Raw genomic sequence first — 54492 nt, 5'->3', positions numbered from 1 at the left:
TCCTGATCGTGAACGTCGTCGGCTCGGCGGTCGCCGGCGTCGTCATCGGGCTCGCGGAGCGCGCCGCCGTCTCGGCCGACTGGCGGCTCATTCTCGTGACCGGGTTCTGCGGCGGGCTGACGACCTTCAGCACCTGGAGCGTCGAGACGATCGAGCTCCTCGACGGCGGGCGTTGGCGGGCCGCCCTCCTCAACGTCTTCGTCACGCTCGTGCTCGGCTTCGCGGCGGCGGGCGCCGGGTACCTGCTCGCCCGCTGACGCACGACGGTCCGCGTGGCACGCCGTGCAGCGCCGGCGCGCCGGCGCATCCGTCGTGCACCTCGCTCGACACAAGCCCGCGCCCACCCCCCGAGTTGCCCGACTTTCATGAAAGTCGGGCAACTCGGGGGAGGGAGTCAAGCCTTGGGGTCGCGGCGGCGGGCCCGGGCGAAGACGACGATCGCGGCGGCGAGGGCGGCGACGCCCAGGATGCCGCCCGCGATGCCGGCGATCGCCCAGCCGTCGGGGCCGTCGGATGCCTCGTCGTGCCCGGCCTCGGCGGCGGCGTCGTGCCCGTCGCCGCTCGCGGCGGCGTCGTGCGGCGCCTCCTCGGTCCAGGTGCCGGTCGCACCCGAGCCGACGCCGAAGTCGATCGTGCCGTCGATGACGTGGCCGTCGCTCGACACGGCGCGCCAGCGGATCTGGTACTCGCCGGAGAGCTCGGCCGGCAGCGTCGCGGTCACCTCGGGGCCGGCGACGACGGCCTCGCCCGAGTCGATCGACTCGCCGTGGTGGTCGACGACCTCGATCGCGGTGCCGACGGGGATGATGTCGTCCGAGAAGGTGAGCTTCACCTCGGCGGGCGAGGCGTCGAGCACCTCACCGGCCTTGGGGGTCGAGGCGATCAGCTCGTCGTGGGCCGAGGCGGACTGGGCGTTCGCGAGGCCGAGCCACGCGCCCGCGGCGAGCGCGATGGCGCCGAGGGCGAGCAGTCGCCGGCGGGGTGCGGCCGTGGGAGCGGTGGCAGCGATGGTGGTGGCGGTGCGGTGCATGGGGAATCCCGTCTTCGTGCGTCCGGGGCGCAGGGGCCCGCGCGGACGCGAGTGGTGGCCGCGGTGCGGCCGGGTTCAGGCGAAGGCGGGGTGGCGCGGCGGGCCGCGGTGCCGCAGCTGGGCGACGAGCTGGCGACCGCGCAGGCGCGCGCGGTCGCGGGCGAGCGGTCGCACGAGCGGACCGGCTGGGACGGGGATGGCGGCGAGCGCGGATGCCTCGTCGACGGCCCGCACGAGCACGGCGCGGGCGGTCCGGCGGAGGGCGCGCCAGGCGGCGGCCTCGACGGCGAGCAGGTAGGCGACGGTGGCGAGCCAGGCGAGCACGTGGCCGAGGAGCATCGCGGCATCCGTGTGCCCGTGCCCGAGGAGGGGCGCAGCCGTCGCGCCCGAGGCATCCGGCAGCGCCGTCACGGTCGGGTGGTGCGCGTCCCCCGAGACCCGGAGCAGCGCGCCGGCACCGCCCGCGCCCGCGCCGACGGAGAACAGCAGGTGGAAGACGAGCTGGCTCGCCGCGGTCGCGAGCACCACGCGGAGGGGCGAGCTGCGCCGCCCGACGAGGGCGACCGACACGGCGAGCGCGACGAACGCGGAGAGCGCGAGCCCCGGCCCGCCGGGGGCCTCGCCCGCGGCGGCGCCGTGCGAGAACGCCGCGAGGAACAGGGCCACCGCTGCGGCGGCGGCTCCGCGCGCGAGCTGCGTCGCACGGTTCACGTCTCGGTCCGATCTCGGCGTCTCGACCCGCCCGGAATCGGGCGGGATGCCCGCCGTCCGGCGGGATCGCGCTCCAGGGTAGCAAGCCGACTTGACAGCCGTCGCAACGGGTGTAGTGTCATCCGCCGTGACGAATGAGGCGGAGGAACCGCCCGCAGAACTGAAGTCGCCGAAGCATTGGATCATCGGCGACCCGCTGCCCACCGAGCGACTCGAGGGGCAGCTGCTCCCCAAGCGCGTCGCGCTGCCCGTGTTCGCGAGCGACGCGCTCTCCTCGGTGGCGTACGCCCCGCAGGAGCTCCTGATGGTGCTCACCGCGGGCGGGCTCGCGTTCCTGGCCTTCGCGCCCTGGGTCGCGGCGGTGGTCGTGCTGCTGCTCGCGACGGTGGCGCTGAGCTACCGACAGCTGATCCGCGCCTACCCCTCGGGCGGCGGCGACTACGAGGTGGCGCACAAGAACCTCGGCGAGAAGGCCGGCGTGCTCGTGGCCTCCGCCCTGCTCGTCGACTACGTGATGACGGTCGTCGTCTCGGTCGCCTCGGGTGTCGACAACATCATCTCCGCATTCCCCGAGCTGAACCCGTGGCGGGTCGAGCTCGCCGTGCTCTTCGTGGTGCTGCTCGCGGCGGTGAACCTCCGCGGGGTGAGCGAGTCCGGCAAGGCGTTCGCGGTGCCGACCTACCTCTTCGCGGGGAGCGTGCTGCTGCTCATCGGCACGGGGCTCGTGCAGATCCTGATGGGCAACCCGCCCGTCGCGGAGTCGGCGGCGTACCAGGTCGAGGGCGAGCAGCTCGTGCAGGCGGCGTTCGTCCTCCTGCTGCTGCGCTCGTTCGCGAGCGGATGCTCCGCCCTCACCGGTGTCGAGGCGGTCGCGAACGGCGTGCCCGCGTTCCGCCGGCCGAAGGTGCGCAACGCGCAGAAGACCCTGATGCTGATGGCCGGGCTCGCGATCGTGCTCTTCGTCGGCCTCACGACCCTCGCCCTCGTCTCCGGCGTGCACTACGCCGAGGACCCGTGCAGCCTGATCGGCTGGGACGAGTGCGCGACGGCGCCGCAGCCGAGCCTCATCGCGCAGATCGCCGCTGCGGTGTTCGGAAACAGCTCGATCCTGTTCTTCGTGATCCAGGCGGCCGCCGCCCTCGTGCTGCTGCTCGCCGCGAACACCGCGTTCAACGGCTTCCCACTGCTCGGCTCGGTGCTCGCCCGCGACGGCTACGCGCCGAAGTCGCTGTCGACCCGTGGCGACCGGCTGATCTACTCGAACGGCGTCATCATCCTGGCGACGGCGGCGGCGATCATCCTGGTGATCTTCCAGGCCAATCTGACGCTCCTCATCCAGCTGTACATCATCGGCGTGTTCGTGTCGTTCACGCTCGGCCAGTCCGGCATGGTGCGGCACTGGATCCGGCTGCTGCGCCAGCCCCGCACGAGCTACCGGAAGCGGGGCCGCCCCGGGCCGGCCGCCGACGACGACCGGCCGATGACGCGCGGGGCGATGATCCGCTCGCTGTGCATCAACGCCTTCGGCGCGAGCCTGACTGCGGTCGTGCTCATCGTCGTGACGATCACGAAGTTCACGCACGGCGCGTGGATGGTCTTCCTGATGATGCCGATCCTGTTCCTGCTGATGCTCGGCGTGCACCGCTACTACCGCGACGTCGAGCGCGAGATCGAGGTCGACGCGACGACGACGTTCGGCTCGGCGGGCGATCACGCGATCGTGCTCGTCGGGCGGATGCAGAAGCCGACGCTGAAGGCGCTCGACTACGCGATCGCCGCGAAGCACGACAGCATCGAGGCCGTGCACGTCTCGATCGACGAGGAGCAGACGAAGCAGCTGAAGCGCGACTGGGTGAAGCAGAACATCCACGTGAAGCTGCGCATCCTCGCCTCGCCGTACCGCGATCTCAGCTCCCCCCTCATCAAGTACATCAAGCAGCACCGCGAGGAGCACGGCTCCGAGGTCGTGACGGTGTACATGCCGCAGTACATCGTGGGCCACTGGTGGGAGAACATCCTGCACAACCACAAGGCGCGGCGCATCCGGCAGAAGCTCATGCTCGTGCACGGCGTCACCGTCGCGCTCGTGCCGTGGCTGCTCGACTCCAGCGACATGATCTACGGCCGCCGCTCCCGGCCGCTGCCCGGTCAGGACCGGCGCGGCGAGCCGGTGCGCCCGGTGCCCAGGCGTCCCGTCCCCGGCGCCGGCGCGAACCGCCGGCGGTAGGCTCGCGAGCATGACCTCGGATGCCTCGGTGCGCGCGTTCCTCGACGGCGTGACGCACCCCGTGCGGCGCCGCGACGCGGAGACCCTGCTGGCGCTGATGTCGCGCGTGACGGGCGAGCCCGCGCGGATGTGGGGGCCGTCGATCGTCGCGTTCGGGGAGTACCACTACCGCTACCCGAGCGGCCGCGAGGGCGATGCGCCCGCGGCCGCGTTCTCGCCGCGGAAGCCCGCGGCGACCGTCTACCTCGCCGACGGCGTCGGCGCGTACGAGGCGGAGCTCGCCGCGCTCGGACCGCACACCACCGGCGTCGGATGCCTCTACCTGAAAGACCTGGAGCAGCTCGACCTGGCGGTGCTCGAGCGGATCGTCGCCGCCTCGTACGCGGTGGTCACGGCGGGCGACTTCGGCGGCCTCGCCCGCGACGGCGGCGCGTGACCGCGAGGCCCGCGGCGCGCGGCGGGGCCGTCGCCGCGACGTCCCTCGTCGTGCTCGGCCTCGCCTGCCAGGAGGTCGGCGCGGCGATCGCCGTCATCCTCTTCCCGACCGTCGGACCGCTCGGCATGGTGAGCCTCCGCCTGGTGTTCTCCGCCGTCATCCTGCTCGCGATCGCCCGGCCGCGCCTGCGCGGCCGCAGCGGCGCCGACTGGCTCACGGTCGCCGGCTTCGGGCTCGTCCTCGCGCTCATGAACGCGCTGTTCTACCTCTCGCTGGAGCGGATCCCGCTCGGCGCGGCCGTCACGATCGAGGTGCTCGGGCCGCTCGCCCTCTCGGTGATCACGGGGCGGCGCGCCTCCTCGTGGCTGTGGGCCGGACTCGCCGCGATCGGCGTCGTGCTGCTCGGCCAGGGCAGCTTCGGCCACCTCGACCCGATCGGCGTGGTCTTCGCGGCGGGGGCCGGGGCGACGTGGGCGGGGTACATCCTGCTGTCGGCGCGCACGGGGCAGCGCTTCCCGCGCTTCGAGGGGCTCGCGCTGGCGATGGCCGTCGGCGCCGTCGCGGTGCTGCCGTTCGGCATCGCGAGCTCGGGCGCGGTGCTGCTGCGGCCGGAGGTGCTCGGGCTCGGCGCGGCGGTCGCGATCCTCTCCTCCACCATCCCCTACGCGCTGGAGCTGATCGCGCTGCGCCGGCTCCGCGCGGGGGCGTTCGCGGTGCTGATGAGCCTGGCGCCGGCGATCGCGACGCTCACCGGGCTGGTGCTGCTCGGCCAGCACTTCACCTGGGTCGGCGGGCTCGCCGTCGCGCTCGTGATCGCGGCCTCCGTCGGCGCGGTGCGCCAGGCGCAGGCCCCGCCCGCACCGCCCGCGCCGGCGGGCTGAGCGGCTACAGCATCGCCATGATCTGCCGGGCGATCATGCGCCCGGCACGGTTCGCCCCGATCGTGGAGGCCTGCGGGCCGTAGCCGGCGAGGAACACCCGCGGGTCGCCCCAGGACGCACCCTGGCCGACCGTGACGCCGCCCGCCTTCTCGCGCAGCTTCAGCGGCGCGAGGTGGCGGAGCTCGGGCCGGAAGCCCGTCGCCCAGATGATGACGTCGGCCCGCGCCTCGGTGCCGTCGTCCCACACCACCCGGTCCTCCTCGATGCGGTCGAACATGGGCTTCGCGATGAGCAGCCCGCGTTCGATGCCCGCGGCGATGCGGCGGTTCTTCGGCACGCCCGTGCCGCTCACGATGGAGGGCAGCGCCCGCCCGGAGCGCGCCGCCTCGTCCTGCGCGGCGACGGCGGCCGAGGCGCCCTCGAGGTCGAGCTCCTGGCGGTCGAGCCAGTCGATCGGACGGCGGGAGACCCACGTCAGGGATGCCGCGACGTCTTCGAGCTCGAGCATGAAGCCGATGGCCGAGGTGCCGCCGCCGACGACCACGACGTGCTGGTCGCGCAGCGACTCGGCGTCGGTGAAGTCGGAGGTGTGCAGGTGCCGGCCGCGGAAGTCGGTCATGCCCGGGTAGTAGGGCACGAACGGCGAGCCCCAGGTGCCGGTCGCGTTGACCAGGATCTGCGTGTCGAGCGTGCCGCCCGGCTGCGCGGGGGGCGCCGGCACGGCGAAGGTCTTGCGGCGGCGGCCGAAGAAGCCGCGCACCTGCTGCTCCTCGGGGGCGGGCGCCGGCTCGTCGGGGGTGCGCAGGTCGCGGTAGGCGAGGCGCAGGTCGGCGCCTTCGTTCGAGACGCGGCGCACCTCGATGGGCCGGTGCACGCGCAGCTCGTAGTGCTCCTCGAAACGGCGGTAGTAGTCGGCGACGATCTCCCGGGCGGGCTGCGTGCGGTCGGCGGTCTCGAAGCTGAGCCCCATCTCGGCCATGCCGGGCAGGTCGTTCACCTTGTGCGCGGTGCCGAGCTTCAGCGACGACCAGCGGTGCTGCCAGGCGCCGCCGGGGCCGGGAGCGCGGTCGAGCACGACGAAGTCCTCGTCGGCGACGAGCTCGAACCGGCGCAGGTAGTACGCCACCGAGAGCCCCGCCTGACCCGCGCCGACGACCGCGACTTTGACGCGGGCGGGCAGGGAAGACATCACCCCTCCATCTCAGCATGAATCCGACCGCGAGTGCAGCAGCATCAGGGGGTTCGCAGCCGAGAAGGCGAGCGTTCGTCGGTGCTAAACTTACGGCACGAACTATTTCCGCCAAGAACGAGCCGGGCGAAGCACATTCCGCCCGGCCAGAAGCCGTAAGGGGGTCACGCATGGGGCGCGGCCGTCAGAAAGCCAAGCACACCAAGGTCGCACGGGAGCTGAAGTACTTCAGCCCCGACACCGACTACAACGCGCTTGAGCGCGAGCTCGCGGGCTCGGACGATGACAAGTACGAAGAAGATCTGTCGAAGTGGTCGGAGTATGCCGACGACGGCAGTGACCACTACGTCCCCGGCGACGGCTCCCAGCGGGCCTGAGACCGGTTCCCTCGCGACGCGCGGCTGACGTTCCGACGTTCGGCTGACACCCCGGCATCGCCGGGGTCTTCTGCGTGCGCGGGCGGAGTCCCCCTTTCCTTCCGAATTGCCCGGCTTTCATGAAAGTTGGGCAAGTCGGAAGGGTGGGGGACTCCGGCCAGGCGAGCCGGACCTCTGCCCGGCGCGCGGCGGTGCTCGGCGCTCAGCGCTGGAAGCGCACCACTCCCTCGACGACCGTGACGGCCGTCTGCACGGACACGAGGGCGGCCGGCGGCAGCTCGAAGGGATCGGCGCTCGCGATGGCGAGGTCGGCCCGCTCGCCGACCCGGATGCGGCCCGGGCGCCGGAGCACGAGCTCGGTCGACCCGGCGGTGTACGCGGCGAGCGCCTGCTCGAGGCTCAGCGCCTGGTGCTCCGGGTCGAGGGTCGGCGGCGTCGCGCCCGCTGGGAGCGGCGGCGCTTCGACCCCGGGCGGCAGCGGCGCCCAGCGGTTCACCGCGACGTGGATGGCGAGCCAGGGCTCGGCCGGGGAGACCGGCCAGTCCGAGCCCATGGCGAGCTCGGCGCCGCTCTCCGCGATGCTCCGGAACGGGTAGCCGGCCTGCATCCGCGCCTCCCCGATCATGGCGACCACGGCCGGGTCGGGCGCCGCCCACAGCCCCTGGATGTTCGCCGTCACGCCGAGCGGCCCGAAGCGCGCGGCATCCTCCGGGCGCACCATCGAGAGGTGCGCGATGTGGTGGCGCGGCCCGGCGCCGTGCTCGGCGCGGGCCGCCTCGATCGCGTCGAGCGCGACCCGGATGCCCCGGTCGCCCATGATGTGCAGGTGCAGCGCGAAGCCGGCCGCGTCGAGCTGGACGATGAAGGCGCGGATCGCGTCCTCCTCGTAGTGCAGCTCGCCGGCGAAGCCGTCGCCGTGGCTGCAGTAGGGCTCGAGCAGGGCCGCGGTCTCGCCGTGCGGCACGCCGTCGATCATCGCCTTGGCGGTCGAGGTGTCGAAGCCGGCGGCGGCGTTCCGTTCCCGCAGTTCGACGAAGCGCGCGACCAGCGCGGGCACGTCCGCCTCGCGCAGGCCCGGCGCGATCCACAGGGCGCCGGAGGCCTCGCTGCGCAGGTTGCCGTCGGCGATGCCCCGGAGGTACGCGGGCGTCGCGTCGGCCTTGCCGTTGTACTCGCCGAGGATCGCCTCGTGCCAGCCGGTGACGCCGAGCGACCAGAGGTACTCCTGGGCGTTCGCGAGCCCCGCGGACATCTCCGCCTCGCTCGCCGGCGGCACGACCCGGCCGACGAGCTCGGCGGCCGTCTCGTTCAGGTATCCGGTCGGGACGCCGTGCTCGTCGCGGTGGATGTGCCCGTTGCGCGGTTCGGGGGTGTCCGCGCCGACGCCCGCGAGCTCGAGCGCCCGTGAGTTGACCCAGAGGGTGTGATGCCCGGCGTCGCTCAGCGCGACCGGCCGGTCGGGCACGATCCGATCGAGCTCGTGCCGCGTCGGCGCGGGGAAGAGTTCGTGGCTCCATCCGCCGCCGGTGACCCACTCGCCGTCGCTGCGCGCCGCGCCGGCACGGATGAGCTCGTAGGTCTCCTCGACGGTGACGGCCGGCGTGAGGTCGATGCTGAGCCGCTCGACCCCGGCGAAGACGGCGTGCGCGTGGGCGTCGACGAAGCCGGGGTGGATGAGCCCGCCGGCGGCGTCGAGGACGGTGCTGGCGTCGTCGCGCAGGGCCAGCACCTCGGCGTCCGAGCCGACGCGGAGGATGCGGCCGTCGCGGACGGCGACGGCGGTGCTCGCGGTGCGCAGGCGACCGTCGAACACCCGGCCGTTCACGATGAGGAGCTCGGCGGAGCGGGTCATGGTCGTTCCATTCTGCTGGCCGGCCGGATGAGACCGGTCGGGAGGAGTGCTGAGGTGGGGACGCTCGGCCGGTTCAGACCAGGCGGAAGACGCGGATGACGACCTGCCCGGGCGCGGGGCGCGCGTAGCCGACGAACTGCGACTCGCCGAGCCATCCGAGCTCGGGGTGCTCCGTGCGGAACCGGAACGCGGTGCGGTAGTAGAGCTCCCGCTCGTCGACGTCCTCGCCGGCGAGGAGGCGCGCGTAGCCCGCCTCGTCGGTGCGCCAGACGCCGCGGTTCACGACCTCGACGCCGGCGGTGCCGCCCGTCACCTCCGCCTCGATGACGTAGCGGGCGTCGAGCTCGACGGTGAGGCCGCGGGCGGTCCACCAGTCGCCGCCGCTGTTCAGCACCCGCCCGCGCAGCCTGGGGCCGTCGAAGTCGCCGCCGGAGACCCGGGCGAAGTGCAGGCCCTCGCCGGGCTCGGCGCCGCCGAGCGGGATCGCCTCGTCGACGAGGCAGCGCAGCTCGAAGCAGTACTCGAAGGCGGGTTCCATCAGCGGTTCCGGCATGGGGGTCCTTCCGTTCAGTCGGGGATCACGGTACTGCGGGTCACGGTGGCGAGGGAGCCGGTGCGGCCGAGGCGGCGTCGTCGCGGCGTCCAGCCCTCGCGCGGGATCGAGTCGAGCAGGAGGCGGGTGTAGTCCGCCTGCGGCGCGTCGAGGATGGCCTCGGCGGTCCCGTGCTCCTCGATGCGCCCCTGGCGCATCACCACCACCTGGTCGCAGAGCCGTCGGATGACCGTGAGGTCGTGCGTGATCATGAGCAGCGCGAGCCCGGTCTCCCGGCGGATCGTGTCGAGCAGGGTGAGGATCTCCACCTGCGTCGTCACGTCGAGCGCCGAGACGGCCTCGTCGAGCACGAGCAGCTCGGGGTCGGCGGCGAGGGCGCGGGCGATCGCGACCCGCTGCCGCTGGCCGCCCGAGAGCGAGCGCGGCCGCTGGCCGAGCAGGGCCGGGTCGAGGCGCACGTGGCCCATGAGCTCGGCGATGCGCGCGTCGAGCGCGGCCCGCTCCGCCCGTGGCCGATGCACGCGGATCGCCTCCCGGAGGCACTGCTCGACGGTCTGGCGCCGGTCGAGCGACTGGTACGGGTCCTGGAAGACCATCTGGGCGAGCTTCGCGCGGTGGCGTCGGCCGCGACCGCCGCGGGCGGGCCGGCTCCAGTCCTCCCCCGCCACCTCGATCCGTCCGGCGTCGGCGGTCTCCAGCCCGAGCAGGATGCGGGCGGCGGTCGTCTTGCCCGAGCCGGACTCCCCGACGATGCCGAGCGAGCCGCCCCGCGCGAGCTCCATGGACACGTCGTCGACCGCGACGAGGGTGTCGGCCCGGCCGCGGGCGTCGCGGAGCCGGTAGCTCTTGCGGATGCCCTCGAGCCGCAGGATCGGCGGTGCTGCGGTCCCGGCCTCCGCGACGATCGGCGGCGCCTCGTCGAGCGCGGCCGCCATCAGGGTCCGCGTGTACGCCTGCGTCGCGTCACGTCGCATGGTGGCGGCCGGCAGCGTCTCGACGATGCGGCCGTGCTGCATGACGTTGACGCGGTCGCAGACCGCGCCGGCGAGGGCGAGATCGTGGGTGATGAACAGCAGCGAGAGCTCACGGCGCTCGCGCAGCTCGGCGAGCACCGCCATGACCTCCTCCTGGGTGGTCACGTCGAGCGCGGTGGTGATCTCGTCGGCCAGCAGAATCTCGGGGTCCATGGCGAGCGCGGCGGCGATCATGACCCGCTGCAGCAGTCCGCCCGACAGCTCGCCGGGGTGCTGCCGCATCCGACGGTCCGGATCGGTGATGCCGACCTCGTCGAGCAGCGCGCGGGCGCGGCGCCCGGCGTCGGCGGGGCTCGCCCCCGCGACGTGCACGAGCGCCTCGGTGAGGAAGTCGCCGATCGTGCGCAGCGGGTTCAGGTGCGCGCGCGGCGTCTGGAAGACCATCCCGATCCGTCTGGCGCGGAGCTCGCGCACGGCGCGCCGGCCCAGGCCGGCGAGCTCCTGCCCGTCGACGCGGATCGCGCCGCGGGTCGTGAAGCCGTCCGGCAGCAGCCCCGCCACCGCTCGCACGGTGAGCGTCTTGCCCGAGCCCGACTCGCCGACGAGGCCGACGGCCTCGCCGCGGCCCACGCTCAGGGTGGAGTCGAACACGAGCTGACGGGGGCCGTCGGCACCCGGGGCGAAGACGTCGAGTCCGGAGATCTCGAGGATCGGGTGGGTCATCGTTCCTTCTCCTCGGCCCAGAGGGTGACGCGCGCGCCGATGATGCCGACGGCGAGCACGGTGATCACGACGAAGACCGCCGGGAAGACGGACTGCTCGGGCGCGCCGGCGAGGATGCCGGCCTGCCCGCCCGCGATCATCGATCCCCAGTCCGGCGCCGGCGGCTGCTGCCCGAGCCCGAGGAAGGAGATCGCCGCGAGATCGAGCATCGCGTAGCCGAAGCCGACCGCCATCTGCGCCGCGACGACGGGGATCATCGCCGGCACCAGGTGCCGGAAGCAGATCGCGAGGCTCGACACGCCCTGCACCCGCAGCGCGGCGAGGTACGGCTTGCCGAGTTCGCGCGCGGCGGCGGTCTGCGTGAGCCGGGCCACGACGGGGATGTACGCGATCGACAGCGCCACGACGGGGGCGACGAGCCCCTTGCCGAACATCGCGACCGCGAGCACGGCGATGACGAGGCCGGGGATCGCGAAGATGACGTCGACGACGCGGGCGACGACGCCGCTGACCCAGCCGCCGAACCACGCGGCGGTGAGCGCGAGCCCGAGTCCGAGCACGGTGGACAGCAGCACGACGACGATGGGCGCGAACACGCTCGCCCCGGCTCCCACGAGCACGCGGGAGAGGATGTCGCGGCCGACGTCGTCCGTGCCGAAGGGGTGGGCGAGGCTCGACGCGCCGTTCACCGGGCCGACGTAGAGCGCGCTCGAGTCGTACGGCGCGATCCACGGGCCGAGCAGCGCGGCGAGCGCGATGAGCCCGAACACCACGAGGGCGCCGCGGAACAGCCAGTCCCGCCGGGCCGCCCGCTTGGCGACGGTCGGCACCGCACCGCCGGCGATCTGTGCGACGCTCATGCCGCTTTCCCTCCTGCCACGCTCGTCGGGTCGATGAGGGCGCTGCAGAGGTCGGCGATCGCGTTCAGCACCACGAAGATGGTGACGAGCAGGAGCGAGACGATCTGCACCACCGGCAGGTCGGCTCTGGCCGCCGCCTGCACGAGCAGCGAGCCGATACCGCCGAGCCCGAAGGCGACCTCGGCGATCGCCGACGCCGCGAAGAGCCCCGCGATCGTCGTGCCGGAGATCGCGAGGATCTGCGGGGCGGCGTTGCGGAACACGTGCACCCGGAAGATGCGCGAACGCGGGATGCCGCGGACCCTGGCCGTCTCGACGTGCTCCGAATGCACCTGGGCGACGAGCGCGCTGCGGGTGACCCGGCTGAGGTACGCGATGAACAGCACCGCGAGCGAGACCGCCGGCAGCACGAGGTGCCAGACCCGGTCCCAGCCGCCCCCGCCCTCGCCGTACACGGGGAACCAGCCGAGGGACTTCGCGAAGATCCAGATCAGCAGGATGGCGACGACGAAGGTCGGCAGCGCCATCCCGAGCGAGGTGAGCACGGCGACCGTGCGGTCGACGGCCCCGCCGCGGAGCGCCGCGACCACGCCGGAGCCGACCCCGAACACCAGGATGATGAGCACGGTGAGCAGCACGAGCTGCAGGGTGAGCCCGAACCGCGGCGCGAGCAGCGTCATCACCTCCGTCTTGTAGACGAAGGAGCGCCCGAAGTCGCCCTGGACGGCGCTCGTGAGCCACTGCCAGTACCGCGACCACAGCGGGTCGTCGAGGTGGTAGGCGGCCCGGATCTGTTCGATGAGCTCGGGCGTCGGCTTCGCGCCGCCCGCCAGCGCCGCGATCGGGTCGCCGGTGAGCAGCACCGCCGAGTAGATCACGACGCTGGCGAGGAAGAGCGTCAGCAGCATCCCGCCGAGCCTCGCGAGCACCGTCCTGGTGAGTGGGGGCACCGTCGTCGTCCTCCGTCTGCCGGTCGTCCGCGCCTACTTGCCGCCGAGGTGCAGCGCCCAGGGGCTGCTGTACGCCGCGACCGAGGTGGTGACGCCGCTCAGCTCGGAGTTCAGGTAGGTGAGCTGGTAGGTGCCGGCGAGGGTGACCTGCAGCTGCTCGGGCGCGAAGATCTCCTGGGCCGCGACGAACTCGCTCGCCGCCGTCTGCGGGTCGGTCGCGTTGCGGGCCGCCATGAGGTGCGCGGTGACGTCGGGGTCGTTGTACTCGCTCCAGTTGAAGACCCCGCCCATCGCGGGCGGCAGCAGGAACAGCGACGGGTAGCCGAGCACGCCGGGCGTCTCGAGGTAGCCCTGGGTGGCGACGAAGTCGATGCCCTCGCGCTTCGAGGGGTCGTAGAAGAGCGCGCCGAAGTCGGAGGCCTGCAGTTCGTCGATCTCGAGCTGGAGGCCGATCTCCTTGCCGGCGGCCTGCATGATCGCGGCGGTCTGCGCGAACTCCTTCGCCCCGGCGGGCACCGCCACCACGAGCGGCACGCTGAGGTCCTCGCCGCTCTCGGCGACGAGCTGCTTCGCCGCCTCGAGGTCGACGGTCGGCTCGGCGAGCGCGTCGTAGCCGGCCTGGTAGACGTCGGCGGCTTCCATCGACTGGAACGAGAACTCGGGCACGAGCGTCTTCTGCACGTAGCCGAGCCCGTTGACCACGGTGTCGAGGTACTGCTGCCGGTCGATCGCGAGGCTCAGCGCCTGCCGGATCTTGGGGTTCGCCGCCGCGCTCGTCGCCGAGACGGGTCCGAAGCTGTACGAGGCGGTGGACGGCCCGACGGTCAGCGTGCCGGCGCCGTCGCCCTCGAAGACCGCGCGCGAGCTCGGTGCGACGTTGATCGCGCCGTCGATCTCGCCCTGGGTCAGCGCCGTCGCGAGGGTCGAACCGTCGTTCACGAAGGTGTACGTGAGCTGCTTCACGAGCGGGGCGCCGCCCCAGTAGTCCTCGTTCGCGGTCGTCACGATCTCCGAGCCCGGCTTCCAGCCGCCCTCGGCGAGCTCGAACGGCCCGGTGCACATGAGTCCGCCGTCCGGGGTGCCGACGGCCGGCCCGGCCGCCTCGCCGAAGGCCTTCTGCATGACGGCGCCGCCCTGCCCGGCGAGCGCGTCGCGGAAGGTCGAGTCCGGCGCGACGAAGTGCACGGTGACCTCGAGCGGCCCGGTCGCGACGATCCCGGTCGCCGGGTCCGGGTCGACGAGGGCGAACGCGCTGTACCACTGCGAGGCGGGGTCGGTGCTCTGCTGCAGGCTGTATACCACGTCGTCGGCGGTCAGCGGGCTGCCGTCCCAGAAGGTCACGTCGTCGCGGAGGGTGATCACGAAGGTCACCGGGTCGACGAACTCGGCGCGCTCCGCGACCCCCGGCTCGACGGAGAAGTCGGGCTGCAGCGAGAGCAGGTTGTCGCAGAGGTTCGGGATGACGAGGTTCGCCGAGGCCGCGGGGTTCAACGTGGCCGGTTCGCCCTCGACGATGGCCCAGGTGACCTCGTCGACGGGCTGCGTGCCGGCCGGCTGGGCGTCGACGAGCGTGAGCTCGGCGCTGGCGCCGTCGGCGTCGCCGCCGGCGCGTGGGCCGCAGGCGGTGAGGGCCAGCATCGCGGCGCAGGCGACGGCGCCCGCCGCGAGTCCAGTTCGCTTCATGAGAGTTCCGTTCGGTCCTGGCGGCCCGGCCGGATCCGGTGGATCCGCTGGGCCGTGGATGGATGGGGGAAGGGGTGGTGCTGGTGGCGGCGATCCGCGCTCCCGCTCAGCGGAGCAGGAAGATGCGGATGCACACCTGGCCGCCCTCGTCGCGGGCGAGCCCGACGAACTGGTGCTCGGCCAGCCATCGGTGCTGCGGTGCGTCGGTCTGGAAGACCGGCGCGGTGCGGAAGTACAGTCCCGGTTCGGTTTCCGGCACGTCCTCGCCGGCATCCATGCGGGCGACGACGTCGGGGCTCGCCCGGAAGTAGCCGCGGTTCAGGATGTCGATGACCGCGCCGTCTGCGGCGCGGATGAGGTAGCGCGCCTCGAGCTGCGCGGTGCCGAAGCGCTCGACCGCCCAGTCGCCGCCCCCGCCGAGCACCTCGCCCTGCAGCCGGGGGCCGTCGACGCTGCCGCCGGAGACCGGCGTGAACGACAGCCGCTCCTCCGGCCCGCGGCCGATGTGGAGGTCGGGATCGATCGTCGCCTTGATCTCGAAGACGTACTCGAGGACGGGGTCCATCACGGCAATGCTCCTTCCAGCACGGTGAGCGTGAGCGCGAGACCGTCGGCGCCACCCACGCGGGTGCGCTGGGTGGTGATCCGCGTCTCGCCCCAGCTCCAGGGGTCGGCCCCGGTGCCGGTCTGCGGCAGGAACTCGGGGTAGTCGCTGCTCGAGATGTGGACCCGGAGCCGGTGGCCGGCGCGCACGCGGTAGCCGAGCTGGCCGAGGTCGATCTCGAGCGTGTGCGGGGTGCCTGCGTCGAGCAGCTGCAGCTGCCCGCGGGCGATGCGGAGGGCGGTGCCGTCGGGGGCCACGTCGAGCAGCCGCACGAAGCAGTCCGCTACGGGCCCGTCCGAGCTGAGCTCGAGCCGCGCCGTCGCGGGGCCGGCGAGGTCGACGTCGGCCGTCAGCGCGGCCGAGTCGAAGCGCAGCACGTCGTCCCGCTCGCCGATGGGCGCCTCGTCGGGCAGCGAGAGCAGGAACGAGAAGGCGTCCGGCGCGCTCGACGGCACGAGGTCGGCCGGGTCGTGCCGCCACGCGAGCGTCGCCTCGGGACCGGGCTGCTCGGCGAGCGCCCCGTCGGCCGTGGCGTAGCGCGTCACCGTGCGCACCCCGGCGGGCGGCCACGTGGCGGACTCGCGCTGCTCCTCGGTGCCGGCGAGGTTCCAGCTCACCCGGGGCACCTCGCCCGCCCGGCCGTTGCCGCGCACGAAGACCTCGAAGAAGTCGAGCGCGGGGTCGAGCGTGCGCGGCAGCAGCGCCCGGATCTGCGCCTCGCTGCGCTCGGCGACGCGGTCGCCGTCGGCCTCGAGGAGCTGGTAGCTCTCGTGGTCGATCGCCTCGATGCGCAGATAGTGGTGGGCCTCCCAGTTCGGGCGTTCGGCGATCGCGGCGACGTCGGCCCAGGAGAGCGGCGCGCAGTTGTCCCACCAGCCGATCGTGTGCAGCACGGGCACCGAACGGCCGGCGAACGGGTCGCCCTGCGGGAAGCGGGGCAGCAGCACGGGGTTCGGGTACCACTGGTCGTAGGAGAGCCCGCGCTGCCCGAGCTGGGCGATGACCTCCTCGGCTTGGGCGGCGAAGTCGCGCCTCGACCAGTCGGGCTCCCAGTGCAGGGCGTCGTTCTCGAAGAACTGGGTGAGCGGGTAGAGGTAGGTGATGCCCCACTCGACGCGGCGCACGCGTTCGGCGGCCGTGCGGCGGACGGGCTCGCCGAGCTGGGTGCCCGTGACCCGCGGCGCGATCGCCTTGAGCGCGGGGTGGCCGCTCGCGGCGGCGGCCCACTGCGTGTAGCCGTAGTAGCTGTCGCCCCACATGGCGACGCGCCCGTTCGACCACGCCTGCCGGGTGATCCACTCGAGGGTGTCGTAGCCGTCGTCGACCTCGTTCACGAAGAGCAGGGCGTCGCCCTCTGAGCGGAATTTGCCGCGCACGTCCTGCGCGACGACCCGGTAACCGCGCCGGGTGAAGTACTCGGCGATGAGCGGGATGAAGCAGTAGACGCCCGACTTGTCGTACGGCAGCCGGATGAGGATGGTGTCGCCGGGGCTCGCGTCGGCCGCCTCGGGGGCGCCGGGCAGGTAGACGTCGGCGGCGAGCCGCACGCCGTCGCGCATGCGGATCCGGGCCGGGGTCGAGAGCGGGCTCTCGGGCGCCGGGGGGATGCGCAGGATGTCGGGCATGTCGCTCCTTCGGGACGTCGCGCCGGTGCTCGGCGCGGGTGACGGTCACGCTACGACCGTCATCCATAGTTAGTCAAGTCCGACTAGACTAAAATTTACCGGGCCGTTACACTCGAGCTGCAGCCGCCCCGGTCGGCGCCGCAGGAGAGGAGATGCGTCGTTGGCACGCCCATCCGTCGCCGCCGAGCGCCGCGAGCAGATCATCGAGGCGACGATGAACACCATCGCCGAGCACGGCATCCACGGCACGACCCTCGACCGCATCGCCGACGCCGCGGGCATGTCGCGCGGGCACGTGCGGCACTTCGTCGGCAACCGCGACCGCCTGCTGCACGACACGGCCGTCGCCGTCTTCGCCGACCAGAGCGGCGAGGTCGGCTCGATACTGCCCACCGGCATCGACGGCATCGAGGCCGCGCTCGACTACCTCTTCGGGCCGGTCTTCAACGCCCCCGACCGCGAGAACGCCGTCGTGCTCGGGCTCGTCGAGCTCTCCCGGGTGACGCCCGAGATCGCCGAGGTGCTGACGACCGCGTACACCGCGACCCGGCTGCAGCTCGCCGAACTCGTCGCCGCAGCGCATCCGCACGCCGACGAGGACGCCTGCGTCACCGCCGCCTACGGCGTGCTGACCTGCGCGCTCGGCTCCGTCTTCCTCGGCGACTTCGACGACGACCCCTCGCGGATGACGCGCTCCCGCGCCGCCGCCGAGGCCCTGCTCGCCTCGCTCTGAGCCTCGACGAGCTCGCGCAGCCGCTCGAGCACCGGGACCGCGGCGACCAGGGCGCGGCGCTCGTCGCCGCCGAGCCCCGCCGCCGCCTCGGCCACGAGCTCCCCGCTCGCGCGGTCGAAGCGCTCGAGCAGGTCGAGCGCCCGCTCGGTCGCCCGCACCGCGACCCGGCGGCCGTCGCTGCCACTCGTCGCCCGCTCGACGAGCCCGGCCTGCTCCAGCAGCTTCAGCAGGTTGCTGACCGTGGAGCGGCCGAGGCCGAGCTCCGTGGCGAGCTCGCCCGGCGACTTCTGCACGCCGCGGGGCACGGCGCGCAGCAGCTCGATCTGCGCGTCGGGGATGTCGGGGAGCTCCGCCGCGGCGCGCGCGCCCTTGAGCAGCGCGCGCCGCAGCGGCGAGACGACGAGGTTCAACCGGGCCAGCTCGGCCGAGCCATCCGCCGATCCCGCGCGCACTGCTGCCATGTCCTCAGTGTGCCAGCCTCGCGAGCGCCGCGATCACGGCTCGACGCTCACCGGCGTGAGCGAGTCGCGCTCGGTGAGCGCGGCGGGGTGGAAGCCGGCGGCGCGCTTGTACGCGTCGGCGATCTCGCGCAGCTCGGCCTCGGGGATGACGTCGTGGATGTCGGCGAAGCCCTGCGGCGCGCGCTCGTAGGCGAGCTGCATGACCTTCTCGGGCCCGAGCTGCCGGGTCATCGCGAGCAGTGCCGCGGTCGCCGGACGGCGGTCGGCCTCGTAGGCGTCGAGCGCCGCGCGCACCGCCGACGCGGTCTCGGCGGCCCCCGCGGACCCGCCGAGGCCCCGCACGGCACCGGCGAGGTGGAACGCGAGCGTGCGGGCGTCGAGGATGGCCTGCGAGGAACCGTTCGAGCCGTTCGGGTACATCGCGTGCGCGGCGTCGCCGAGCAGCGTCGAGCTGCCCGCGCGCCAGTGCGGCAGGGGCTCGCGGTCGACCATCGGGTACTCGAGGATCTCGTCGGCCGCCGCGATCGTGGCCGGCACGTCGAGCCAGTCGAAGCGCCAGTCGGCGAAGCGCTCGACGATGGGCGCCGGGTCGATCGGCAGGTTCCAGTCGGCGAGCTCGCTCGCGCCCTCGGGCGCCCGCCGCTCGGCGATGAAGTTGACGCGCGTCATCCCGGGCTCATCGGTCTCGCCGGCGAGCGGGTAGGCGACGAACTTCTGCTCGCCGTCGCCCGCCATGATCATCGTGCGCCCGTCGAGGTACGTCGGAATCGTCGCGGTGCCGCGCCAGAGGATGAGGCCGTTCCAGACGGGCGCGCCGTCGTCGGGGTGCTCCTGGGCGCGGAGCGCGGAGTGGATGCCGTCGGCGCCGACGACGAGCTCGGCCTCGACCTCGCTGGCGGTGCCGTCGGGCCGCTCGAAGCGGGCGCGCTCGACGTGCTCGCCGTGCTCGACCGAGACGAGCCGGTGGCCGGTGCGGATGGCGTCCGGCCCGAGCCGGCGGGCGACCTCGGCGGCGAGCAGCAGCTGGAACTCGCCGCGGTGCACCGAGAGCTGCGGCCAGGCGTAGCCGGCGTCGAGCCCGCGCGGCTCCGACCAGATCGGCTGCCCGAGGCGGTTGGAGTACGAGAGCCGGCTGGGCGGCACGCCGAGGTCGGCGACCGCGTCGCCGAGCCCGAGCTCCGTGAGCTCGCGCACGGCGTGCGGCAGCAGGTTGATGCCGACGCCGAGAGGTCGCAGCTCCGCGGCCCGTTCGTACACCGCGATGTCGCGGAATCCTGCCTGGTGCAGGCTCAGGGCGGCGACGAGCCCCCCGATCCCGGCACCCGCGATGACGATCTTCATCGTGTCCTCCTCGTCAGATGAACGTCCGAGCAGTTAGTTTTGTCACAAAATCATCCCGCGTCAACCACCCCACCCCGACTTGCCCGACTTTCATGAAAGTCGGGCAAGTCGAAAGGGTGGGCTATATTCAGAGAATGGTGAATATAACCGGATCGCTCGTCCGTCCCGGTGCCGAGCTCGGCTACGAGCTCGCCGAGGCCGAGGTCGACACCGACGGCTCGGGCCGCGCGGCCGTCGTGCTCACCCACGGCGCCGGCATGGATCGCGGCATGTACGACGCCCAATTCGCCGCGCTCGCAGCGGCCGGGCACCGCACGGTGCGCTGGGACCTCCGCGGGCACGGCGCGTCCCGGCTCGAGGACGGCACGCGCTTCACCGCCGCCGACGCGCTCGACGACCTCGCCGCGCTCATCGACGCGCTCGGGCTCGACCGGCCGGTGCTCGTCGGGCACTCGCTCGGCGGCAACCTCTCGCAGGCGTTCGTGCGCGCCAACCCCGAGCGCGCGGGCGGGCTCATCGTGCTCGACTCCACCTGGAACGCGGGCCCGCTCTCCGCCGGTGAGCGGTTCGCCCTGCGCCTCGCGGCGCCGATGCTCGCGCTCGTCCCCGCCGGGCGGCTCCCCGGCCTGATGGCGCGCGCGTCGGCGGTCACGCCGGAGGCGATCGCCCGTACCGAGGCGATGTTCGCGCGGATGCCGAAGGCGGTGTTCCTCGACGTCTGGCGCGCGACCGTCTCGCTCGTCTCCCCCGACCCCGGCTTCCGCAGCCCGGTGCCGCTCGCGCTCGTGCGCGGCGCCGAGGACCGCACGGGCAACATCGCCACCGCGATGCCCCGCTGGGCCGCGGCCGAGGACGTCGCCGAGCACGTCGTGCCCGGCGCCGGGCACATCGTCACGCTCGACGCGCCCGACGCGGTGAGCGAGCTCCTGCTCCAGCTGCTGGCAGGATGGCACGGCCGGCCGCCGAGCGCAGGAGGGACCGCCGCATGACCGATGCCGAGGAGCAGCGCTTCATCGACGTGATGGGCGAGACGCTCGCCTCGTGGCAGCTCGCCCGGGCCACCGGCCGCGTCTACGGCTACCTGCTGCTGCGCGCCGAGCCCTCCTCGTCGGAGCAGCTGCGCGAGGCGCTCGGCCTCAGCGCCGGCGCCGTGAGCCAGGCCACCCGCGAGCTCGCCGCCTGGGGGCTCGCCCGCACGATCCCGCAGCCGGGCAGCCGCCGCCTCCTGATCGAGGCCGCCGGAGGGTTCGAGCAGCTCCTCGCCGCGAGCCACCAGCGGTCCCGGGCGTTCATCCGCGCCCTCGAGGCGGCGGAGCCGCTCACCGACGACGCGCACGCCGCCGAACGCCTGCGCGCGGTCACCGGTCTCTTCAGCGCCTACGTCGACGCCGGGGAGCAGATGCTGCGCTCCCGCCGTTGACGCGGGCGGCGCGGTTCGCTAAGCAGAGGGTGACCGACGCGCACCGGCCACCGGATGGCAGCCGGCGTCGCGACTGCGAAGCGTCGGACGGGGGGAAGCTCATGCATCGGATCCGACACGGTCGCGCCGCAGGAGCCGCACTCGCGGCCGTCATGCTCATCACGATGCTCGGCGGCTGCGCCGGGGGCGGCGGCCCCGACCCGGTGGGCACCTGGGGTGATCCCGACGGCGCCTACCTCGAGCTCGAGAGCGGCGGGGCCTTCACCGGCAACGACGGCTGCAACCGCCTGACCGGCAGCTGGACGATGGAGGACGACAACATCTCCTTCGACGACGTCGCCTCGACGCGCATGGCGTGCCCGGACACCGAGGCGGTGCTCGAGGGGCTCGACACGGCGAACGTGTCGGGCGACACGATGACGGTCTACGCCGACGACGAGGCGCAGATCGCGACGCTCGATCGCGCGCCGGTCAACTCCTGACGGGCGCCGCGACCTCGACCTCGAGGCGCGCGCCGCCGAGCGACGACGGCGCGAGCTCGACGCGCCCGCCGCGCAGGCCGAGCCGTTCGGAGGTGCGGGCGAGCCCGTTCCAACGCGGCGAATCGGGCAGGCCGACGCCGTCGTCCTCGACCGTCGCGCGCACGCGCGGCGCGGCCGCACCGTCGACGTCTCCCCCGCTGACGCCGACCGCCACCCGGATCGTCGTCGCCGCACCGTGCCGAAGGGCGTTCGTGATGCCCTCCTCGACGCCGCGGACGACGGCGATGCGCTGCGCGACGGCGTCGTCGCCGCGATCGAGCGCGAGGTCCGCCTCGGGGTCGACCTCGGCCGTGATGTCGATCTCCGCGGGCACCCGGCGCACGAGCGCCCGGATGGCGTGATCGAGGCTGACGTCGACGCCGACCGGGTAGAGCAGGTTGCTGAGCTCGCGCACGTCGTGCTCCCGCATCCGCTCGAGATCGCGGCGCAGCCCGGCGAGCTGCGCGAGGGCGGCCTCGCTCCATCCCTCCTCGACCCCGCGGCGCTGGATCGCGTCGATCGCGGCCTGGCTCAGCACGAGCCGCCCCTGCAGCGTGCCGTGCAGGCCGTCGGCCACCTCGCGGCGCACCCGCATCTCCTCCGCGGCCAGCTCGGCGAGCGCCGTCGACGCCCGCAGCCGGTGCTCGGCCTCGGCGCGCTCGTGCTCGCGCAGCCGCACGCGCGTGCGCACCTGCGCGAGCGCGAGTCCGAGCGCGACCACGATGACGACGGCGACCGAGCACACCTCGACGAGGCTGACGTCGAGCTCGGGGGCGACGTAGATGCCGAGCAGCAGCTGCAGCCCATGCCGGGCAAGCGCGACCGGGAGGGCGATCGCGAGCACCGCGCCGGCCGCGGCGAGGGGCCGCCGCTCTTCGAGCCGCACGAAGGCGGCGAGCAGCAGCGCGATCGCGACGGTGACGAGGTTCGTCATCAGCCGGTCGGGCAGCTGCGGGGCCTCGGCGATCAGCTCGGAGGTGGCGACCCGCTCCGGGCGGTAGATGAAGATGGTCTGCAGCGTCGAGCCGATCGCGAACGCCGTGAGCAGCACGCCCGCGGTGAACAGCAGCACGCGCCGGTCGTCGGCGCGGTCGCGCACCTCCAGCGCGCTGATCGCGGCCGTCGGCGTCGCGGCCGTCGGCGCGGTGCCGCGGGCGCGCGGGCTCATGCCCCGGCCCCGCCCGGGGCGCCGTCGCGCACGAGGTGCAGCGCCGCGGCGACGCGGCTGTTCAGGTCGCCGTCGTCGCGCACGCCCAGCGTCGAGTAGACGGCGTTCAGCAGATTGTCGACGGAGTGGTTCGAGATGCCCATGTCGCGGGCGATGGCCGCGTTCGACAAGCCCTCGGCGAGCAGGCGCAGCGCGTGCAGCTGCCGCGGGGTGAGGCCGGCGAGCGCGCTGCCGCGGCGCGGGCGCAGGCGGGCGAGCAGTTCCGGGTCGAGCATGCTGGCGCCCCTGGCGCTCACCCGCAGGGCGCGCAGCAGCGTCTCCCGGGAGGTGGACGAGACCTTCGAGAGGTAGCTCCAGCCTGCGCGCTCGCGGTCGGGCAGGGCGAGCAGCAGCTCCATCATGTCGTGGCTGGAGAGCAGCACGACGCCGAGCCCGGGCCGCGCGCGCCGCAGCTCGCGGCCGAGCTGGAACCCGTTGCCGTCGGGCAGCTCGATGTCGAGCAGCATCACGTCGGCCTCGGCGTTCGCCGCGAGGGCCCGCGCCTCGGCGATGGTGCCGGCCGCGGCGACGAGCTCGAAGCCGGGTTCCGAGCGCACGAGGTCGCTCAGCAGGGAACGGAACAGCGCCTGGTCCTCGAGGAGGACGACTCGGATGGCTGGTTCGGCGCTCATGACTCGTCGAGAGTCTAGCGGGGCGGGGCATGGCGATCGGGGCGGAGGGTGCACCTCCGCCCCGATCGCCAAGACGGGTGGTCGGCTCAGAGCTGCGCGCGACCCTCGCCTCGGCGCCTTCGGGTGATGACGCTGATCCAGATGCCGGCGAGCAGGAGCAGCAGGGCCCCGCCGCCGGTGAGTGCGACGGTCGCCATCGACACGTCCCGGCCGGTGGTGGCGAGGTCGTCCGCCGACACCACGGTGATCCCGGTCACGATGCTGCGCACACTGCCGTCCGGCGCGAGGCCGTTGATCTGCAGCGTCTCGGCACCGAGGCGCAGGCCCTCGGGCAGGGTCAGCGTCGCGGTGAACGAGCCGTCGGCGTTCGCCGTGGCCTCACCGAGGCCGAGCTCGGCGCCCAGCAGCCAGAAGTCGAGCACGCTGCCGCCCTGGAAGCCGTCGCCGCTGATCCGCAGCGAACCGCCCGCGGGCACCGCGAGAGCGCCGTTCACGAGGGCCACGGGCTTACCGTCGGGGCCGACCGCCTGCACGCGCACCTCGAAGCCGTCGCCCGAGATGACGAATTCGTCGCCGTCGGTGCTCGTCGAGACGGGCTCGTCGACGCCGCTCAGGGTCGAGGCCGCCTTGCCCGCCGCGAGCTTCGGCAGCGCACCGGACGAGCTGCGGATGGGCTGCAGCACCGGCGTGGCGGTCTGGACCGGGGATGCCTCGCCGGGACCGGCGTCGGTCACTGCGCGGACCGACACCGACCGGGGCACGCCGTTGCCGAGCCCCTCGATCACGATCGGGCTCGTCGTGCCCTTGGCGGGGATCCAGGTCTTGCCGCCGTCGATCGAGTACTCGTAGCCGCTGATCGGCGAGCCGCCGTCGTCCGCGGGCGGCGTGAACGCCACGGTGAGCGTGCGGTTGCCCGGGGTGATCGAGTCGACCGTCACGGCGTCGGCGGGGCGGCGGGGCGTGGCCGAGGCATCCGCCGCCGGTCCGCTGCCGGCCTCGTTCAGGGCCGAGACCCGGAACGCCACCGGGGTGCCGTTCGCGAGTCCCGTCACGGTGGTGCTCGTCGCGGTGCTGCCGGTGTCGGCGATGAGCGTGGTCCAGGTCTTGCCGCCGTCGGTGGACTGCTCGACGCGGTAGCCGGTGATGGGCGCGCCGCCGGTGTCGGCCGGGGCCGACCAGCTGAGCGCGACGCGGGCGTCGTCGGGCGTCGCGACGAGCGGCGCGGGGGCGCCCGGCGTGGTGCGCGGGGTCGTCAGCGCCGTCTCGGCGTGCACGCCGGTGCCGGCGGCGTTGATCGCCGAGACGCGGAACGCGACCGGCTCGCCGTTGCGGAGGCCGCTGACGGTGTAGTTCGTCGCCGGGGTCGGCGCGAGCAGTGCGGACGGGCGCAGCGCCTGGCCGCGCAGCAGCATCGGAAGCGGGGTGCCGGTGTCGGCGACGAGGGTGGCCCAGGTGCGGCCGCCGTCGATGGACTGCTCGATGCGGTAGCCGGTGACCGGCGACCAGCCGTCCGCGACGGGAGCGGTCCAGCCGAGCTCGACCGTGGTGTCGCCGGGCGTCGCGGTGATCGGGGTCGGCGCGGCGGGCTTCGTGTAGGGGGTGACCTCGTTGCTGACGGTCGCCCACGGGCCCTGCCCGTTCGCGTTGATCCCGGCGACGCGGAACACGAGCGGCGTGCCCGCGGTGAGGTCGAGCACGGTCGCGCTCGTCGCGTCCGAGCCGGTGTCCGCGATCGCGGTGGTCCACGAGCCGCCCGCGTCGATCGACCACTCGACGGCGTAGCCGGTGATCGCGGCGCCGCCCTCCCAGGCCGGGGCGGTCCAGCTGACGAACGCGCGCTCGACGCCGGCGACGGCGCTCGTGGCGGTGCCAGCGCCGGGCCCGCTCGCCGAGACCTGCAGCGAGACGGTGAGGGACTGGCGGGCCGTCTTCGCCGGGTGCGGGCCGCCCGGCGAGCGGTCCTCGGCCGAGATCTCGAACTCGAACGACTCGCTGTCGTCGCGCTGACGGGCGTCGGCGGCCGCGGCATCCGGCACGAAGGCGTACGCCCCGGTCGCGCCGTCGAGGTAGAGCGTGCCGTAGGTGCCGGCCTTGCGCTGCGTGTAGGTGACGCCGTCGATCGTCGTGGTGACCTGCTCGCCGCCGACGATGGCGCTCGTGATCGGGCTGTCGGGGTCGGTCGCGTCGAGCGTGCCGGTGCTCGTCGGGTAGCTCTGCGCGCCGTCCTGGTTGAGAAGGGTGATCGGGGCGACCGGTCCGAAGGCGGGCGCGTCGTCGACCGCGGTGATCGCGATCGCGACGGTGCCGGCCGCGGAGACCTGGCCGTCGGCGTCGGCCGCGGTGATCGAGATCGTGCGGGTGGCCGCGGGGTCGTCCGAGGCGTTGTGGTACTGCAGCTTGTCGCTGATCGACGCGGCGACCGCGTCGGTGACCTTCGTGCCGAAGACGCGCACGTTGTCGATGAGCAGGGTCGCGCCCGCGGCCCGGCCGCAGGTCTTGTCCTGGGTGCCGCCGACGAACACGAAGCGGTACTCGCCCGAGGCCGGGATCACCGTCTCCTTGGTGACGAAGGCGTTCACCTCGTTGCCGCCGGTGGCGTCGAGCACCGGGGTCTGCGCGCCGGTCACGGTGTTCAGGATGTAGCCGTAGACGTGGAAGTTGTCCGAGCCCTGGAACGCGCGCCAGTCGAAGGAGATCTTGTCGTTCGCGGCGGCCTCGAAAGGGTTGCTGTAGACGGCCGGGCCGTGCACGACGTCGCAGCCCTCGGCCGTCTGCATGTCGCTCGTGAGCTCAAGGCTCGTGGCGCCGTGGCTCGCGTCGACGGTGCTGAGTCGCACGGTGTACGTGGCCCTGGTGGGCGCGGCGTTGTCGTCGACGGGCGCGGAGAAGCCGCTGCCTCCGGAGATGCCCGCGTACGTGCTCTGGTCGATGCTGCGGACGCCGGCGATGGTGGTGACGCCGAGGTCCACGCGGTCCTCGATGACGGTCCAGCCGCCGATGCTGTCGTCGTCCTCGAAGCTCGGGTTGTCGAAGGGGCTCGCGAACACGATGCGCAGCGCGCCGTTCGCGCCGGCGCGGTCGGATGCCACGGCGCCGATCAGGTCCGCGGCGGTGCCGTTGCCGAGGTACACGCTCGTGCCGACGATGCTGACGACCCCGGCGGTCGTGTCGGCCGTCTCCGCGGTGAGGAGCGACAGGGTCTCGTCGGCGGTGCCGCCGTCGACCGCGAAGTCGAGGTAGCCGCCGCCGTAGGCCGAGCCGCCGGCGAAGCTGACCTGCTCGCCGACGGAGACGGGCGGGGCCTGCTCGACGTAGGCGACGGGCTCGCTCGGGCCGGTGACGCTCGGCGGCGCAGCGAACGCGGCCGTCGGCTGCGCCGCGAGCGCGAGCGAGGCGGCGACGCCGCAGGCGGCGAATCGGAGCAGGTGGCGGGAGCGCGACGGGCGCGCGGAGGGTGCGACGGCAGAAGCCTGCGAAGTCATGTAGGGACGCCTTCGGGTCTGGCACCCTGCCTCGGCGGCGCTCCGATCGGGCCGGAGCGTCTGGTGCGCGGATGCGCACAGGCGGCAGGACGCGATCAGCCTAGAAACGGGCCCCGCATGGGCCACAGGGAGAAAACTCCTCGCGCGCACCCCCAGCTCGGGTGCATCTGCGGCCCCGCGCCGAGCGCTCGCTCGGCTCGCTCAGCTCCCGCGGCGCGCTCAGCTCCCGCGGCGCGCTCAGCTCCCGCGAATGCGGGCGTACGCGGCGAGCGCGCGCTCCCGGGTGAAGGGCAGCTCGACGATCGGCATCCGCCCGGCGCTGTCGGGCGCCCAGCGGCCGACGTAGCGGCCCTCGGGGTCGAACTTCTTCTCCTGCAGCAGCGGGTTGAAGACGCGGAAGTAGGGCGCGGCGTCGGCCCCGCATCCCGCCACCCACTGCCAGTTGAACGGGTTGCTCGCCTGGTCGGCGTCGACGAGGGTGTCCCAGAACCAGCGTTCGCCGACGCGCCAGTCGGTGAGCAGGTTCTTGGTGAGGAACGAGGCGGTCACCATCCGCACCCGGTTGTGCATGGCCCCCGTGCGCCAGAGTTCGCGCATGCCGGCGTCGACGAGCGGGAAGCCGGTCTCGCCGCGCTGCCACGCGCCGAGCAGTTCGGCGTCGGGCTCGGCCCACTCGAAGGCGTCGAAGCGGCGGTCGAGATTGCGCTCGGCGAGGTCCGGGGCGTGGAAGAGGGTGTGCCAGGCGAACTCGCGCCAGCCGAGCTCGCCGAGGAACGCGGCGGACGCCCGGCCGGGTTCGGTGGCGCGGTGCCACACGGTGCGCGGGCTGAGCTCGCCCCAGCGCAGGTGCGGCGAGAGGTTCGAGGTCGCGTCGATCGAGGGCACGTCGCGGTCGTCGGCGTAGTCGTCGACGCGTTCGTCGAGGAAGGTCTCGAGCCGTTCGAGGGCGGCGACCTCCCCCGGCTGCCAGGTCTCGGCGAGCCCGCCTGCCCAGTCGGGGCGGGTGGGCAGCAGCCCCCAGTCGTCGAGCCGGTCGGAGCGCACCGGGCCGGCCGCGTCGCGGAGCGTGTCGGGCGCGTCGAGCGGCCGCGCGGGCGGCGGTGCGGCGAGGCACGCCCGCCAGAACGGCGAGTACACCCGGTACGGGCCGCCCTCCTTCGTGGTGATCGTCCACGGTTCGTGCAGCAGGCCGCCAGGCAGCGAGTCGGCGGTGAGCCCGGCGTCGCGCAGCTCGCGTTTCAGCGCGGCATCCACCTCGCGTTCCGCGCCGCCGTAGCGGCGGTTCCAGAGCACGCGGTCGGCGCCCGCCTCGGCGACGACGCGCGGCACCTCCTCGCCGGCCGGGCCGCGGCGCAGCACGAGGGTCGCGCCGAGCTCGGCGAGCGAGGCGGCGAGCGCGGTGAGCGAGTGGTGCAGCCACCAGCGGGCTGCGCCGCCGAGCGGGCGGATGCCGGCGGATGCCTCGTCGAGCACGTAGACGCAGACGACGCCGCCCGGGTCGTCGGCGGCGGCCGCGAGCGCGGGGTGGTCGGCGATCCGCAGGTCGTCGCGGAACCAGACGACGGTGGTCACGAGCTCGCTCCCGCGTGCTCGCGCGCGCCCGCCTCGGCCTCGGCGGTGATGCGGTTCGCCATGCCGGCGAAGATGACGCCGTGGAAGGGCAGGATGGCCCACCAGTACAGCCGTCCGGCGAGCCCCTTCGGGAAGTACACGGCGCGCTGGTGGTAGCGGGAGCCGCCGCCGGGCGCCTCCTCCGCCGAGAGCTCGAGCCAGGCCCGGCCCGGCACCCGCATCTCGGCGCGCAGCCGCAGCGAGCGCCCGCGCTCCAGCGACTCGACCCGCCAGAAGTCGACGACCTCGCCCTCGTGCAGCTCGTGCGGGTCGCGCCGGCCGCGCACGAGGCCGACGCCGCCGACGAGCTTGTCGATCCAGCCGCGCACCGCCCAGGCGAGCGGGAACGAGTACCAGCCGTTCTCGCCGCCGACGCCCTCGATGACGCGCCACAGCTCGGCGGCGGGGGCCGCGCAGGCGCGGGTGCGCTCGTCGGTGTAGACGGTGTGGCCCGCCCAGTCCGGGTCGCTCGGCAGCGGGTCGCTCGGCGCGCCGGGGGCGGCGGCGTTGCGCCAGCTCGTCTCGACCTCGCCCGCGCGCTCGCGTTCGAGGGCGAGGCGCACGGCCGTGCGGTACGGCAGCAGGCCCTCGGCGGGCGGCGGGATGACCTCGTCGATGTCGTGGTCGTGCATGACGCAGTCGTACTGCAGCGACTCGATGATGGGCACGGCGAGCCGGCGGGGGATGGGGGTGACGAGGTTCACCCACTGCCCCGCGAGCCACGGGGTCAGCACGGGTAGCGCGGCGATGGGCCGCTGCGGCAGGCCGGCTTCGACCGCGTAGCCGTTCATGAGCTGCCCGTAGCGCAGCACGTCGGGCCCGCCGATGTCGAAGGCGCGGTTCACCTCGGGCGGCGCGTCGAGCGCCCCGATCAGGTAGTGGAGTACATCGCGCACCGCGATCGGCTGGATGAAGGAGCGCACCCAGCGCGGCGCGGGCATGTACGGCAGCACCTCGGTGAGGTGGCGGATCATCTCGAAGGAGGTCGAGCCGGAGCCGATCACGACGCCCGCCTGCAGCACGATCGTCGGCACGCCCGAGCGCAGCAGGATCTCGCCGACCTCGGCCCGCGAGCGCAGGTGGCGCGACAGCGGCACGCCCGGCGGGTGCAGGCCGCCGAGGTAGACGATGCGGCGCACGCCGTGCTCGCGCGCGGAGGCGGCGAACTGCTCGGTCATGGCGCGCTCGCTCGCCTCGAAGTCGCCGGGCGCGCCCATGGAGTGCACGAGCCAGTACGCGGCGTCGACGCCGGTCATCGCCTCGTCGACCGCCCGGCGGTCGGTGAGGTCGCCCTCGACGATCTCGACGTCGCCGGCCCAGGGGGCCTCGGCGAGCCGGGAGGGGTGCCTCGCGATGAGCCGCACCTCGTGGCCGGCCGCGAGCAGCCTCGGGACGAGCCGTCCCCCGAGGTAGCCGGTCGCGCCGGTCACGAGCACCTTCATGGCGTCGGCAGCCACTCCGCGGTGCGCTCGACGAAGCGTTCGAGCTCGTCGAGGGAGCCGCTCGGGGTGATCGCGCGCAGCACGAGCTCGTCGACATGGCCGTCGTAGGCGGCGAGCCGCTCGGCATCCGAGATGGTCGTGTCGATGGCGTCGAAGCCGAGGCGGGCGAAGTTCGCCGCGTAGGCGGGGAACGACTGGTAGCGCGCCGACTCCTCTTCGAGCGGCGGGCGGGCGGCGGGCTCGACGATGGTGCGGGCGTAGAGCACGGCGCGCACCTCGCGGCCGGCGGCCTGCCGGTGCAGCTCCTCGCGGGCGGCGGCGCCGGCATCGGGGGTGAGCCAGTTCAGCAGCACGGCGTCGGCCTCGCGGGCGGCGAGCTCGCGCATCTTGGGGCCGAGCGCGCCGACCGCGAGCGAGGCCGAGGTGCGGGCGCGAAGCTCGGCGAGGCCGTCGCGCACGAGCCCGAGCGGCTTCGCGGCGCGCCCCGAGCCGATGCCGATGAGGGTGCGCTCGGCGGGCAGGCCGTCGAGGTCGAGGGAGGCGGCGGGCCGGCGGTCGAGCGGGATGACGCCCGTCGCGACGCCGAGCCCGCTCGTGACCGCGGCCGCCTCGCGGAGGCCGGCGAGCGAGTCGCCGCCGGGCACGTCGTTCAGCCAGAGGGCGTGGAAGCCGAGCCGTTCGATGCGCGGCGCGAGGGCCCGCACGTGCTCGGCCGGCGTGGTGCCGATGAGTCCGATCGAGTACGCGGTGGCCATGTCGGTCTCAGCTCGCGTAGCCGCCCACGAGGCGCACCGCGCCGCCGTCGACGCCCTTGGCGCCCTGCTCCCAGCCGTCGCCCGGGGGCGTGCCGTGGGCGACGGTGCCGAGCCGCCAGGACGGCAGGCCGAGCCGGTCGAGCTCGGCGACGACCGCGTCGGCGGCCTGGTCGGCGACGACGGCGAAGAAGCCGACGCCGAGGTTCCAGGTGCCCTCGGTCGATTCGAGCGTGGTGCCGGCGAGCTCGTTCAGCACCCGGAACACGGGGGCCGGCGACCAGGTGGTGCGGTCGAGCTCGGCGTAGGAGCCCTTCGGCAGCACCCGGGCGAGGTTCGCGGCGAGGCCGCCGCCGGTGACGTGCGAGAGGGCGTGCACCGCGTCGCCGTGCTCGCCCTCGAGCAGCTCGACGAGCTGGCCCGAGTAGAGGCGGGTGGGTTCGAGCAGGGCCTCGCCCCAGCTCGTGCCGAGCTCGGCGGCGTGGTCGCCGTAGCCGATGCCGGCGTCGCGCAGGATGGCCCGTACGAGCGAGAAGCCGTTCGAGTGCAGGCCGCTCGAGGAGATCGCGATGACGGCGTCGCCGTCGCGCACCTTCTCGGCGCCGAGGGCGCGGTCGGCCTCGACGATGCCGACCGCGGCGCCCGCGACGTCGTAGTCGTCGGCGCCCATGAGGCCCGGGTGCTCGGCCGTCTCGCCGCCGACGAGGGCGGTGCCGGTGTCGGCGCAGGCCCGGGCGATGCCGGTGACGATGGTGGCGATGCGCTCGGGCACGACCTTGCCGCAGGCGATGTAGTCGGTCATGAAGAGCGGCTTCGCCCCGACCACGACGATGTCGTCGACGACCATGCCGACGAGGTCTTGCCCGATGGTGTCGTGCTTGTCGAGCGCCTGGGCGATGGCGATCTTCGTGCCGACGCCGTCGGTCGAGGTCGCCAGCAGCGGCCGGGCGTAGTCCTTCGCGAAGGACAGGTCGAAGAGGCCGGCGAAGCCGCCCACCCCGCCAAGCACCTGTGGCCCGTGGGTGGCGGCGACCTGCGCCTTCATCAGTTCGACGGCGAGGTCGCCGGCGGCGGTGTCGACTCCAGCCGCGGCGTAGGACGAGTTGGCGCTCACCCTCCAAGGGTAGCGGCGGTTGGGCGACTAGAATTCAGTCATGCATGCGGGGGCGACGCCGTCGTGGGTGATCCGTGAGAATGCGGGTCGCGGAATCCTGCTCGCGCTCTATCTCCGCGAGGTGCTCGCGGTCGGGGCGCCCGCCGAGCTGCCCCGGTTGCGCGACATCGGCGCGGTCGGCAGCCGCGCCCCCGACGACGGCCGGCTCGAACGCCAGTGGCGCTCGTGGTGGGAGATGACCGTCGAGCCGGAGGAGCATCCGTCGCCCGTTCCGCTCGAACTCGTCGAGGCGTACGGCACCGCCATCGCCCTGCCCCGCAGCGGATCCGAAGAACTGGCCCGTGCCGTCGTGCCGCACGCGGGCGCGGCGCTCGCCTGGGTGGAGTGGGCCGAGGAGAGCTACCGCACCGCCTCGAAGTCGCGCCGCGGCGACTCGTACCGGGCGTACGCCGGCACCATCGCCGAGCACGAGCGCGAGGTGGGCCGCCGCGCGCACTCCTTCGAGCTGAACGTCGAGGTGCTGCCGCTCGCCGAAGTCGGCGTCTGGTGGATCGGCCGCAAGACCGTCGCCGTCACCGACTCGCTGCGCAGCGACGCCGCCGCCTTCGACGACGCCATCCACCCCATCATCGCCGAGCTGGCGTAGGGCGGTCAGGCGCGGAGCGCGCCCGCGGCCAGCGCGTTCGGTCAGTCGTCGAGCGGAAGCGCAGCGATCCAGCCGATGTCTCCCATGTTCGGGTCGCGGTCGAGCGCCCGCCACGCGGACATGGCGACCTCGAAGCCGTCGACAGACCACGGATGAAACCGACCGGTGTTGCCGTCGAGGTTGCCCATCACGGCATCCGTCAACAGCGCCTTCAGGATGACGGCACCCAGCTCGCGCACCCGCTCGTCGGAGACGCCCGGAAACGCTCGCCGGGTCCTCCACGGCAACGCCCAGAGCTCGACGTAGTCGTCCTTGAGCTCCTCGCGGAAGTCCGAGACGATCTCCTCGACGATGAGTTCGTCGAAGGTCCACTCCTTGCGGAGGTACACCCATTCCTCCCCCTCGTTCAAGATGAGGGCCATCGGGCGTGGAATCCAGATCGCGGCGATCTGCACCGCGTACTCCGACGTGAAGTCGGCGACGACGCGGCGCTCCGCGAGGGAGACATCCGCCCGGTCCTCCTCGCCCGGGTCGTGCTCGAAGAGGAACCGGCCCGCGATCGATCCGCCGTCCCAGCGAACCGCCACTGCGCGGAGCCCCGGCGTCACCAGCCCCCGGAGCGCCCGCTGCATCGACAGCAGCACCGAGACTCTGATCGGCGGACGCCCCTCCCGCCCGCTCGTGCCGAGCGTCATGGATGCATCCTGACGTGTGCTGAGCCGCCGCTGACCAGATCGATCGTGATCTCGCCCGCGCTCAGCCGGGCGTTGAGCGCGACGCCTTCGAAGTCGATCCGCTCCACCTGTGTATCCCCGAGGTAGCGCCGGACTGAAGAGTCGCACACGATGAGCCAGCCCCCGTCGAGGCGAAACACGGTCGCGATGTCCTCATCCACGTGAACGACGCCGAGCTCGTCGTCGGCGTGCGCCGGCAGCGCCAGGAGCTCGCGGGCGGACCACGCGTACCCGACATCGCTCGCGCCGAAGGAGAGCCCACGCCATCCGGAGATCGGCACCGACCAGGATGCCGCGCCGGCCAGCTCAACCCTGAGTTCGCTCGTCCGGACGTCGCCGGCCGTCCCAACGTTCCGAAGCGCATACTGATGCTGAAGGTGGACGAACCGTACGTGGCCGACGCGCTGTTGAGCCTCCGCCGGACGATAGCGAACGTAGACGTCGCCGTCGCTCCAGATTTCCTCGTACACCAGGAGTGCGCGCTCCGCCTGCTCCCGCGTACGGAAGTCGGGGGCGGTCCTCGCGTGCTCCACAAGCGCTTCCCGAATCTCCGGCCACCGGAGTTCACGCATCGTGTACTCGAGGATCTCGAGCGCGCCAAGCGGCCACTCCTCGAGCAGGGCTACAAACGACTGAACCGCGACCGAACGCTCGAGCAGGCCTGACTGGAGCAATTCGAGGAGATCGAGAAGCCGATTCTCATATGAGTTGACCCCGGGGTAGCGCTCGGCCGCCCACAACACCGAAGAGATCGCTTCGGTCAGCGCGGCCTCGAAATCCGGCGCCGGACCGCCAGCGGCTCCCCGAGTCATGATTCACGCCTCCCGCCGGTTTTGCTCACGGCCGGTCGCCGCCACCCGTTCCGCCGGGGTTGCAGCACGACAGCAGGGTCGAGGCCGAGCGCCCGCAGTTGTCGTTCGACGTCGGCGACGAACGCGCGGATGCCGGCATCCACCTCTGCCCAGTCGAATGGGCCGAGGACGGAGCCAGGGCGATAGCAGGAGGCGACCGTCCAGCCGGCCGAGGACGGCGTGATCTCCACCGTGTCCACCTCCTCGAGCGACATCGAGTCGAACTGGAAGCTGGCGCGAGGCGTTGCGCGCCACGAGGAGAGGAGCCAGGCGAGCTCGACGACGGGGAAGGTCGGCTCTTCGAACAGGATGGCGTCGTCCGACGCGATCCGCAGGGTGCCGTCGACCGCGATGAGGAAGTCTGCCTGGGTGGCACCGCGCAGCTCCGCGGCATCCAGCCGGTCGACGGTGATGTGCAACCGCATCGTTCCCCCAGGGCAGTCGCGGGCGCTCGGCCGAACGGCTGACCCTGCCCGTTCCTGGAGCGTAGCGGTCGGCGCGGGGATCAGTTGTACCACCGCAGCTCCGGCGGCAGCTCGCCCGGGTGGTCGCGCAGGTACCGCTTGGCAACCCTCCGCGCCCGATGCCAGGACGGGGCTCGCACGAGCGAGAACACCATGATGAACGCCGCCCCGAACCAGAACAGACCGCCGAGCGCGAGCGCCGGAACCAGTTCGGGCATCATCTGCTCGAACAGGAAGCAGCCGACCCAGGCGATGACCGCACCGAGCACCACGTTCAGGTACGGATTGTGCATCGCCGGGCTGACGGCGAAGATCGGCCGGTCCTGCTCGTGGCCCTTCGGGTTGATCCGGCCGCGACCCTCTGCCGCGATCAGCCGTTCGAGTTCGGGGTCCCTCGCTGCGCGCTGCTGCGTTCCGTACCAGCCCTTCGACGACCACGGCGCGTTCATGCGGCTGCCCTTCGATCCGGTGTCCTCCGTCATGCGGCGGAGTCCGTCGCGAAGCCCTCCGGCGCGTTCATCGCGCCTCGTTCGGCTGGCGCTCGGGTGCAGACGCAGCGATGCGGCGCTCGAACTGGTCGAGCACCTTGATGAGCTGCGGCCTGCGCATCCTCGAAGTTCCGAGCGGGCGCGCCCGAAGCGGAAGGACGATGACCTCACCGGTCTCCCGACTCGCGCAGGAGATCGTGTCGACGCGGCCGACGTACGACTCCTCCGCGCGGAGGTCGGCGCCCTCCAGCTCGATCCATTCGACGGACGCCAGGAGTTCCGCCTTCCCCCGCGCCCGCCGGACCTCCAACCGCGCATCCGCGAGAACGGCGATGAAGAACTCCTCCCAGCCTGGGGCTGGGAGCGAGCTCCGAAGGAGCGCGGTGAGCCGGTCGGGAAGGTCGAGCGGTCGACGCACGAGATACACGGGATCGGTGGTCTGTCGCTGCATCCGCTTCCACGCGAGCACCTTCGGCGCTTCGAACGCCAGCGCCAGGAGGACCCAGAATGTCAGGATCGCGAGCAGGGCGATGCCGAGGGCGCCGACCCGTTCCCACCCTCGCGATGCCGACTCGGAGAATCCGGTCAGCAGGATCGCCGCGACCACGAGCGCGAGCAGGAGGCCGAACGAGACGGCGGCCGTCCAGGCCGCGAGCCGCAGCGCGCGTGCCAGCGGCCGCCGCCGCTTCGCGCGATCCGTCATCGGTGCCTTCACTCCGTGAGCCGGCCGCCCTAGCTGTACCACTGCAGGTTCTCCGGCATCTCGCCGCCGTGCTCGGCGATGTGACGACGCACGGCGGCACGGGCCCGGTGCCAGCCCGGGATGCGCCAGACCGCGATGGCCAGCCCCATGAGCCCGAAGAACCACATGAAGCCGGCCATCCACCACGCGAACGTTGCATCCGGCACGGTGACGATGAGGAACAGGCCGCCCGCAAGAACCGCTGCCACATACAGGAGCGCAAGGTAGGGACTGTGAATCATCGCGCGCGGGTGAAGCGAGCGGCTGCCGCGAGGATCGATGCGCCCGCGCCGGGATGCCTGGACGACCGCCTCGATCGCCGGATCCTCCGCCGCCCTGACTTCGTCGGTGTACCAGCCCTCGGCCTGCCACGGCAGCTGCACATTCGGATGGCGCTCCCGCCAACTCCGCCGTTCGCGGCGACCGCTCATGAACCCTCCTTTGGGATCACCGGATCACCGGGATCAAGCGAAGAGCACTCTCCGTTCCTCGCACGCTCGATTCAAGCATGAGCGGCTCGTCTGCGCGATCATCTCCGCGGACGACACGACGGTCACTGCCTCACCAACCGCGTCCGCTCAGTCTCTTGGCACACGTCTCGGCCGAAGCGTTTTTCGATTTCAGGAAGATGCTCTTCGAGAAACCGTGCATAGCCGGCGTCGAGCACTGCTGACGTCTCCCGACGCCCGAGCAGCATCCGGCGCACGAGCGAGAGCGAATACCACTGCGCGTCATCATGGGCGGGCTGGAGATCGAGGAACAGTACCCGCGATCACGGATCAGCTGCATCCGAAGCGTCGCCGACTCGATGACGAGCAGGGCATCGCCACCGTTCGAAGTCGAGACCTGGAAACCGGCAATCCGATACCGAGCATCGGACCAGATCCAGCTCAGGTGAGTGACGAGGAACCCCAAGATCTGGTTCACGTGAGTTCCAACGATTGCAACGCGCTCGACACTTGCCCGGCGTCGCCCGCCAGCACGACGTGGAACGGCGCGGCCGGCCGGTCCCACCACTCGCCCCGCTCGATCGCCGATGACCACGCTCGTGCCGCTGAGGTGAGTGACTGAACGAACCAGAACAGCTCGCCCTCTGCCTCATCGGCGAGGAGCTGATCAGGTTGCAGCACCACGATCACCAATCCTGCTCCCAGGGCCAGACCTTCGAGATCAGCGAGGCACTCGTCGAAGGCATCCCGGTTTTCGCCGAAGTAGGACGGGAACTGTAGCGCCGCGGCGAACTCGTCGAACAGGCGCGGAATGGTGCGCATCTTGCGACCACGCACTGTTCGAACGGTCATGCCATGCTGAGCCCACTCGGCGGCCGCCGAAGCGATCTCACCATCGCTTCCGACGAATGCCAACGGGCGAAGGGTTGTCTCGATTCTGGTAAGCGACTCGACCTCAATCATCGGCTCGGCCCTCCTCACGACGGAACCACTGGCCATCCTCGCCGGTGTCGAGGTTCCCGATCGTTGCCAGCCCCAGCTCTCCCCAGATGTTCCGTGTCGAGACCACCTGCGCGAGCGGCCCGGTCGTTCCCCCGATCTGCAAGCTGAGTTCCTGCGGGGTCGGTGGGCTGATCCACCACTCTCCACTCCCGCTTACGGTTGGCACCGTGGTGCCCTCTGGTGGATTCCAGTGCCGAAGTTCCAGGTTATGGACCTCTGCCTCGCCGTCCGGCAGCAGCACTATTCGAGCATTTCCAGACTCGCTGACCCAAGTCCCGGTCGCCTCCTCGACGGATAGCGGCTGCTGCAGTCGGCTCACCGTGCTCGCGATACCGGCAACGGCGGCAACGAAGATGACGACAACCAGAGCAACCCAAGCGAGCGCCCAGAGACGAGTTCGCCTGGACACACCGGTCATTGCGGGCCCCTCGGCTGGTTCTTCCACGGACCCTGGAGAGAGATCCCATCGGTGGTGGTCCTCAGGAACAACATCCGGTCGTACTCCCAGCCTTGCTCCCGCATCTGCATGGATCGCCCGCAGACGTACTCGACCAGGATCGGTCCCCGAGGATGCACGCGGTACGGCGAGCGGTACTCCTCACGATCGGACCAACTCGAGAAGTAGCGCGGCTCCATGAGATAAAACGAGGGCGGCTCCGTCCCGAACGACACCTTCGTCAGCTCCGGCGGGTTCACGTCGAGCGCATCAGATATACCCAGCGGAATGATCAGAACCGGAACGATCCCGGCGCCATGGCGGTGAGCCAATGCACCCAGTTCGACAAGCTCAGCCGCTAGCGATTTCAGGTCGAGTTTCTCGGGAAACCCGGCGATCTCATCGATGTGGTTCGTCGCGAAGTAGCTCCCGGCCACCTGCATTTCTCGGACGCGATCATCGAACCATCGGGCCAGGTACTGCTTCGTCATTCGGGATCACCCTTCGGCATCAGCTCTGCGTACGACTGCTGCGCTCGTTCGTAGGCGGTCACATACCGCCAGTACGCGATCCCGACGCTCACCGTGATGAGCGACAAGAACCAGATCGGCGGGAGTTCGAAGGTGATCGGCCACCAGATGGCCAAGGCCACGACCGGTCCTCCGAGGAGGCCTCCGATGACGCCGAGCCAGATCGACGGCATCCGATCGATCGAAGCGAGCCGTCGGCAAGCGATCATGATCGATCCGACCAGCATCAACACCGACAGAAGGACGCCGAAGTACGCGACGCCGACGAAGATCGCCCAGAAGAGCATGACCGGGTTCCGCACCGCCTCCACGATGATCACGGCCAGCACGCTCGTGCCGGCGATCACGCCACCCAAGAACGTGTACGCGAGGAACGGCGACCAGCCCAGCGACCTGACGATCATCGAGTCCTGTTCGCCATCTGCCCCTCGGCCCCTACTTCACGAAATCGGAGCGGAGAATCCGCCCCGTCTCAGCATCCAACACAACCCGGTGTCCGCTCCAGCTCGACGCGCTGATCTCGGTATCGCCGACTGAGACGGCCACATAGGCGTCGGGCTGGCTCCCCGGCCAGTAGCTCAGCCCGCCAACCCACCGATCCGTCGCCCGCGATGCAGCCGACGCCGCGTCCAGCAGCGCGATTCGATTCATCCTTGATGCAGTCATCGCTCAGCGCTCTCCCTCAGGGGGTCGATCAAGAAGACGGGCGCCTCCGACTCGATCGTGAGTGTGCCGAAGTCGCCGACGACGACGTACGTTTCGCCCACCTTCACGAAGGAGTCGATGGAGCCGAGGTCCGTTTCGCCCGACGGGTCGATGCCGGCACGCACCAGGCCATCAGCCTCCCAGCGCAGCGTTCGGATCGAATCGAACACGAGCTCGCCGCGCCGGTAGCAGTACTGTTCGCCCGGCCGGGGCGGTGCGAACTCGGGATGCGACTCCGTCAGCACCGCATCGACGCGGAACACGATCCGGTCGGCGTGCCGAACGATCTCCAGCACCCAGCTTTCTTCGAAGGAGAGATCCTCCAGGCCAGGGATGCCCGAGTAGTCGGCCGTCTCGCCCGCGCTCATTCGCCCCACTTCAAGTACCGCCCGCCGCCTGGTCGCGCCCCGAATGCCCGGAACGCGAACGACTCGATGACGTCAGCCCACTCGGCGGGACTGCGCCTCGTCTCATTCACCCGCAGCTCCGCCCCGCTGGCGTCGGCGACGCCGTAGATGTCGCGCGCGCCACTGCGGGTCAGGATGTTGGCGAAGTGGAAGGTGCCCTCGTAGCCGAACCACGCGATCACGGCGCCAGCGCCGACGGCCTGCGAGAGATACGCGCCCAGGGCGTCCTCCACCTCGTCAGGGAGCTCGCTGAACCTCAGGTCGTACTCGAAGCACACGAACTCCGGGTAGAAGGACTCCAGGTCCTCCAGCTCGTACGTCCGCACACTATCGGGCTGCGGAGCGAACCGGATGGCGGGCACAGCTCCGCCGGCGCTCCGGGGCCAGAACGTGAACAGGCTCAGCGTCCGCGTCGCCGACCCCCACGACACCGCGTCATCGAAGCGGTCCATGCGAGCTCCGCCGTATGCCTCGTCAAAGGCCACGACCGCCTCCACCGCGACGGACCGGATCTCACTCCACTCATCGCTGCCGAGATCATCGAACCGCCACCCGAGCGTGTCAGAGTCCAGCATGCCGTCAAGGCGCCGGCACAGAGACTCGCAGCGCGGAGCTCTCCGGCGCAGTTCGCCAGCCAGGGGAACGAAGTAGCCATCGAACTCGAGAGCAAGCTCATCGAGCAGGTCCGCTGTGCCGAGTGCTGTCAGGTACCTCATCTGATCAGCAGGAGGAGACGCGAGCCGGGTCAGGGCGTCCCGGAACGCGGATACGAACGCTCGCGTTGTCACGGGATCATCCCTGCCACGTCCCCACTTCGTCGATTCACCCGCCCAAGGGCTGTGGCCCCCTGATGGCCGCCAACAAGTCCTATCCCAGCCGCAAGCGCCCCGCAGGAGCCGGGATGTCTGGAGCATACTCGGCCTTCATGCCCCGCATTGCGGCCTAGCGAACGAACGGGATCGGGGCCAACATGCCGAGCGCCCGCAACCTTGCACGAAGCTCGACAACGTCCGCAGCGTCAACGTCTGCAATCGAATTCGCGCTCGCAAAGAGCACGCCTTCACCTACGCGCTCACCAAAGCCAAGCGCGGGCGCATCCGACGCGCGCTGCAAGTACGTCAACCACCCGATGGCCGGTTCCCGTGGAGCCGGCGACTGCGCGACGTGCAGCTCGTGCGTCGCCCAGGTGGCCCAGCTCGGAGCCCACGCCTCCACGACCGCCTTCATCAGCGCTTGCCCCACATCCAGCGAATACAACCCCGCTGAGCTCGCATCCAGCTCAGGAAGATTCAGCACGAAGCTGTTCAAGACCGACGGCGTACTCGGATCAGCACCAGCAGTAAGACTGAGACCAATCGCTGGGCGAGTGCCGTTCCACGCCCCAAAAGAGAACCCGAGATCCTCGATGATCGCACCGTCGTCATCCCGGTTCCGCCCGCGCTCAAGGAGCGCAGTCAAGGACGCTTCACTCACGTCAATCGGCGTCTTCGCCGACTTCCTACTCCCCCCACGCTGGAACCAGGTTCTCAGGGCAGGATGCAGGCCCGCCATCCCGGCCAAGCACGAAGCGAGACGCTCGGCAATCTCCGCCGACGACTCCACCCGCCCACCCCAATAGGCACCAAGGAATGAACTCTCCACTGACACGTCTCTCCCTTGCCGGGACATGGACAACATTGATCTGATTCTTCATCGATGAAGAGGTGCTCGATCGCTTTCACCGCCGATTCCTCTGCGACTGATCCCGTGATGGGCGTACCGCCTTTGCCGTGCCACACCGGCGGGCGCCAGGATCACCCCTCGGAGTCCCTGATGCGATCACGTGCGGCCTGCACGCGCTCCCAGTAGTCGCCCGCGAAGAGGGCCGGATTTGCGGACTCCAGCATCGTTTCTAGATTCCACGCGGCCCGCTGCTCCGCTTGATCCTCAAACCCGATCTGCGAGCGCTCGTTGACGCGGTGCAGCCACTCGAAGAGCACGAGCACCTCGTCTTCGGTGAGCTCGATCGAGATCTTGCGTGACATCAGCTCATTCACCGCCATCCGCGCGAGCTTGTCGCTCCGCCAACAGCAGCCCACGAACCTGGCTCTGCAAGGCCCGCAGGTCTCCTCTCTCCCATCCCAGCCGTGTCTGGAACTCCCACGGCTCCACCGCCTCGAGCGTTTCCCTGATCGCTCCCACGAGCATCGACAGTTCGCCGAGCGTCAGAGCGACTGCGACCTCGTCCTCTCCGAGCTGCCCCGCAATCGCAGGTGCCGAGCCAAGCTGTACTCGTCTCATTCCTAGCTCCTCCACCGGGTGTTCTGCTTGACCCCAGATTCTCAGATCGCTCGATCGGCAGCGATACCCGCCGCCTCGATGAGATGAAGTCGATGCGCACCTCATGCGTGCCATGAAAGCGCCGGTCTCATTCCAACTTCCTCATCCGACGTCTCGCGAAAGTAGTCGCACCGTTGAGCAGCTCGCTCGCATGCCAGCCCATGCCTGACTAGGCGCGGCCTCAGTCAGCTCGCGACAAGTAGACCCAACGCACACCGTCGTGCGGCGACAGCTGACGCCATTCCAGAACCTCGAGCAGGAAATCCACCTCGACGTCTGGGCCAACCAAGTCTTCGAAGTCGCCGACTATGTCGTCGATGTCTTCGTAGTCCGTTTCGGTGACTTCGGAGAGCTGGAACCTCAGTCGCAGTCTCGTCCCATCCACTTCGACCCCATACGCGAGGGTATGCACCGGGATGAGTCCTAGCGTGGCTGCCGCCGCCTGAGCCACGGCATAGTTCTCCCAGACAGGTGCTCGGGCGGGATCCTCAGGCGTGGGATACTTCATGGCTCCCAATTCGGATTCATGCGAGACAACGCCCGGTGCTCGTGCGCCTTGCACTGACCGCCTCGCGACGTGCGACGCGCAATCATTCCAGCCACCTGGCCGGACACTGCGGTGGCTTCCAGCCTTCGCGGGTCGCGATCGCCCCACCTGGCTCACGCCCCTTCACGATCGAATCAAGATGCACGATATCGCTCACCCCGATGAGAACCCACCGCTTGCTAGCGGAATAGCCATCACCCTAGAGACCACTCGCGTTGGAAGCTACCGGGCTCCAGGATGCTCGGCATTGCGACGATCGATGATCGCCAACCACCGTACGAATTCATCCGTCTGCGGAGGACGGGGCGAGCCAAGCAACGAATCAATGTCGAGGCTCACTCCCCGAACGTTCACCGTGCCGTGCTCACGCCGAGAACCGCGAGCCGCGATCGTTGCATGCGCGTAGGAGAGAACGGATGCCTCAGGATCAGCATTCGTCCGATACTTCGGGTCCTCACCAGCGAACCCCATGATCACAGGGCGTTGGTACGCCACATTCTTCTTGCCCCAGACGAAGAACTCCCAGCTCAAGTTCGAGTGCCGCGCAATGGCCAGCTCTCCCAAGAAGACCGCAATGTCGTGTGCAACGGAGAACCAGAACGGTGGGAGGTGACCGGGACGTTCAGAATCAGGCTCGACCCCGGCGAGGAACCAGTCGTTGAGCTCCTGCACGTGCCCATCGTCATCGCTCAACTCAACCCCGTCACGAGCCACAAGATCCCTCAGCATTTCGATGCGAGACACTCGAGATTCCAAGAATGCGTCGTACGCCGCGCGAGCCTGAGCGCGCGGAAGTTCCTCGCTGCGAACCGGCCCAGGTAGCCAGAGCGCATATCCACGGCCTTCGACCGTCATTCCACTACCGTCCACTCGATGCCTGCCCTTCTCAACGCATCAGCTAGACCCGAAGGACGGAATCTGTCACCGCGATGCGGTCCCCGACGACGACGACCGTTGTCCCCTCAAGATCGCTTTCGCGCATTACCGCCTCAAGCAACACCTCGTCCCCCCGCTGTCGCACGGACACCTTCGCGATCGACTCACGTTCGAGGGTAAGGAGGCACAAGCTTCCCGAATCCCATCGGACATGGACGGCAGCTGCGATCTCATCCCACGTGAACCGGACCTCGTCACCGTTGGAGGACCGAGCTACGACCGACGTCACCCAGGGTTCACCGCCCCGTCGCAATTCAATCGGAAGCCCCGCCAGCTCGCTGAGCTCGGGGGTCTCCATTCCGCCTGAACTCACGAATTCCCCCTTTGCAATCGCGTGCTACCTGGCAATCACGGCACTTCTGGCGAGAGCTGAATGCGCACTCCGAAGACGCTTCGCGCATCCTCCACGAACTCCGGGCCCGCTGAACGAGGCAGGCGCTCTCGCCACCAAGGGCCGGCATCCCGTACGCGTACACCGCTCTCAAGTACATCCCGCAGCCGAGTGTCTGAATCTTCCAACTGTCGCGAGAACGCTTCCCAGCCTTCGAGTGTCGCGAGCGGCTCATCTTGACGAGCGCGCTCAAGCCACTCGCGAACCACGAGCTCATTCTCGTAGTCGTAGAGTCCGTCAACATATCCTGCTGCGATCTGGTCGACCAATGCTCGCCAGTCTTCCAACAGTTCCCAGCACGACTCAGCAGATCGTCGCCCGATGTCGCCGATGACCACATGGAACCGTTCGTCGAAGTCCATACCCCTCATTCCTGATTCCAAGCTCGCGGGCGGCTCCTCTGACGAAGTACCTCTGCACATACGAGGGCCTACCGCCACTCTGGCCCTGCGTCTTCTCCCGCGCTACTGAGAGGTTTCAAGATTCAGTCCACACGTCATCATCAGAGTGAGCTTCGCCCGACGCATCCAACGCCTCGCCCAGCAACGAATCGACGCTCTCGTAGTCATCCGGATAGAGCGAAGCCAACACGACCTGATCTACTTTCGGCGCTTCAGCAGGGCAGTTGCTTCCTTTCCGAAAGTAGGGTCGCTCCGGAGCGCTTCTACGACCTCCCGGCCGTGGTTCCCACCCACCTTGAGGATGGACCGGATGAAGTGGATCCGGGACTGACCGCGTTCCTCGACGGACAAGAACTCGATCAGGTCGTCGAGTTGATCCTTCGTCGCACAGGCAGCCAGCGCGACCGCCGTGCCTTCTTCCTCGCCCGCATCCCTGGCATGAAGCCAGCGCTCCTTGAGCCGCGTCCAGAAAGCCACTGAGGGCTTCACCGCCAACGCTCGGCCCAAGCTCTCCATCACGCGCTCGGGATAGCCGCCGCGCTCCAGATGCTCCATCAGCACCGGCAGGGCAGCCGGATACGGCTCCGAGGTGTTCACCAGATCCCAGACAGAGTCGACCTGGACACCTGCTTCGCGCAGGTCTGCAACGATCGGGTGCTCCGCCTCACGGAGCAGCCGAGCCCGCGCCTGCCACTCTGCCTCAGCCGCCTGAACCTTGCCTTGGTACTCCGGATCGTTCTGAAGTTCAGTCATGAGATCCGTGGCACTGATCCCAGGCCTTTCGTTCCGTCCCGTCATGGGATGAACCATAGCCAGCAGATGAGGCACGGCGTCAGTCAACTCGCGAAAGGTAGACCCAGCACACGCCGTCGTGCGGCGACAGCCGACGCCATTCGAGGACTTCGAGTAGAAAATCCACCTCGACATCTGGGCCAACCAAGTCTTCGAAGTCACCGACGATGTCGTCGATGTCTTCGTCGTCCGTTTCAGTGACTTCGGAGAGCTGAAACCGCAGTCGCAGTCTCGTCCCATCCACTTCGACCCCATAGGCGAGCGTGTGCTCCGGGATGTGCCCTCGCGATGCTTCCACCGCCTGCGCGATGACATAGTTCTCCCACACCGGTGCTCGGGCGGGATCCTCAGGCGAGGGGTACTTCATGACTTCCATTTCGGATTATGGGGGACAACACTCGGTGCTCGCATCCCCTTGATGAAAAAGACGTCAGTCAACTGCTCGGCGTGTCCTGGTCCATGTCGACGGGCCGTTCATCAGCCGCCGGAACGCTGTTTGCGAGTTAGTCAAAGCGCGAAATTCCGTCGGAAGTCGTCCTCATGAACAACGCGCGGCTGTACTCCCATCCTTCCTCCCGCATCTGGATTGATCTTCCGCAGACGTACTCGATCAACAGCCCCCCGGGATGCGCGAGGTATGGGGACCGGTACTCCTCGCGATCGGACCACCGCGAGAACTGCCGCGGCTCCATCAGATAGAACGATGGAGGTTTACTTCCGAAAGCAACCCCGGCCAGCTCGGGCGGGTGGGGATCGAGCACCTCGGAGACACCGAGTGGCACGACCAAGACCGGGACGATTCCCTCACCATGGCCGCGAGCCAGCGACCCCAGCTGCGTCAGAACTGCTGCCAAGGTCTTGATATCGGGGGAGTCTGGGATCCCGTCGATCGCAGTTACATGGTCGGTCTCGAAGAAGCTCCCGGAGACGCGCATCCTCTCGACAGTTTCATCGAACCAACGTGCAAGCTGCTCGTGCATCATTTTGGAACTCCCCACCCGTTCTCGATCGAGAGTTTGCGTCTCACCATCAGCGCGTGTGGTCCTGGATCGCGTTCGCGAACGCCGCCTTGTCAAGGTCGCTCAAGGGCATCCCCCATCCCGCTGGTGGTCGAATCTCATCCAACTCGATATCTGGAGCAAACCACTTGGGGCCCGACGTGCTCCAGTCGCCGCGATCCTCTGCGGTCATCAAGATAGCGATGTCCCAATCTCGTTGCGCGAAGAACCCCCACGAACCGCTCGAACCTGCGAGGGCAAAGGCGTTGAGAGAGAACATGAGCGCCCCGATAGCTTTGCCGTTCGGTTCCCAGCTCAAGCCCTTGCGGTAACCACGGCCGACCGAGTCGGCAGCGAGGCGCATCCCGGGCGCGAAGCCGAAAAATTCCCGGTAGTAGGCGAGGTCGGGATCCAGACCGAGCATGAGTACTTCTTCGTCTTCGTACTGATCAACAAGTGATTCAAGGACCGGAACGATAACGTCGCTCAACACGATTGAGTACTCAAACACCGCAACCTGGCCCGCGTCAACGCGGAACGGCCACTGCGGGAAATGGGCACCAGTGTCCACGACCGCTTCGATCTGCTTCCGACATGCGTCCCACGCATGCTCGTCGCCGAACACTGCACTCATCGCCATGCCCTCCATGTCATTCCCCGGTGCCCGCGTCACCACGTCGGCCGCGGCGGCACCTTCCTCGATACGAAGCTCTTTCACCACGATGTACAGCAGGTGACTTCGCTCACCCAATCGAAAAGCCCGCCCAGGAGCCCGTACTCAACCAGTGATGGCATCATTCCCCCGCGCTCGGTCCCGACCTCAGCGGCCGCGTTCCTTCTGAGCGCTCACCTTTCGGAGCAGCTTGTTCGCCTCTCCCTTGGTGAGATACCCGTTCGCCTGCATCTCGAACACTCTCGGCAGCACCTGCTCGCCGTACCCCAGCTTGATAAGCGCCCTTGCTGCCTGAGACGCAAGATAGTCTTCATCCTCCGCCAAGGCTTCGAACAGTACTGGGGCGGACTCCTCCCGCATGGCGGGATAGCGACCCAGAGCAAGCACGTACATGCCTCTATCGTTGGCCCAGCTTGGATCCGCAGCAACTTCGAGGATGCGCGGGTAGAGCGACTTGTCCGTGACACTCGACATCAGCGAGCCGACAGTCGCCTGAACCGCCTCGACCAACTCTGGCGAGTCCTCCGGCGTGAGTCGATCCAACTCTGCAGCCGCGGCTCGCGGCCCACGCGGGCGCGCCCACTTCGCCGCGAGCATCGCGAGAATGTCCATCTTCAACGCAGGATTGGTCACCTTCGGCAACCACTCCAGCAAGATGTCCAACACCTCCGGCGTCCCGGAATCCCACAACTCATTGACCGTCTCGACCGGATGCCCCGCCTCAGCAAGCTCGACAAAGAGGCCAGGCGCCGCAGCACGGTACTTCCGAAACGCCGCCAACGAGTTCTCAGCGGCCCGTCGCAGGTGCTCCGGAGAATTCTCAGTCACTTCGGCGGTCTCGTTAGGCTCAGCCGCTCCGCCCTCAGCAATCACCAACTCGTCCTGTGCGGGCTCGATGCCGCGCAGCTCTCGCTTGTAGTTCGCCAAGCAGGGTGCCGAGCTCTTCGAGAGGTTCTGGGTTGCTGCCGTCCCCGTCGTCCAATTCCGATTCAAGGCCGATCAGATCAGCAACATACTGCTCGGAATTCTGAGTCAGCCTCGCATGACGCAAAATCGTCCTTCCACCACGCTCCACGTTCATCTCACCTTGGTCAACCTGGCGGGCGACTTCCCCGACGAAGGCCCACCACACGTCGTCATCGGAGTGAGGTTCGCCCGACGTATCCAGTGCTTCGACTAGCAGCGATTCAACGCACTCGTAGTCATCCGGATAGAGCGAAGCCAACTCCAGATCCAGCGCCGAACCACCGCCCGTCAAATCGATGGCTGCAGCGTCGACTATCTGCTTGGGCGTCAACAACTCGAAGCGCAGTAAGGCGAGAGTCGCGAGAAGATCCTTCACCGTCTACCTCACTTCAGCGAGCCGAATCATGAGCCTCTACGACTACGCATCGCCGCCGTTTCTGCGTGCAGCGATGGTCAACCACTGCACGAGCTCAGTGGGGTCAGCATGCGGGGGATGCCGCCGCTCGACTGCATCGAGGTCGATGACAACGCCCCGCACTTCAACCGTGCCTTGCGGGACGGTGTGACCCCGTTCCGCAAGAGCGTTTCGCATGTACACCTGCGCTGCCGCTGGCGGATCCATATTCGTGTGGTACTTCGGGTCCTCAGTGCGGAACCCCATGATCACCGGGCGCTGAAAGTGGCGGCTCTTCTTGCCCCAGGTGAAGAACTCCCACCGCAAGTTCGGATGCCTGGCAATCATCACCTCACCCAGGTGGATACCGATGTCATGCGCGATCGAGTACCAAACCACCATCGGCTCACCCGACCGCTCAAGGTCAGGCTCCAGATTCGACAGGAACCAATCGTTCAGCGCCTGAACCTCAGCATCGCTTCCACCGAGAGTGACCCCATCCCGGCCGACCAACTCGCCCAGCATCTGCACCCGCGCGGCACGTGACTCAAGGAACGCGTTGTACGCACGACGCGCCTCGGCCCGTGAAAGCTCACGCGGACTCGCCGCGTCCGGAACCTCCACAATGTAGCCCTTCACACCACCTCCTCGCCCACACGATCCGACACCGCACACCGCCGCCCGCTCGTGCTCCACAACACCACCGTCGGGCCGTAGTCATCGGTGACTTCGGCTTCAAACTCCCGGTCTGGAAACTGATTCATGGCGTGCAGCTTCCAGCTCACCGCCATCCGCTCCGCAAGTCTCACCAGCGCGCGTTCCTCGGCCTCGGAAGCCGTCTCGAACACATCCCACAGGTACAGGCGATTCAACGCCCGCTCTACGACCACCGTCGATCCATGGGCTGTGGTCATCCACTCCTCGAACCGCTCCGGTGAGAAGCGGTCCTTCACCAATACGCAGCCGCGAACCGCCACGAACTCCGGCGTCATCAACTTGGCGAACAACGCCGCGGAAGTCACCTCAAGGTGCGTGGCCAAGTACGAGACCTCGTCGAGAGGCGGCACATACTGCGAACGCCAGGCAGTGAACACCGGCAGGTCCGCAAGCTCATCAGGTTCAGTCATAGCCCCAACAGCTCCTCCGGTGTAGCGGGTCGAACGCCCGGACCCGGCTTAATATATAGTCCGCCAGTATGTGGATTGATGTTCCGCTCGAACTCCACCACATGAGGGGTATCTACGCCCCCATGTGATCTTCCCGTCACATCGACCCGTTTGATGGGAAGGCCATCTGCTCCGTACACCTGGTAGTTGGTGACACGACCGTCGGCACCGCGACGCACCAGGGTCTCGCCTGGTCCAGCGCTTCTCGGGAACCGTCCGGAGACAAGCTTTGAGCCCTCCAGGATTCCTGTTTGGCTTGACGGCGCCGCCTCCTCTCGGAAGCCGATCTTGCTGTCGGACTTGCCTATGCAGTCGAGCGACTCAAAGAGATTGCACGGGTCGTCATCGTCCGGCGGGGTGGCTGGTGTGCTGATGTCACTTGCTGCGGCATCCTTCGCGGCTTCCGCGTTGGCGCGTGAGTCAGACGAGTCGCCGCTCATCGAGAGGATCGAGACGCCGCTACCGGCAGCAGCGACCGCGGCCCATGAGATGGAACTGAGTGCCGCAGTCAGAGCGGTGCCAATGCTGCCGAGCACTCGACCCCAGTCGATCTGCGCTGCGACCGCGGTGCCCGCGATCCATGCCCCGGCCGATGCCGACGAAACCGACACCGGGGGCTTGATGGTGGATGGCTTCGCCAGAACCGTGCCGCGTGGTGGCACGCCCGAGCCCATCGTGCGTTCGTTCCCGTTGCGATCCACCGCGGTGTAGTCGTTCTTCCCGATCGGCGCCAAACCACTGGGGTCGCTCATGCTCGTCGGGTTGTTGTTCGCGTACGCGTACCCGTTCCACTGCTGCGGATCCGAAAGATCCAGCAACGGGTCCACGCTGAGGAACCGGCCCAACGTCTCGTCGTAATAGCGGGCGCCGAGCAACGTCAACCCCGACCCATCACGCGTCAACCCGAGGAACTGCCGATCCCCCGGAACCGTCGCAGCACCCGACCCGCCACGGGCCGCACCGAACGGATCCGTATACATCCGATCGACCTTCGTCGTATCCGGCCGCTTCGTGTTCGGCACCGACGCGACCGGCGTGCCATGCGCATCCGACACCAACGACGACACCCCAGCAAGACCACGACCCACGCGCACCGCGACCGTCGCCCCGCCGAACCCGTAATACCGGGCCGCCGACACCGCACCAGACGTGCTGATCGACACTTCCTGCCCACCGGGCAGGTACACCGTCACCCCCGACGCATCCGAGCGCACCACCCGGTCACCATCCGCCGAATACACGAACGACGACCCAGACCCGCCCGACGCACCAGACCCGTCCGACTGCAACGACACCAGCTCGGACTCCGCGTCCCAGCCGAGCTGCGACGACACCCCAGCCTCAGTGCGCGACACCATCCGGCCCGCCCCGTCGTACCCGTACGACGACGACACCCCGGCACCACCATCAACCGACACCGACGCACCCGTCACCGCATGCACCCCGGCACCACCGGCACCGTGCGCGTACGACGTCGTCGTCACCCCCGACGAGCCATCCGTGGCATGCACCGACTTGCCCGTCCGGTTGCCCACCGGATCGAACTCGTACTCCACCCAATACGGCGCAGCCCCACCCACCAACCCCGGGGCCACCTGATCCGCCGACCGGTCGCACCTGAGAGACAGAGAACGGATGCCTCGACGCAACCTTGCGCCGGAGAACTCTAAGGGCGAGTCGCGTGCGCGCAGACTGACTACATTCGACTAGGTCGCAACGTTCACCACGCGCCTACCTGACGCGCAATGAGGAGGCTCGCGATGAAAGTACGTGTCGGCGTGGTTGACGTCCACTACTTCGACGCAGGTGGCGCTCGTGCAGCCCTCATCGTCTACAGCGATTTCACCTGCTCAGAGCCATCGTCGGAGCACATCGCCGACATCGCACGCGCTGCCCCTACGAGCGAGGAGCTCTCTTCAAGAGAGAACTCCCATGCATCCTCGAGGTCGTCGCCAACGCGCCGCAACTGGACATCCTCATTGTCGATGGATACGCCACGCTCGATCCGGATGGCAGCCCCGGACTAGGTGCGCATGCCGCAGCCGCGACGGGCATCCCGGTCATCGGCCTCGCGAAAACGCCGTATCGCACCGCCACCCATGCCGCCGAGGTGATCCGTGGCAGCGCGACGCGCCCCCTCTACGTCACAGCTTCCGGGCTCTCGAATACCAACGCTGCGCGGATCGTGAAAGAGATGACCGGAACGAACCGCATCCCGAATGCGGTAGCGAGAGCCGATGACCTCGCACGCGGACGAGGTTCTCCCACACGCCCAGGCACAAGCTGCACGTGACGAGCGCCGACCCTGCTACGACTATGCCGAGCCTTCGAGGGCCGCGCGGAGCATGTCAGCAAACGATGGGGAGAGCACTTCGATCACCTCGATCGCATTTTCGCGCCCCCACCCGTCGTGTTCCCGCGCCCATCGGACAAGTAGCGAAAGTCCCTCACGGGCTATCCAAACGGGCGACTCTTCGCTTCAGCGAGCCGAATCATGAGCCTCTACGGCTTCTAGGCATCGCCGCCATTTCTGCGTGCAGCAAGGGCCAACCACTGCACGAGCTCAGTGGGGTCAGCATGCGGGGGGTGCCGCCGCTCGACTGCATCGAGGTCGATGACAACGCCCCGCACTTCAACCGTGCCTTGCGGGACGGTGTGACCCCGTTCCGCGAGAGCGTTTCGCATGTACACCTGCGCTGCCGCTGGCGGATCCATATTCGTGTGGTATTTCGGGTCCTCAGTGCGGAACCCCATGATCACCGGGCGCTGAAAGTGGCGGCTCTTCTTGCCCCAGGTGAAGAACTCCCACCGCAAGTTCGGATGCCTGGCAATCATCACCTCACCCAGGTGGATACCGATGTCATGCGCGATCGAGTACCAAACCACCATCGGCTCCCCCGGCCGCTCAAGGTCAGGCTGCAGATTCGACAGGAACCAATCGTTCAGCGCCTGAACCTCAGCATCGCTTCCACCGAGAGTGACCCCATCCCGGCCGACCAACTCGCCCAGCATCTGCACCCGCGCGGCACGTGACTCAAGGAACGCGTTGTACGCACGACGCGCCTCGGCTCGTGAAAGCTCACGCGGACTCGCCGCGTCCGGAACCTCCGCAACGTACCCCGACATCGCACCTCTCATTCCGCCATTCTCCAAACAATTCCGGCCTTGTTAAGTTCTTCGCGAAGCGGTCCACTAGGCCCACCCCGGCCGGTAACCTCGCTCCGGGTGAACACCCACAACGTCAACAGTTCGTCCAACGTCAAAAGAACGGCGATCTCGTCCTCACCGAGCTGCTCAACCTTTCTCGAGCGATATCCGTCTCATTCCAGTCTCCGGACTTGGCGTCAAGGAAGTAGCCGTCCTCGGTCCGGCCAGAATGCAGTCCAGTTCACTTCAGTCGCGGATCATTCTGCGAACCGCGCCGATACTAAAGCCTCGGTGGCCTCCCTGCATGTACGAGAGCCACACATTCCATCCAGTCGTCCCATGCAGCTGGGTCGGTCGGCCAACCGTTGGGCATCAACTCCGTGTCCCCAAGAAGCGTCGCGAGATCATCGCCAGCCCGACGCTCAAAGCGCCAGATGAACTCCGTCATCGCGAGAAACGCTTCTCGAGTCGTGATCAGGTCTTCGGTATTACCAGGGTTCAAGGTTCAGTCCTCCATTGGTAATTTCGTTGCCACGGACCTCAGCCCACGACTGGGTCCCGTCAGGAAGCACCCGGAAGTACTTCTCAAGGATGGTCCCATCAGATAGTTCCTTTGATGAACGCAGATACGCAGGATCATTCGCTCCCGCGATGAGGGCGCGATTCTCCGCAGTATCCTCAGCGAGGTGCCCTCGGGCCGACCGAATCAGACATGGCGGCGACGGTCCGGACGCCCGTGCGAGACTCGAACGCATGAGCATCTGGTTCGGCGAGCCCTCCCTCGAGTGGGCCAACTCCCGCAGCGACGGCACCGCCATCACGAGCCTCGGCATCGAGATGACCGAGCTCACCGAGGACTCGCTGAAGGGGCGCATGCCGGTCGACGGCCGCACCCGCCAGCCCGGCGGAGTGCTGCACGGCGGGGCATCCGTCGCCCTCGCCGAGACGCTCGCGAGCTGGGGCGCCAGCATGACCGTCGACCCCGAGCAGTACTACTGCGTCGGCATGGAGATCAATGCGAACCACGTGCGCCCCGTCGCCGAGGGCTGGGTCTACGGCGAGGCGCGACCGCTCACCCGCGGCCGCACCACCCAGGTCTGGGACATCCGCATCACCGACGAGCAGGGCCGTCCGGTCTGCATCTCGCGGTGCACCATGGCGGTGCTGCCGGTCCCGTCGAAGTACTGAGCCGACCCGCGGCGGGCGCGGTCAGGCGGCGATGCCCTGCGCATCCGAGCACCCAGCAGCGCGGGGCGTGCTCGCCCGCGCGTATGGGAGAATCGACGGGTCCACCTCGGACGCCCCTTCCACCCCAAGGAGCCATCGCTCGCATGTGCGGCATCGTCGGCATCGTCTCCACCGAGCCGGTCAACCAGCAGATCTACGACAGCCTGCTGCTCCTGCAGCACCGCGGCCAGGACTCGTCGGGCATCGCCACCGCCGACGGCCCCGTGTTCCACATGGTCCGCTCGCGCGGGCAGGTGCGCGAGGGCTTCCGCACCCGCGACATGCGCTCGCTCATCGGCAACATGGGCCTCGGGCACGTGCGGTACACGACGAAGGGCGCCGCCGAGCGTGAAGAGGAGGCGCAGCCCTTCTACGTGAACGCCCCCTACGGCATCGTGCTCGTGCACAACGGCAACCTCACGAACACCCGCGAACTCTCGCGCGAGCTGTTCTCGATCGACCGCCGACACGTGAACTCGACGAGCGACACCGAGATGCTGCTGAACGTGCTCGCCACCGAGCTGCAGAGCCAGATCACCGGGCTCGAGCTCGACCCCGACCAGGTCTTCGCCGCCGTCGAAGCCGTGCACCAGCGCGTCGAGGGCTCCTACGCCGTCATCTCGATGATCGCCGGCTACGGGCTGCTCGCGTTCCGCGACCCCTTCGGCATCCGCCCGCTGATCCTCGGCCGCCGCCTCACCGACGCCGGCAAGGAGGAGTGGATCGTCGCGAGCGAGTCCCTCGTGCTCGAGAACGGCGACTACGAGATCGTGCGCGACGTCGAGCCCGGCGAGGCGATCTTCATCGCCCTCGACGGCACCATGGTCTCGAGGCAGTGCGCGACGAACCCGCGCCTCGTGCCGTGCTCCTTCGAGTACGTCTACCTCGCCCGCCCCGACTCGGTGATGAACGGCATCTCCGTCTACGAGGCGCGGCTGCGCATGGGCAACCGGCTCGCCGACACCGTCGCGACGCACATGCCGCTCGGCGACATCGACGTCGTCATGCCGATCCCCGACTCCTCGCGCCCCGCGGCGATGCAGGTCGCGCAGAAGCTCGGCATCGAGTACCGCGAGGGCTTCTACAAGAACCGCTACGTCGGCCGCACCTTCATCATGCCCGGGCAGGCCGAGCGCAAGCGCTCCGTGCGGCAGAAGCTGAACGCGATGGGCACGGAGTTCAAGGGCAAGAACATCCTCATCGTCGACGACTCGATCGTGCGCGGCACCACCTCGCAGCAGATCGTGCAGATGGCCCGCGACGCCGGCGCCAACAAGGTGACGTTCACCTCGGCGGCCCCGCCCGTTCGGTACCCGCACGTCTACGGCATCAACATGCCGAGTCGTCAGGAGCTCATCGCGCACGGCCGCAAGATCCCCGAGATCGCCGCCGAGCTGGGCGCCGACCACATGATCTTCCAGGAGGTCGCCGACCTGCAGGCCGCGATCACCGAGGGCACCTCGATCACCGAGCTCGACCTCTCGTGCTTCACGGGAGAATACGTCACGGGCACGGTCACGCCCGAGTACCTCGACTGGGTCGAGCGCACGCAGCTCAGCTGAGCGGGCCCGCTCCCCTCCTTCTCGACTTGCCCGACTTTCATGAAAGTCGGGCAAGTCGGAACCTGCACCTCAGTTGCCCGACGTTCATGAAAGTCGGGCAAGTCCTCGATGGGGCGGGGTCAGTCGTC

63 protein-coding genes (2 of these 63 cut by a window edge) are annotated in these 54492 nt (G+C 69.8%); 13 read left to right on the top strand and 50 right to left on the bottom strand.

The genetic code is table 11. The annotated features are described in order from the left end of the window. On the top strand, nucleotides 1-257 hold the 3' portion of the coding sequence (crcB, locus tag MTP13_RS07275; RefSeq protein ID WP_243570401.1) for a fluoride efflux transporter CrcB. The gene continues 121 nt to the left of window position 1, outside the view; 257 of the gene's 378 nt are visible here — the last part of the coding sequence; its start codon lies off the left edge, out of view; the stop codon is at nucleotides 255-257. Nucleotides 258-394: 137 nt separating this feature from the next. Here the strand turns inward: crcB and MTP13_RS07270 are convergent, their stop codons facing one another. Then, nucleotides 395-1030 carry a copper resistance CopC family protein gene (locus MTP13_RS07270; RefSeq protein WP_243570400.1) on the bottom strand — a complete coding sequence of 212 codons (636 nt, stop codon included), beginning with the start codon at nucleotides 1028-1030 and terminating at the stop codon, nucleotides 395-397. 75 nt (nucleotides 1031-1105) lie between these two features. Continuing rightward, nucleotides 1106-1741, bottom strand: coding sequence for a hypothetical protein (locus MTP13_RS07265; RefSeq protein WP_243570399.1), 636 nt, complete (start codon nucleotides 1739-1741; stop codon nucleotides 1106-1108). A 127-nt stretch (nucleotides 1742-1868) separates the two neighbouring features. On the opposite strand from MTP13_RS07265, the gene MTP13_RS07260 reads away from it, so the two are divergent. From MTP13_RS07260 to MTP13_RS07250, 3 genes are read left to right on the top strand one after another with little or no spacing between them, the layout of a single operon-like run. Beyond that, entirely contained in the window at nucleotides 1869-3968 is a 2100-nt protein-coding gene (locus MTP13_RS07260; protein ID WP_243570398.1) for an APC family permease, read from the top strand. A gap of 10 nt (nucleotides 3969-3978) precedes the next feature. After that, nucleotides 3979-4404 (top strand): DUF1801 domain-containing protein, encoded by a 426-nt coding sequence (locus MTP13_RS07255; RefSeq protein WP_243570397.1) that lies wholly within the window; start codon nucleotides 3979-3981, stop codon nucleotides 4402-4404. After that, nucleotides 4401-5285: an EamA family transporter gene (locus tag MTP13_RS07250; RefSeq protein WP_243570396.1), complete on the top strand. Its 885-nt coding sequence runs from the start codon at nucleotides 4401-4403 to the stop codon at nucleotides 5283-5285. The genes MTP13_RS07255 and MTP13_RS07250 overlap by 4 nt, the downstream gene beginning before the upstream one ends. Before the next feature lie 4 nt (nucleotides 5286-5289). On the opposite strand, the gene MTP13_RS07245 is transcribed toward MTP13_RS07250, so the two are convergent. Beyond that, nucleotides 5290-6474, bottom strand: a complete 1185-nt coding sequence (locus tag MTP13_RS07245) for an NAD(P)-binding domain-containing protein (RefSeq protein ID WP_243570395.1) — start codon at nucleotides 6472-6474, stop codon at nucleotides 5290-5292. A gap of 170 nt (nucleotides 6475-6644) precedes the next feature. On the opposite strand from MTP13_RS07245, the gene MTP13_RS07240 reads away from it, so the two are divergent. Further along, complete coding sequence (locus tag MTP13_RS07240) at nucleotides 6645-6851, top strand: DUF3073 domain-containing protein (protein ID WP_243570394.1); 207 nt, start codon at nucleotides 6645-6647, stop codon at nucleotides 6849-6851. 202 nt (nucleotides 6852-7053) lie between these two features. Here MTP13_RS07240 and MTP13_RS07235 read toward each other — a convergent pair whose 3' ends face one another. The 8 genes from MTP13_RS07235 to MTP13_RS07200 all read right to left on the bottom strand — a co-directional run bounded on the left by MTP13_RS07235 (nucleotide 7054) and on the right by MTP13_RS07200 (nucleotide 16675). After that, complete coding sequence (locus tag MTP13_RS07235) at nucleotides 7054-8703, bottom strand: amidohydrolase (RefSeq protein WP_243570393.1); 1650 nt, start codon at nucleotides 8701-8703, stop codon at nucleotides 7054-7056. A gap of 73 nt (nucleotides 8704-8776) precedes the next feature. Beyond that, entirely contained in the window at nucleotides 8777-9256 is a 480-nt protein-coding gene (locus MTP13_RS07230; RefSeq protein ID WP_243570392.1) for a DUF3237 domain-containing protein, read from the bottom strand. Nucleotides 9257-9270: 14 nt separating this feature from the next. Next, nucleotides 9271-10953 carry a nickel ABC transporter ATP-binding protein NikE gene (nikE, locus tag MTP13_RS07225; protein ID WP_243570391.1) on the bottom strand — a complete coding sequence of 561 codons (1683 nt, stop codon included), beginning with the start codon at nucleotides 10951-10953 and terminating at the stop codon, nucleotides 9271-9273. Next, nucleotides 10950-11813: an ABC transporter permease gene (locus MTP13_RS07220; protein WP_243570390.1), complete on the bottom strand. Its 864-nt coding sequence runs from the start codon at nucleotides 11811-11813 to the stop codon at nucleotides 10950-10952. The genes nikE and MTP13_RS07220 overlap by 4 nt, the downstream gene beginning before the upstream one ends. After that, entirely contained in the window at nucleotides 11810-12763 is a 954-nt protein-coding gene (locus MTP13_RS07215; protein ID WP_243570389.1) for an ABC transporter permease, read from the bottom strand. Before MTP13_RS07215 ends, MTP13_RS07220 begins: the two co-directional genes overlap by 4 nt. Before the next feature lie 33 nt (nucleotides 12764-12796). Further along, nucleotides 12797-14446: an ABC transporter substrate-binding protein gene (locus MTP13_RS07210; RefSeq protein ID WP_243570388.1), complete on the bottom strand. Its 1650-nt coding sequence runs from the start codon at nucleotides 14444-14446 to the stop codon at nucleotides 12797-12799. 106 nt (nucleotides 14447-14552) lie between these two features. Beyond that, on the bottom strand, nucleotides 14553-15011 hold the full coding sequence (locus MTP13_RS07205) for a DUF3237 domain-containing protein (protein WP_243570943.1): 459 nt from the start codon (nucleotides 15009-15011) through the stop codon (nucleotides 14553-14555). Continuing rightward, a complete protein-coding gene (locus MTP13_RS07200) occupies nucleotides 15011-16675 on the bottom strand; it encodes a CocE/NonD family hydrolase (protein ID WP_243570387.1) in 1665 nt (554 codons plus the stop codon). Before MTP13_RS07200 ends, MTP13_RS07205 begins: the two co-directional genes overlap by 1 nt. A 160-nt stretch (nucleotides 16676-16835) precedes the next feature. Between MTP13_RS07200 and MTP13_RS07195 the strand changes: the two genes are divergently transcribed. Then, the gene (locus MTP13_RS07195; RefSeq protein WP_243570386.1) at nucleotides 16836-17408 is read left to right on the top strand and encodes a TetR/AcrR family transcriptional regulator; all 573 of its coding nucleotides are present in this window, start codon (nucleotides 16836-16838) and stop codon (nucleotides 17406-17408) included. Here the strand turns inward: MTP13_RS07195 and MTP13_RS07190 are convergent. Together MTP13_RS07190 and MTP13_RS07185 are read right to left on the bottom strand one after the other, a co-directional pair. Further along, nucleotides 17294-17869, bottom strand: a complete 576-nt coding sequence (locus MTP13_RS07190) for a MarR family winged helix-turn-helix transcriptional regulator (protein ID WP_243570385.1) — start codon at nucleotides 17867-17869, stop codon at nucleotides 17294-17296. The two genes, MTP13_RS07195 and MTP13_RS07190, sit on opposite strands and share 115 nt — an antisense overlap. A gap of 33 nt (nucleotides 17870-17902) precedes the next feature. After that, nucleotides 17903-19210, bottom strand: coding sequence for a flavin-dependent oxidoreductase (locus MTP13_RS07185; protein WP_243570384.1), 1308 nt, complete (start codon nucleotides 19208-19210; stop codon nucleotides 17903-17905). A gap of 134 nt (nucleotides 19211-19344) precedes the next feature. Here MTP13_RS07185 and MTP13_RS07180 point away from each other — a divergent pair, with 134 nt between their 5' ends. The 3 genes from MTP13_RS07180 (at nucleotide 19345) to MTP13_RS07170 (ending at nucleotide 21112) form a co-directional block, all read left to right on the top strand. Further along, nucleotides 19345-20199, top strand: coding sequence for an alpha/beta fold hydrolase (locus MTP13_RS07180; protein ID WP_243570383.1), 855 nt, complete (start codon nucleotides 19345-19347; stop codon nucleotides 20197-20199). Continuing rightward, complete coding sequence (locus MTP13_RS07175) at nucleotides 20196-20630, top strand: GbsR/MarR family transcriptional regulator (RefSeq protein WP_243570382.1); 435 nt, start codon at nucleotides 20196-20198, stop codon at nucleotides 20628-20630. Before MTP13_RS07180 ends, MTP13_RS07175 begins: the two co-directional genes overlap by 4 nt. 101 nt (nucleotides 20631-20731) lie before the next feature. Beyond that, a complete protein-coding gene (locus MTP13_RS07170; protein ID WP_243570381.1) occupies nucleotides 20732-21112 on the top strand; it encodes an META domain-containing protein in 381 nt (126 codons plus the stop codon). Here MTP13_RS07170 and MTP13_RS07165 read toward each other — a convergent pair. The 7 genes from MTP13_RS07165 to purM form a co-directional block, all read right to left on the bottom strand. After that, complete coding sequence (locus MTP13_RS07165) at nucleotides 21102-22319, bottom strand: sensor histidine kinase (protein WP_243570380.1); 1218 nt, start codon at nucleotides 22317-22319, stop codon at nucleotides 21102-21104. The genes MTP13_RS07170 and MTP13_RS07165 overlap by 11 nt on opposite strands. Further along, entirely contained in the window at nucleotides 22316-22990 is a 675-nt protein-coding gene (locus tag MTP13_RS07160; RefSeq protein ID WP_243570379.1) for a response regulator, read from the bottom strand. Before MTP13_RS07160 ends, MTP13_RS07165 begins: the two co-directional genes overlap by 4 nt. An 86-nt stretch (nucleotides 22991-23076) precedes the next feature. Further along, complete coding sequence (locus MTP13_RS07155; protein ID WP_243570378.1) at nucleotides 23077-26472, bottom strand: fibronectin type III domain-containing protein; 3396 nt, start codon at nucleotides 26470-26472, stop codon at nucleotides 23077-23079. Nucleotides 26473-26709: 237 nt separating this feature from the next. Next, nucleotides 26710-28044, bottom strand: a complete 1335-nt coding sequence (locus MTP13_RS07150; RefSeq protein ID WP_243570377.1) for a cryptochrome/photolyase family protein — start codon at nucleotides 28042-28044, stop codon at nucleotides 26710-26712. Further along, a complete protein-coding gene (locus MTP13_RS07145) occupies nucleotides 28041-29525 on the bottom strand; it encodes an SDR family oxidoreductase (protein WP_243570942.1) in 1485 nt (494 codons plus the stop codon). Before MTP13_RS07145 ends, MTP13_RS07150 begins: the two co-directional genes overlap by 4 nt. After that, nucleotides 29522-30280 carry an LLM class flavin-dependent oxidoreductase gene (locus tag MTP13_RS07140; protein ID WP_243570376.1) on the bottom strand — a complete coding sequence of 253 codons (759 nt, stop codon included), beginning with the start codon at nucleotides 30278-30280 and terminating at the stop codon, nucleotides 29522-29524. The genes MTP13_RS07145 and MTP13_RS07140 overlap by 4 nt, the downstream gene beginning before the upstream one ends. A gap of 7 nt (nucleotides 30281-30287) precedes the next feature. Further along, the gene (gene purM / locus MTP13_RS07135; protein ID WP_243570375.1) at nucleotides 30288-31391 is read right to left on the bottom strand and encodes a phosphoribosylformylglycinamidine cyclo-ligase; all 1104 of its coding nucleotides are present in this window, start codon (nucleotides 31389-31391) and stop codon (nucleotides 30288-30290) included. Nucleotides 31392-31431: 40 nt separating this feature from the next. Between purM and MTP13_RS07130 the strand changes: the two genes are divergently transcribed. After that, nucleotides 31432-32037 (top strand): zinc-binding alcohol dehydrogenase, encoded by a 606-nt coding sequence (locus MTP13_RS07130; RefSeq protein ID WP_243570374.1) that lies wholly within the window; start codon nucleotides 31432-31434, stop codon nucleotides 32035-32037. A 41-nt stretch (nucleotides 32038-32078) separates the two neighbouring features. Here the strand turns inward: MTP13_RS07130 and MTP13_RS07125 are convergent, their stop codons facing one another. The 28 genes from MTP13_RS07125 to MTP13_RS06990 all read right to left on the bottom strand — a co-directional run bounded on the left by MTP13_RS07125 (nucleotide 32079) and on the right by MTP13_RS06990 (nucleotide 49984). Beyond that, a complete protein-coding gene (locus MTP13_RS07125) occupies nucleotides 32079-32732 on the bottom strand; it encodes a MafI2 family immunity protein (protein WP_243570373.1) in 654 nt (217 codons plus the stop codon). Further along, the gene (locus MTP13_RS07120) at nucleotides 32729-33583 is read right to left on the bottom strand and encodes a hypothetical protein (protein ID WP_243570372.1); all 855 of its coding nucleotides are present in this window, start codon (nucleotides 33581-33583) and stop codon (nucleotides 32729-32731) included. The genes MTP13_RS07125 and MTP13_RS07120 overlap by 4 nt, the downstream gene beginning before the upstream one ends. Continuing rightward, the gene (locus MTP13_RS07115) at nucleotides 33580-34047 is read right to left on the bottom strand and encodes a DUF7878 domain-containing protein (RefSeq protein WP_243570371.1); all 468 of its coding nucleotides are present in this window, start codon (nucleotides 34045-34047) and stop codon (nucleotides 33580-33582) included. The genes MTP13_RS07120 and MTP13_RS07115 overlap by 4 nt, the downstream gene beginning before the upstream one ends. 80 nt (nucleotides 34048-34127) lie before the next feature. Further along, entirely contained in the window at nucleotides 34128-34568 is a 441-nt protein-coding gene (locus tag MTP13_RS07110; protein WP_243570370.1) for a hypothetical protein, read from the bottom strand. Nucleotides 34569-34602: 34 nt separating this feature from the next. Beyond that, nucleotides 34603-35277, bottom strand: coding sequence for a hypothetical protein (locus MTP13_RS07105; protein ID WP_243570369.1), 675 nt, complete (start codon nucleotides 35275-35277; stop codon nucleotides 34603-34605). A gap of 29 nt (nucleotides 35278-35306) precedes the next feature. Beyond that, nucleotides 35307-35747 carry a hypothetical protein gene (locus tag MTP13_RS07100; RefSeq protein ID WP_243570368.1) on the bottom strand — a complete coding sequence of 147 codons (441 nt, stop codon included), beginning with the start codon at nucleotides 35745-35747 and terminating at the stop codon, nucleotides 35307-35309. A gap of 130 nt (nucleotides 35748-35877) precedes the next feature. Then, nucleotides 35878-36243: a hypothetical protein gene (locus MTP13_RS07095; protein ID WP_243570367.1), complete on the bottom strand. Its 366-nt coding sequence runs from the start codon at nucleotides 36241-36243 to the stop codon at nucleotides 35878-35880. After that, on the bottom strand, nucleotides 36240-36728 hold the full coding sequence (locus MTP13_RS07090) for a barstar family protein (protein ID WP_243570366.1): 489 nt from the start codon (nucleotides 36726-36728) through the stop codon (nucleotides 36240-36242). The genes MTP13_RS07095 and MTP13_RS07090 overlap by 4 nt, the downstream gene beginning before the upstream one ends. After that, on the bottom strand, nucleotides 36721-37185 hold the full coding sequence (locus MTP13_RS07085; protein ID WP_243570365.1) for a hypothetical protein: 465 nt from the start codon (nucleotides 37183-37185) through the stop codon (nucleotides 36721-36723). The genes MTP13_RS07090 and MTP13_RS07085 overlap by 8 nt, the downstream gene beginning before the upstream one ends. Then, nucleotides 37182-37694, bottom strand: coding sequence for a hypothetical protein (locus MTP13_RS07080; RefSeq protein ID WP_243570364.1), 513 nt, complete (start codon nucleotides 37692-37694; stop codon nucleotides 37182-37184). The genes MTP13_RS07085 and MTP13_RS07080 overlap by 4 nt, the downstream gene beginning before the upstream one ends. Next, on the bottom strand, nucleotides 37691-38080 hold the full coding sequence (locus MTP13_RS07075; RefSeq protein WP_243570363.1) for a hypothetical protein: 390 nt from the start codon (nucleotides 38078-38080) through the stop codon (nucleotides 37691-37693). The genes MTP13_RS07080 and MTP13_RS07075 overlap by 4 nt, the downstream gene beginning before the upstream one ends. A gap of 315 nt (nucleotides 38081-38395) precedes the next feature. After that, entirely contained in the window at nucleotides 38396-38806 is a 411-nt protein-coding gene (locus MTP13_RS07070; protein ID WP_243570362.1) for a hypothetical protein, read from the bottom strand. Further along, nucleotides 38803-39633: a hypothetical protein gene (locus MTP13_RS07065; RefSeq protein ID WP_243570361.1), complete on the bottom strand. Its 831-nt coding sequence runs from the start codon at nucleotides 39631-39633 to the stop codon at nucleotides 38803-38805. Before MTP13_RS07065 ends, MTP13_RS07070 begins: the two co-directional genes overlap by 4 nt. A gap of 154 nt (nucleotides 39634-39787) precedes the next feature. Further along, nucleotides 39788-40492, bottom strand: a complete 705-nt coding sequence (locus tag MTP13_RS07060; RefSeq protein ID WP_243570360.1) for an immunity 52 family protein — start codon at nucleotides 40490-40492, stop codon at nucleotides 39788-39790. A 146-nt stretch (nucleotides 40493-40638) separates the two neighbouring features. After that, entirely contained in the window at nucleotides 40639-40869 is a 231-nt protein-coding gene (locus MTP13_RS07055; protein WP_243570359.1) for a hypothetical protein, read from the bottom strand. Between the two features lie 4 nt (nucleotides 40870-40873). Then, nucleotides 40874-41125: a hypothetical protein gene (locus MTP13_RS07050; RefSeq protein ID WP_243570358.1), complete on the bottom strand. Its 252-nt coding sequence runs from the start codon at nucleotides 41123-41125 to the stop codon at nucleotides 40874-40876. 220 nt (nucleotides 41126-41345) lie between these two features. Beyond that, nucleotides 41346-41672, bottom strand: coding sequence for a hypothetical protein (locus MTP13_RS07045; RefSeq protein ID WP_243570357.1), 327 nt, complete (start codon nucleotides 41670-41672; stop codon nucleotides 41346-41348). 261 nt (nucleotides 41673-41933) lie between these two features. Next, nucleotides 41934-42383, bottom strand: coding sequence for a hypothetical protein (locus MTP13_RS07040; RefSeq protein ID WP_243570356.1), 450 nt, complete (start codon nucleotides 42381-42383; stop codon nucleotides 41934-41936). 612 nt (nucleotides 42384-42995) lie between these two features. After that, nucleotides 42996-43400, bottom strand: a complete 405-nt coding sequence (locus MTP13_RS07035; protein WP_243570355.1) for a hypothetical protein — start codon at nucleotides 43398-43400, stop codon at nucleotides 42996-42998. A gap of 237 nt (nucleotides 43401-43637) precedes the next feature. Then, nucleotides 43638-44192 (bottom strand): hypothetical protein, encoded by a 555-nt coding sequence (locus MTP13_RS07030; protein ID WP_243570354.1) that lies wholly within the window; start codon nucleotides 44190-44192, stop codon nucleotides 43638-43640. Nucleotides 44193-44271: 79 nt separating this feature from the next. Then, nucleotides 44272-44607, bottom strand: coding sequence for a hypothetical protein (locus MTP13_RS07025; protein ID WP_243570353.1), 336 nt, complete (start codon nucleotides 44605-44607; stop codon nucleotides 44272-44274). Between the two features lie 127 nt (nucleotides 44608-44734). Continuing rightward, entirely contained in the window at nucleotides 44735-45214 is a 480-nt protein-coding gene (locus MTP13_RS07020) for a hypothetical protein (protein WP_243570352.1), read from the bottom strand. Between the two features lie 46 nt (nucleotides 45215-45260). Then, on the bottom strand, nucleotides 45261-45950 hold the full coding sequence (locus MTP13_RS07015) for a hypothetical protein (RefSeq protein ID WP_243570351.1): 690 nt from the start codon (nucleotides 45948-45950) through the stop codon (nucleotides 45261-45263). 99 nt (nucleotides 45951-46049) lie between these two features. Next, nucleotides 46050-46829, bottom strand: coding sequence for a hypothetical protein (locus MTP13_RS07010; RefSeq protein ID WP_243570350.1), 780 nt, complete (start codon nucleotides 46827-46829; stop codon nucleotides 46050-46052). Further along, nucleotides 46765-47244 carry a hypothetical protein gene (locus tag MTP13_RS07005; protein WP_243570349.1) on the bottom strand — a complete coding sequence of 160 codons (480 nt, stop codon included), beginning with the start codon at nucleotides 47242-47244 and terminating at the stop codon, nucleotides 46765-46767. The genes MTP13_RS07010 and MTP13_RS07005 overlap by 65 nt, the downstream gene beginning before the upstream one ends. A gap of 42 nt (nucleotides 47245-47286) precedes the next feature. Then, the gene (locus MTP13_RS07000; protein WP_243570348.1) at nucleotides 47287-47901 is read right to left on the bottom strand and encodes a hypothetical protein; all 615 of its coding nucleotides are present in this window, start codon (nucleotides 47899-47901) and stop codon (nucleotides 47287-47289) included. Further along, nucleotides 47898-48389, bottom strand: a complete 492-nt coding sequence (locus tag MTP13_RS06995; protein ID WP_243570347.1) for a hypothetical protein — start codon at nucleotides 48387-48389, stop codon at nucleotides 47898-47900. The genes MTP13_RS07000 and MTP13_RS06995 overlap by 4 nt, the downstream gene beginning before the upstream one ends. Beyond that, on the bottom strand, nucleotides 48386-49984 hold the full coding sequence (locus MTP13_RS06990; protein ID WP_243570346.1) for an RHS repeat-associated core domain-containing protein: 1599 nt from the start codon (nucleotides 49982-49984) through the stop codon (nucleotides 48386-48388). Before MTP13_RS06990 ends, MTP13_RS06995 begins: the two co-directional genes overlap by 4 nt. Nucleotides 49985-50274: 290 nt before the next feature. On the opposite strand from MTP13_RS06990, the gene MTP13_RS18280 reads away from it, so the two are divergent. Beyond that, the gene (locus MTP13_RS18280) at nucleotides 50275-50721 is read left to right on the top strand and encodes an endonuclease V (protein ID WP_424221966.1); all 447 of its coding nucleotides are present in this window, start codon (nucleotides 50275-50277) and stop codon (nucleotides 50719-50721) included. Nucleotides 50722-50939: 218 nt separating this feature from the next. Here MTP13_RS18280 and MTP13_RS06985 read toward each other — a convergent pair whose 3' ends face one another. Then, nucleotides 50940-51554, bottom strand: coding sequence for a hypothetical protein (locus tag MTP13_RS06985; RefSeq protein ID WP_243570345.1), 615 nt, complete (start codon nucleotides 51552-51554; stop codon nucleotides 50940-50942). Nucleotides 51555-52328: 774 nt separating this feature from the next. Between MTP13_RS06985 and MTP13_RS06980 the strand changes: the two genes are divergently transcribed. Beyond that, complete coding sequence (locus tag MTP13_RS06980) at nucleotides 52329-52763, top strand: PaaI family thioesterase (RefSeq protein ID WP_243570344.1); 435 nt, start codon at nucleotides 52329-52331, stop codon at nucleotides 52761-52763. Between the two features lie 143 nt (nucleotides 52764-52906). Continuing rightward, complete coding sequence (purF, locus tag MTP13_RS06975) at nucleotides 52907-54364, top strand: amidophosphoribosyltransferase (RefSeq protein ID WP_243570343.1); 1458 nt, start codon at nucleotides 52907-52909, stop codon at nucleotides 54362-54364. Between the two features lie 119 nt (nucleotides 54365-54483). Here purF and MTP13_RS06970 read toward each other — a convergent pair whose 3' ends face one another. Then, nucleotides 54484-54492: the 3' portion of a hypothetical protein gene (locus MTP13_RS06970; RefSeq protein WP_243570342.1), read on the bottom strand. Its footprint extends 414 nt past the window's final position; the window shows 9 of its 423 coding nt (coding positions 415-423); its start codon lies off the right edge, out of view; its stop codon occupies nucleotides 54484-54486.

Source organism: Agromyces soli (genome assembly GCF_022811605.1).
In the GTDB taxonomy this organism is placed as follows: Bacteria; Actinomycetota; Actinomycetes; order Actinomycetales; family Microbacteriaceae; genus Agromyces; species Agromyces soli.
Note: the sequence above shows the minus strand (reverse complement) of the source record. Positions and strands in the feature narration are given on the sequence as shown.

Coding starts and splice junctions, on each gene's coding strand:
- MTP13_RS07170 (WP_243570381.1), top strand. CDS start 20,732: ATGCATCGGATCCGACACGGTCGCGCCGCAGGAGCCGCACTCGCGGCC.
- MTP13_RS07025 (WP_243570353.1), bottom strand. CDS start 44,607: ATGGAAGTCATGAAGTACCCCTCGCCTGAGGATCCCGCCCGAGCACCG.
- MTP13_RS07220 (WP_243570390.1), bottom strand. CDS start 11,813: ATGAGCGTCGCACAGATCGCCGGCGGTGCGGTGCCGACCGTCGCCAAG.
- MTP13_RS07045 (WP_243570357.1), bottom strand. CDS start 41,672: ATGAAGTATCCCACGCCTGAGGATCCCGCCCGAGCACCTGTCTGGGAG.
- MTP13_RS07155 (WP_243570378.1), bottom strand. CDS start 26,472: ATGACTTCGCAGGCTTCTGCCGTCGCACCCTCCGCGCGCCCGTCGCGC.
- MTP13_RS07020 (WP_243570352.1), bottom strand. CDS start 45,214: ATGATGCACGAGCAGCTTGCACGTTGGTTCGATGAAACTGTCGAGAGG.
- MTP13_RS07105 (WP_243570369.1), bottom strand. CDS start 35,277: ATGACGGATCGCGCGAAGCGGCGGCGGCCGCTGGCACGCGCGCTGCGG.
- MTP13_RS07130 (WP_243570374.1), top strand. CDS start 31,432: ATGCATGCGGGGGCGACGCCGTCGTGGGTGATCCGTGAGAATGCGGGT.
- MTP13_RS07090 (WP_243570366.1), bottom strand. CDS start 36,728: ATGATTGAGGTCGAGTCGCTTACCAGAATCGAGACAACCCTTCGCCCG.
- MTP13_RS07200 (WP_243570387.1), bottom strand. CDS start 16,675: ATGCCCGACATCCTGCGCATCCCCCCGGCGCCCGAGAGCCCGCTCTCG.
- MTP13_RS07235 (WP_243570393.1), bottom strand. CDS start 8,703: ATGACCCGCTCCGCCGAGCTCCTCATCGTGAACGGCCGGGTGTTCGAC.
- purF (WP_243570343.1), top strand. CDS start 52,907: ATGTGCGGCATCGTCGGCATCGTCTCCACCGAGCCGGTCAACCAGCAG.
- MTP13_RS07125 (WP_243570373.1), bottom strand. CDS start 32,732: ATGACGCTCGGCACGAGCGGGCGGGAGGGGCGTCCGCCGATCAGAGTC.
- MTP13_RS07165 (WP_243570380.1), bottom strand. CDS start 22,319: ATGAGCCCGCGCGCCCGCGGCACCGCGCCGACGGCCGCGACGCCGACG.
- MTP13_RS07230 (WP_243570392.1), bottom strand. CDS start 9,256: ATGCCGGAACCGCTGATGGAACCCGCCTTCGAGTACTGCTTCGAGCTG.
- MTP13_RS07050 (WP_243570358.1), bottom strand. CDS start 41,125: ATGAGACGAGTACAGCTTGGCTCGGCACCTGCGATTGCGGGGCAGCTC.
- MTP13_RS07160 (WP_243570379.1), bottom strand. CDS start 22,990: ATGAGCGCCGAACCAGCCATCCGAGTCGTCCTCCTCGAGGACCAGGCG.
- MTP13_RS07255 (WP_243570397.1), top strand. CDS start 3,979: ATGACCTCGGATGCCTCGGTGCGCGCGTTCCTCGACGGCGTGACGCAC.
- MTP13_RS07080 (WP_243570364.1), bottom strand. CDS start 37,694: ATGACGAAGCAGTACCTGGCCCGATGGTTCGATGATCGCGTCCGAGAA.
- MTP13_RS07100 (WP_243570368.1), bottom strand. CDS start 35,747: ATGAGCGGTCGCCGCGAACGGCGGAGTTGGCGGGAGCGCCATCCGAAT.
- MTP13_RS07180 (WP_243570383.1), top strand. CDS start 19,345: ATGGTGAATATAACCGGATCGCTCGTCCGTCCCGGTGCCGAGCTCGGC.
- MTP13_RS06980 (WP_243570344.1), top strand. CDS start 52,329: ATGAGCATCTGGTTCGGCGAGCCCTCCCTCGAGTGGGCCAACTCCCGC.
- MTP13_RS07175 (WP_243570382.1), top strand. CDS start 20,196: ATGACCGATGCCGAGGAGCAGCGCTTCATCGACGTGATGGGCGAGACG.
- nikE (WP_243570391.1), bottom strand. CDS start 10,953: ATGACCCACCCGATCCTCGAGATCTCCGGACTCGACGTCTTCGCCCCG.
- MTP13_RS07085 (WP_243570365.1), bottom strand. CDS start 37,185: ATGACCGGTGTGTCCAGGCGAACTCGTCTCTGGGCGCTCGCTTGGGTT.
- MTP13_RS07145 (WP_243570942.1), bottom strand. CDS start 29,525: ATGAAGGTGCTCGTGACCGGCGCGACCGGCTACCTCGGGGGACGGCTC.
- MTP13_RS07110 (WP_243570370.1), bottom strand. CDS start 34,568: ATGACGGAGGACACCGGATCGAAGGGCAGCCGCATGAACGCGCCGTGG.
- MTP13_RS07120 (WP_243570372.1), bottom strand. CDS start 33,583: ATGACTCGGGGAGCCGCTGGCGGTCCGGCGCCGGATTTCGAGGCCGCG.
- MTP13_RS07070 (WP_243570362.1), bottom strand. CDS start 38,806: ATGAGCGCGGGCGAGACGGCCGACTACTCGGGCATCCCTGGCCTGGAG.
- MTP13_RS07140 (WP_243570376.1), bottom strand. CDS start 30,280: ATGGCCACCGCGTACTCGATCGGACTCATCGGCACCACGCCGGCCGAG.
- MTP13_RS07190 (WP_243570385.1), bottom strand. CDS start 17,869: ATGGCAGCAGTGCGCGCGGGATCGGCGGATGGCTCGGCCGAGCTGGCC.
- MTP13_RS07205 (WP_243570943.1), bottom strand. CDS start 15,011: ATGGACCCCGTCCTCGAGTACGTCTTCGAGATCAAGGCGACGATCGAT.
- MTP13_RS06995 (WP_243570347.1), bottom strand. CDS start 48,389: ATGACTGAACCTGATGAGCTTGCGGACCTGCCGGTGTTCACTGCCTGG.
- MTP13_RS07185 (WP_243570384.1), bottom strand. CDS start 19,210: ATGAAGATCGTCATCGCGGGTGCCGGGATCGGGGGGCTCGTCGCCGCC.
- MTP13_RS07035 (WP_243570355.1), bottom strand. CDS start 43,400: ATGGACTTCGACGAACGGTTCCATGTGGTCATCGGCGACATCGGGCGA.
- MTP13_RS07240 (WP_243570394.1), top strand. CDS start 6,645: ATGGGGCGCGGCCGTCAGAAAGCCAAGCACACCAAGGTCGCACGGGAG.
- MTP13_RS07210 (WP_243570388.1), bottom strand. CDS start 14,446: ATGAAGCGAACTGGACTCGCGGCGGGCGCCGTCGCCTGCGCCGCGATG.
- MTP13_RS07115 (WP_243570371.1), bottom strand. CDS start 34,047: ATGCGGTTGCACATCACCGTCGACCGGCTGGATGCCGCGGAGCTGCGC.
- MTP13_RS07245 (WP_243570395.1), bottom strand. CDS start 6,474: ATGTCTTCCCTGCCCGCCCGCGTCAAAGTCGCGGTCGTCGGCGCGGGT.
- MTP13_RS07270 (WP_243570400.1), bottom strand. CDS start 1,030: ATGCACCGCACCGCCACCACCATCGCTGCCACCGCTCCCACGGCCGCA.
- MTP13_RS07055 (WP_243570359.1), bottom strand. CDS start 40,869: ATGTCACGCAAGATCTCGATCGAGCTCACCGAAGACGAGGTGCTCGTG.
- MTP13_RS07030 (WP_243570354.1), bottom strand. CDS start 44,192: ATGACTGAACTTCAGAACGATCCGGAGTACCAAGGCAAGGTTCAGGCG.
- MTP13_RS06985 (WP_243570345.1), bottom strand. CDS start 51,554: ATGTCGGGGTACGTTGCGGAGGTTCCGGACGCGGCGAGTCCGCGTGAG.